The following is a 55,287-nucleotide window of genomic DNA, read 5'->3' as shown; positions in this document are numbered from 1 at the left end:
TTCGCTCACGCTGAACGAAGGCTCGACGCGCTTCATCTTGGCCAGCGCCTCGGCGGCGGGGCTGTTCTCGGGGACGTGGTCAACGATATCGTGATCGGGACCTCCCTCGATCACCTCGAAATCGCGCCGCGCGTCGTCGCGACGGCCTTGGGACGAGGGCACTTTCGGTTTCTCGAATCCATCCCGCGTGCCCAGGACGCTGCGAAGACGCAGGATCAGGAAAATGGCGATCCCGGCTAGGACAAGCAGTTGGACAATTGGCATGTTCATCGGCACCTCTTGGGCGGAACGGATGGAAGTTCGTACGTTGCATTCCTATGTAGGTGTTGAACGCGGGCAAGTCTACCAGCCCGCCCGGAACGAAGGGAGTGTCAGCATGTGGCTGTTCCTGGCCTTTCTGGCCGTGCCGCTGATCGAGATCGCGCTTTTCATCCAGGTTGGCGGGCTGATCGGCCTGTGGCCGACCCTTGGCGTCGTGGTCCTGACCGCGATCCTGGGCACCTGGCTCGTGCGCAGTCAGGGCCTCAAGGCCATGGGCGATCTCCAGTCCGCCTTTTCCCGGCTCGAGGACCCCTCGGCGCCGCTGGCACACGGGGCGATGATCCTGCTCTCGGGCGCACTGCTCCTGACGCCGGGGTTCTTCACCGACGCGGTCGGCTTTGCCCTGCTCTCGCCGCAGGTCCGCACAGGGCTGATCCGCTACCTGTCCAAGCGCGTGACCGTCAGCCGGTTCGAAATGGGGCAGGGGCCGCACCCGCAGGCCGGCCCGCAGGGGCCGCGCGGTCCACAGGGCCCGGGGCCCCGGCCCGGCCCCCGTCGCGACCCGGGCGACGTGATCGAGGGCGAATTCACCGAGGTCCCCAGCGAGAAGCGCCCGAACCACCCCGGGTCAGGCTGGACTAAGCATTGAGCAGCATCCCTGACGCTGCTAATCATCAGCAAATTTTTCGAGGAGAGAGACCGTCTCATGGCAGATACGCCTGACAACGGCGCCGATACCGGCGCAGCCGAGGCCGCGGGCCAGCAGCAGCCCGCGCAAGTGAAGATGAACGTGCTCGCGCAATTCGTGCGCGACCTGTCGTTCGAGAACATCCTGTCGCAGAAGGGCACCTCGGGCGACGTCCAGCCCGATGTGCAGGTTCAGGTGAACCTCGACGCAAAGAAGCGCTCGACCGAGCACCAGTACGAAGTCATCATGAAGCTCAAGGTCGAGTCCAAGTCCAAGAGCTCGGGCGACATGCTGTTCATCCTCGAGATGGACTATGCCGGCGTCTTCCAGATCGAGAACGTCCCGGACGAGCAGCTGCACCCCTTCCTGCTGATCGAGTGCCCGCGCATGCTCTTCCCCTTCGCGCGTCGTATCGTCTCGGACGTGACCCGCGACGGCGGTTTCCCGGCGCTGAACCTCGAGACCATCGATTTCGTGCAGCTCTATCGCGCCGAGATCGCGCGCCGTCAGAAAGAGACGGCCGGCACCGAGCAGAAGCTCGACGCCTGATCGCTCAACCTCGCGTCCAGAGCGCGCCATCTCCGAGCTTCTCGACAAAGGCGGCGTGAGCCGCCTTTTCCTTTTCGGTGATGCGCGAGGGCAGGGGCGTCTCGCGCCGCTGCGGGCGCCAGTCGTCGTCGGTCTCCACTCCGGCGCCGCTCCGCACGGGTCCAAGCGCGAAATCCGGCTGCTTGCCGCCGATCAGCTCGAGATAGACCTCGGCCAGGATCTCGCTGTCGAGCAGCGCGCCGTGCAGCGTCCGCGAGGCGTTGTCGATGGAAAACCGCCGGCAGAGCGCGTCCAGCGAGGCCGGCGAGCCCGGGAACTTGCGCCGCGCCATGTCCAGCGTGTCGATGGCGCAATCCGGCGGCAGCAGCGGTCGCCCGGCCCAGCCCAGCTCGGCATTCAGGAATTTGACGTCGAAGGCGGCGTTGTGGATCACCAGCTTCGCGCCCTCGACGAAGGCGCGGAAGTCGTCGACGATTGCGTTAAAAACCGGCTTGTCGCGCAGCGTCACTTCACCGTTCTTCGGCTGGCGGGGGCTGGCCAGCAGGTCGGGGCCGATGCCGTGCACGCCGAAGGCCTCGTCCGGCATGCCGCGTTCGGGGTTGATGTACTGATGATACGTACGACCCGTAGGGACGTGGTTGAAAAGCTCCAGCGCGCCGATCTCGACGATGCGGTCGCCCTGATGCGGTTCGAAGCCGGTGGTCTCGGTATCGAGCACGATCTCACGCATTGAAACGCCTTTCGATGTCCTGAAGCACCTTGTGCACCTGCGCCCGCGCATTCTCAAGCGTATCGGTCTCGATGACGTAGTCCGCGCGGTCACGTTTTTCGGCGTCGGGCATCTGCCGGTCGCGAATGCGCTCGAAATCGGCCTCGCTCATCGTCTTGCGCGCCAGGACGCGCGCGCGCTGAACCTCGGGCGGGGCGGTGACGCAGATCGTCGCGTCGAACTCGTCCTCGGACCGGCCCTCGAAAAGCAGTGGAATATCAAAGACTCCGATGGCGCCGGGATGCGCGTGATCGAATGTCTCGCGGTCGGCGCGCACCAGCGGATGCACGATGTCCTCGATCCGGGGCAGGGCGCCGGGATCATTGGCGATGATGGCGCGCAACCGATCGCGCGACACCGCCCCGTCAACGATCGCGCCGGGAAACACCGCCCCCAGAGGCTCCACCGCCGCGCCGCCCTCGGAATAGAGCCGGTGCACCGCGGCGTCGGCGTCCCAGACCGGGCAGCCTGCCTCGGCGAACATGGCCGCGGTGGTCGATTTGCCCATGCCGATGGAGCCGGTCAGGCCGAGACGCACCTTCATCCCAGCACGGCGGCGCGCGTCGCCTCGTCGACCTCCGGGCGCTGGCCGAACCAGCGTTCAAAGCCCGGCACGGCCTGGTGCAACAGCATGCCCAGCCCGTCGACGCAAGTGCATCCCTGCTCGGCCGCAACCCGCAAAAGTTGTGTTTCCAGAGGAGTATAGACAATGTCCGACACCACGGTTCCCGGCCGCAGTCCGTCCAGTGGGACGCGCAGCTCGGGCTTGCCGACCATGCCGAGCGAGGTGGTATTGACCACGGTCGTGGCATCCTCGATCGCGTTGCCGGCCTGCACCCAATCGACGACCTGAACGCGATTTCCGAAATCCGCGCGCAGTTTCTCCGCGCGGGGACGGGTCCGGTTGCTCACGCGGACCTCGGGCACGCCGGCGTTGAGCAGCGACGACAGCACGGCCCGCGCCGCACCGCCCGCGCCGAAGACCATCGCCGGTCCGGCCTCGGCCCGCCAGTCGGGCGCAAGCTGGCGCAGGTTCTCGATGAAGCCGTAACCGTCTGTATTGTCAGCATGAATACGTCCGTCGCGACCGAAGGTTATGGTATTCGCCGCGCCGATCAGAGTGGCGCGGTCCGAGACCTGATCGGCCAGCTCCATCACCGTTTCCTTGTAGGGAATGGTGACGTTGGCGCCCACGAACCCGAGCGCGGGCAGCATGCGGAAGGCGGCCTCGAAATTCTCCGGCGCGATCTCGAGCGGGACGTAGTGGCCCGGAAGCCCGTACTTGCGCAGCCAATGGCCATGCAGCGCAGGCGAACGCGAATGAGACGCGGGCCAGCCGATGACACCCGCGAGTGGAATGGACGGCGTTGTCATGACTCTATGATCCCCCGCGTGGTCAGGTAGGCCAGCAGCTCAAGCAGCGGCAGACCCAGGATGGTGAAGTGATCGCCCTCGATCCGGGAAAAGAGGCGTACACCCTCTTCCTCAAGCTTGTAGCCCCCGACCGAGTGCCGGACGCTCTCCCAGTTCCGGTCGAGGTAATCCTCGAGATAGGTGTCGGAAAAGGCGCGCATCGTCAGGCGGGCCACGCCGACATGGCGCCAGACGGGTTCGCCATCCTCGTAGATGACGGCCGCTGAATAGAGATGATGCCGCTCGCCGCGCAGGGCGCGCAGCTGATCGCGCGCCTCCTCGGGCGAGGCGGGCTTGCCCAGCACCTCGCGCCCGGTGGCGAGCACCTGGTCGCAGCCCAGAACAAGCGCGTCGGGCGTCTTCTGCGCGCCGCGCAGGGCCTTCGTTTCGGCCAGCGTGTCGGCGACATCGCGAGGCGATGCCTCTTCGGCCGCGAGCGAGAGGCGCAGCGATTCCTCGTCGACCCGGACAGGGTCGATTCGGAACGGCACCGCTGCCGCGCGCAGCAGATGCGCCCGGATTTCCGACCCCGAGGCGAGGACGAGCTCTTGGGTCATGTGGATAAGCCTGTCGGTAGCTCTGCGATCATTTGTACGGATGGTTCTGGGGAAAATGCGCCAGAGTTTCAAGCCGGGGGAAAACCCGGTCGGTCCAGGCTGAGTCGCGGTGAGTCCTCCGGCTGTTGATCTTGATAACTCTGCGATGGGGATGACCGGGGCACAGGGGAGAACTACAGGTTTTGTCCACCGTCGGGATAGTCGAGAATTACGCTCTGTTTCCAGATGCTTGTGATCTTAGGATCAAAATCGTCGGAACGGCGTCTACAGATTTATCCACAGGCTGAGACATGGTGGATAACCAAGCTTGGAACATTTGATCCCCAGCCGGACAGTGCCCCTAACACATCATCATCCTTTCTATTTCTTTCTTTTTGATTGATAGAGGTGCCGAGAGGCCTGGGTTCCGCTCAGGATTGACTTGGACCAAGTGCGTCTATAGCTAGGCCTGCAACGCCCGTCCGGGCGGGACTTTCCCAGACAAAGACCAATGACGCGGCCGCTGGTTCGGCCCGGAGGTACCCATATGACCGAAGAGCTGATCCAGGAGCGGCTCAACCTGTCGGACCTGAAGGCGCAGAGCCCGAAGGACCTGCTGTCGATGGCCGAGGAGCTCGAGATCGAGAACGCCTCGACCATGCGCAAGGGCGAGATGATGTTCCAGATCCTGCGCGAGCGTGCGGACGAGGGATGGACCATCTTCGGTGACGGGGTTCTGGAGGTCCTGCAGGACGGTTTCGGCTTCCTTCGGTCGCCCGAAGCGAACTACCTCCCGGGTCCGGACGACATTTACGTGTCGCCGGACATGATCCGGAAGTATTCGCTGCGGACGGGGGACTCCGTCGAGGGCGAGATGCGCGCCCCGGACAACGAGGAGCGCTATTTTGCCCTCGTCGACGTCACGCGCATCAATTTCGAGGAGCCCGAGCGCGCGCGTCACAAGATCGCCTTCGACAACCTCACGCCGCTCTACCCGGACGAACGTCTGCGAATGGAGATCGAAGATCCGACGATCAAGGATCGCTCTGCACGGATCATCGACCTGGTCGCGCCCATCGGGAAGGGTCAGCGGAGCCTGATCGTTGCCCCGCCGCGGACCGGTAAGACTGTTCTGCTGCAGAACATCGCGACCTCGATCGAGCGCAACCACCCGGAGTGCTACCTGATCGTGCTGCTCATCGACGAGCGGCCCGAAGAGGTGACGGACATGCAGCGTTCGGTGAAGGGCGAGGTGATCTCCTCGACCTTCGACGAACCGGCAACGCGGCACGTTGCGGTCAGCGAGATGGTGATCGAGAAGGCCAAGCGTCTGGTCGAACACAAACGAGATGTTGTGATCCTTCTGGACTCGATCACAAGACTTGGTAGGGCGTTCAATACGGTCGTGCCATCGTCGGGTAAGGTTCTCACCGGCGGTGTCGATGCCAACGCGCTGCAGCGGCCCAAGCGCTTCTTCGGTGCGGCGCGGAACATCGAGGAGGGCGGCTCGCTCACGATCATAGCGACGGCGCTGATCGACACCGGCTCGCGGATGGACGAGGTGATCTTCGAGGAATTCAAGGGCACCGGCAACTCCGAGATCGTTCTTGATCGGAAGGTCGCGGACAAGCGTGTCTTCCCGGCGATGGACATCCTCAAGTCCGGGACGCGGAAGGAGGAGCTGCTGGTCGACAAGGTCGATCTGCAGAAGACCTTCGTGCTGCGCCGGATCCTCAACCCGATGGGCACGACCGACGCCATCGAGTTCCTGCTCTCGAAGCTGAAGCAGACCAAGACCAACTCGGAATTCTTCGACTCCATGAACAGCTGACGGCGCACGGGAGGCGGCTTTGGACACGATCTTTGCGTTGGCCAGCGCCGCCGGGAAGGCGGGCGTGGCGGTCGTTCGGCTGTCCGGGCCTCAGTCTTGGGCCGCGGTTGCCCGGCTGACCGGCGAGTTGCCGGAACCGCGCATGGCCCGATTGCGCGCCTTGCGCGACGCTTCGGGCGATGTCCTGGACCGTGCTTTGGTGATCCTTTTCTCGGAGGGCGCAAGCTTCACCGGCGAGGAAAGCGCCGAGTTGCACCTTCACGGCAGCGCGGCGGTCGTTCGCGCGGTTCAGCGCGAGCTCGGGGCTGTGCCCGGATGCCGGCTGGCGGTGCCGGGCGAGTTCACCCGGAGGGCGCTGGTGAACGACCGGCTGGACCTGACGCAGGTCGAGGCGCTGTCGGATCTTCTGGAGGCCGAGACAGAAAGCCAGCGGCGGCAGGCGATGACCGTGCTCTCGGGTGGTCTGGGCGAACGCGTCGACGTGTGGCGGCGCGACCTGGTTCAAGCGGCATCCTTGCTTGAGGCCACGATCGATTTTGCCGACGAAGAGGTTCCGGTCGACGTCACCGACGATGTTCGAGGTTTGCTCGCTGGCGTGTTGGCGTCGCTCGAAGAACAACTCTCCGGCATGGCGGCAGCAGAGCGGATCCGCGCCGGCTTCGAGGTTGCGATCGTTGGGCCGCCGAATGCCGGAAAGTCGACCTTGCTGAACGTACTTGCCGGGCGCGAGGCGGCGATCACCTCGGAAATCGCCGGGACGACGCGGGACGTCATCGAGGTGCACATGGAGATCGCGGGTTTGGCCGTGACTCTGTTGGACACTGCTGGATTGCGTGACTCGGAGGATCCGATCGAGAAAATCGGGATCGCGCGTGCACGCGAGAGGGCGGAGACCTCTGACCTGAGGGTGTTCCTTGGAACGCCGGAGGATATGGGGATGGCGGCGGACAATGACGATATTGTCGTCAGCGCGAAAGCCGACCTAACCGGAGATGCGGCCGGTATCTCGGCGAAGACAGGGCAGGGAATTGATGAACTGGTCCAGTCCATTGGTCAAAAATTGGCAGAGCGGACGCAGTCTGCGGGCCTGGCCACGCGCGAGAGGCACCGCGAGGCATTCCGTGACGGCGCTGAAGCGCTTACTTCGGCATTGTCGCTGCTTGACCAAGGCCCGGCCTGTTACGATATGACGGCAGAGGAAATCCGGACCGGGATTCGGCGCCTGGAACTCCTGATCGGCCGTGTCGACGTCGAAAACGTGCTCGACGAGATCTTCGCGAATTTCTGCCTTGGCAAGTGAGAGGTGTTTCACGTGAAACATTGCGACTTCGATGTCATCGTCATTGGCGGCGGGCACGCTGGCGCCGAGGCAGCCGCGGCGTCTGCCAGGGCAGGGGCGAGCACCGCGCTTGTCACGCTGACTCGGGACGGGATCGGCGTCATGTCCTGTAATCCTGCGATCGGCGGCCTGGGTAAGGGGCATCTCGTTCGCGAAATCGACGCGATGGACGGCGTCATGGGGCGGATTGCCGATTACGCCGGCATTCAGTTCCGGCTTCTCAATCGTCGCAAGGGACCGGCGGTGCAGGGGCCAAGGACCCAGGCAGACCGGGCTCGCTACAAGCGCGGGATGCAGGATTGCCTTTCAGCCCTGCCTGGCCTGGAAATTATCGAAGGCGAAGTGACCGATTTCCTGATGGATGCGGACCGGGTGCACGGCATCGTTCTGGACGGGGATCAATCGTTGAATGCCCGTGCCGTGGTCCTGACCACGGGCACGTTTCTTCGCGGCGTCATCCATATTGGGGACCGCTCGAGGCCCGGTGGCCGCATGGGCGACAAACCCTCAGTTCGCCTGGCAGAGCGGATCGATTCCCTGGATCTCGGGCTTGGGCGCTTGAAGACCGGCACACCGCCGCGTCTGGATGGTCGTAGCATTGACTGGACCTCTCTGGAAATGCAGCCCGGCGATGATGATCCGGTTCTCTTTTCCTTCATGTCCCACAAGCCGGCCGCACGTCAGATTTCCTGTGGTATCACCCACACGAACGCGGCGACGCACGAGATCATTCGCAAGAACCTGGACCGCTCTGCCATGTACGGCGGACATATCGACGGCGTGGGTCCGCGCTACTGCCCGTCGATTGAAGACAAGATCGTGCGTTTCGCTGACAAGGAATCGCACCAGATCTTTCTCGAACCCGAGGGTCTGGAGGACGACACGGTTTATCCGAACGGGATTTCGACCTCGCTTCCCGAAGAGGTTCAGGAAGACTATGTCCACTCAATCGAAGGGTTGGAACAGGCGAAGATCATCCAGCCGGGCTACGCCATCGAGTATGACTACGTCGATCCGCGCGCGCTGGACCTGAGGCTAGCGGTCAAGTCCGTCCGCGGGCTTTTCCTCGCGGGACAGATCAACGGGACAACGGGCTATGAGGAGGCTGCTGCCCAGGGCATGGTTGCCGGGTTGAATGCCGCACTCGAGGCACGCGAGCGGGATCCGGTCGTGTTCAGCCGCTCCGACAGCTACATCGGGGTCATGATCGACGACCTGACGTCGCGCGGGGTGACGGAGCCGTACCGGATGTTCACATCCCGCGCAGAATACCGACTGTCGCTACGGGCTGATAATGCGGATCAACGGCTTACGCCCTTGGCCATCGCGATCGGCTGCGTGTCTGAGGATCGACGCGAGGTCTTCGAACGCAAGATGTCGCAGCTCGAGGCCGGGCGAAAAGTGCTGTCCGATGCGTCGTTTACAGGGCGGCAGCTCTCTGAGATCGGCGCGAACGTGAGCGCCGATGGGCCGCGGCGGTCGGGTTACGAAGCCTTGTCGCTACCAGGCGTGAGTGGGTCATCCATTTCCGAACTGATCGAGGGAGCGGAAGAGATCGCGCCTGAGGTCATGCGGCAATTGGAGCGCGATGCTGTCTACGCAAACTACATCGAAAGGCAAAAGCGAGATGTGGAAGCGCTAAAAAAGGACGAAGCTCTGGAAATTCCGGCAGATTTTGATTTCAACGCGATTGTCGGCATGTCGAACGAGATGAAAATCAAGCTGTCGCAGGCGCGTCCCGCCAATCTGGCGCAGGCGTCGAGAGTCGATGGCGTTACTCCGGCGGCGCTCTCGTTGCTTTTGATCCGCTTGCGTCAGATGCAGGGTAACAAGGCTGCATCATGACCGATACCCATCGCGGCCTGCCGCTGGATGTTTCACGTGAAACACTGGATCGGTTGGAAACGCTTACAGCGCTGCTGACCCGATGGACGGAAAAGATCAACCTCGTGTCCCGCAACTCGGTCACGGATGCCTGGACGCGCCACATCGTCGATTCAGCCCAGGTTTTCACCTTGGCTGAAGATCAGCCGAGCCATTGGGCCGATCTTGGGGCAGGGGGCGGCTTCCCGGGTCTCGTGGTTGCTGCGCTCGCGCGAGAGCACAGTCCGGAAACGAGGGTCACGCTGGTCGAAAGTGACTCGAGGAAGTGCGCTTTCCTGCGGACTGCGCTGCGGGAGATGGAGATCGAGGCGACCGTTCTGACCAAGCGGATCGAAGCCCTAGCTCCGCTGGACGCCGACGTTGTCAGTGCGCGCGCGCTGACGGCCCTCCCGGGACTGCTGGAGTATACCGCGCAACACCGGACCAAAGACGGGCTGGCGCTGTTCCCAAAGGGTGCGCGCTGGAAAAAAGAGATCGCGGAAGCGCAGGAATCGTGGCAGTTTGAGTACACCCATCGTAAAAGCATCACTGACCCTGACGCGGTCGTTCTGAAGATCGGAGCGCTGACCCATGTCTGACCCGTTGAGGCCAAACGGCCCCAAGATCATTGCCGTTGCCAACCAGAAAGGCGGCGTTGGCAAGACAACCACGACGATCAATCTTGGCGCAGCGCTGTCCGAGCGCGGGCTCAAGGTCCTCGTGGTCGATCTGGATCCCCAAGGCAATTCTTCGACGGGCCTGGGTATCGAGCCGGACGACCGGGAGCACACCACCTACGAGCTTCTTCTCGACGACGTGCCGCTCGAGGAGATCATTCTCGACACGCTGACTCCCGGTCTGAAGCTTGTCCCGGCGACTATTGATCTGAGTTCCGCCGATATCGAGCTTCATGCCAACGAAAAGCGCAGTTTCCTGCTGCATGACGCGCTCCGGCAAGTCGGGATGGATCGCTACGGCTTCGATTATGTCCTGATCGATTGCCCGCCGTCTCTGAACCTTCTGACTGTAAACGCCATGGTGGCCGCGCATTCGGTGCTGGTGCCGCTACAAAGCGAGTTCTTTGCGCTCGAGGGCTTGTCGCAACTCATGCTGACCGTCCGCGAGGTTCGCCAGAGCGCCAACCCGGATCTGCGCATCGAGGGTGTGCTGCTGACCATGCATGACTCTCGCAACAACCTGTCGCGCCAGGTTGAGGACGATGCCCGCGACAACCTAGGCGATCTGGTCTTCGCGACGGTCATTCCGCGCAACGTGCGGGTCAGCGAGGCGCCGTCCTACGCGCAGTCCGTACTCAGCTACGACACGCAGTCCAAGGGCGCTGCGGCCTACCGTGCGCTGGCCGACGAGTTGCTCCGCAAGAACACCAAGGCCGCAGCCTGATAGAATAGAAGAAATGAGCAGAGATGTCGGATAAGAAAGAAACCCGCCGCGGTTTGGGCCGTGGCCTGTCGGCGCTGATGTCGGACGTCGACGTTCGGCCGGCCGCGCCAGAGGAGTCCGAAACGCCGCGTCAGCCAGATCGTGTTCTGCCGGTCGAAAAGCTCGTTCCGAACCGGGAACAGCCGCGCCGGACCTTCACCCAGGAGCAACTCGACGAACTGGCGGAGTCCGTCCGCACTCGGGGCATCATTCAACCGATCATTGTTCGGCCCGCGCCGGGGGAGGGTGGCAACTACGAGATCGTGGCCGGCGAGCGCCGCTGGCGCGCAGCGCAGCTGGCGCAGCTACACGAGGTCCCGGTTCTCATTCGCGAACTCGACGACCAGGAAGTGCTCGAGGTCGCGATCATCGAGAACATCCAGCGCGCCGATCTGAACGCCATCGAAGAGGCGGCGGGCTATCGTCAGCTCATGCATAAATTCGGACACACGCAGGAAAAGATCGCCGAGGCGCTCGGCAAGAGCCGCAGCCATATCGCCAATCTCCTGCGCCTGCTGAACCTGCCCGAGACGGTCCAGGACAAGGTCGTGTCCGGTCATCTGAGCGCAGGGCACGCGCGCACACTGATCACCGCCGAAAACCCCGAGGCTTTGGCAGAACGTATCGTCGCCAAGAAGCTTTCGGTCCGCGAGGCCGAGAAGCTGGCGCAGGAGGGCAACAAGCCGCGGCGGCGCAAGGCAGCACCCGAGGGTGCGTATCCGATGGACAAGGACGCGGATACCAAGGCGCTCGAGGGTGATCTATCTGCAGCGCTTGGCATGAAGGTGACGGTGGATCATAAGCCGGACACCGAGACCGGGAAGGTGACGATCGCTTTCGACAGTTTCGAGCAGCTTGACGCGCTGTGCATGATCCTTAGCTCGTCGCGCTAGTCGGTCAGAACCGCACCCGTCAGCGAATTCAGGACCATCCGGCCATCCCGGGTGGCCCCGAGCCGATCACCGTCACGCCACAGCAGTCCATGACCGATCAGGTCGGTGATCTGCGTCTCATCCAAGGTATTCGCCCGCATCGCGGCGGCGCGCGACACCGACAGACCCTCGGTTAGTCGCAATGACATCATGACATATTCTGTCAGAATGTCGGAAGGGCTCAAGGGATTGAAGACCGAGTCCGCAGACCCGCCTTCGGCCGCCTGCAACCAGGCTCCCGGCGCGAGCGGTGTTTCCGAGGCATGGCGGACTCCGTCAAGCGTGACCCGGCCGTGAGCGCCGGGCCCGACGCCCACGTAGTCGCCCCCGCGCCAGTAGACGAGATTGTGCCGGGATTCAGCTCCCGGCGCTGCGTGATTGGAGACCTCATAGGCCGGCACGCCGGCCGCTTCGCAGATTTCCTGCGTCGCGATATACATGTCGGCCGACAGGTCCTCGTCCGGGAGACCGCGCAGCTTGCCCGCGCGGGCGCGGTCCCAGAAGGCCGTGCCCTGCTCGATGGTCAGCTGGTAGAGCGACAGGTGATCCGCCGCGTGATCGAGTGCCTCGCGCAGCTCGACTTCCCAGTCCTGCAGGCTTTGTCCCTGGCGCGCATAAATCAGGTCGAAACTCACGCGGCCGAAGGTCTGCTTGGCGATGTCGAATGCCGTCATGGCCTCGTCCACGTCGTGCAGGCGTCCGAGACGGCGCAGATCGTCGGGGCGCAGGGCCTGTACGCCCAGAGAGACGCGGTTCACGCCGGCGCGGGCAAAGCCTTCGAACCGCCCGGCCTCGACCGAACGGGGATTGGCCTCAAGCGTGATCTCGATGTCGTTGGCCCAGGCCCAATGCTCGCGCGCGGCGCGCAGCACCGTGTCCACCGTTTCCGGCGTCATGAGAGAGGGCGTTCCGCCGCCGAAGTAGATGCTGTTCAGCACGCGGCCCTCGGTCAACGCGCCATAGCGGCGGATTTCCGAGGCCAGCGCCGCCGCCCAGCGGTCCTGGTCGACGAAGCTTACGACGTGGCTGTTGAAGTCGCAGTAGGGGCACTTGGCCTCGCAGAAAGGCCAGTGCACGTAGAGGCCGAACCCGCCGGCCCGCCAGGTCGGGATCTCAGCCAAAGCAGTGCGTGACGAACCTGGCGAAGGCATCGGCGCGGTGGCTAATGCGGTTCTTTTCCCAGCGGTCCATCTCTCCGAAGGTGATGTCATAGCCCTCGGGCTCGAAGATCGGGTCATAGCCGTGCCCCTGGTCTCCGCGCATCGGCCAGACGACCCGGCCGGGCATTTCGCCCGGGAAGACGTCGTCGCTGCCGTCCGGATGCGCCAGCACGAGTGTACAGCAGAAACGGGCGGTCCAGGGCTCGGGCTTGCCGCTGTCCAGCAGCGCGCGACGCGCCTTTTCCATGGCCATGACGAAGTCGCGCCCCGTCTCGGTTTCGGCCCAATCGGCGGTATAGACGCCCGGCGCGCCGTCCAGCGCGTCGATCGCGATACCGCTGTCGTCGGCCAGTGCGGGCAGGCCGGTGGCCTGCGCCGCGGCATGTGCCTTGATCCTGGCATTCTCGACGAAGGTGGTGCCGGTCTCCTCGGGCTCGGGCAGGTCCATCTCGGCAGCGCCCACGACGGTCACGCCGTAGGGCCGCAGCAGGTCCGCGATCTCTTCCAGCTTGCCGCGGTTGTGGGTCGCCACCAGCAGCCGGTCGCCCTCGAAGCCCTTGCTCATGCCACGGCCGCCTTCTGCGCGGAGACGAGCTCGGACACGCCCGCCTGGGCGAGGTCCATCAGTTGGCCCATCTGGTCGCGCGAGAAGGTCGCGCCCTCGGCCGACATCTGCACCTCGATGATCTGGCCGTCGCCGCGCAGGATGAAGTTGCCATCGACGCCGGCCTCGCTGTCCTCGGCGTAGTCGAGATCCACCACCGGCTGACCGGCGTAGATGCCGCAGCTCACGGCCGCCACGGGCGAGAGCAGGGGGTCCGAGATCACGTCGCCGGCCTTCATCAGCTTGTTCACAGCCAGCCGCAGGGCCACCCAGCCGCCGGTGATGGCGGCGCAGCGGGTGCCGCCGTCGGCCTGGATCACGTCGCAGTCCACTGTGATCTGGCGCTCGCCCAGGGCAACGCGGTCGACGCCGGCGCGCAGCGAGCGGCCGATCAGGCGCTGGATTTCCACCGTGCGGCCACCCTGCTTGCCAGAGCTGGCCTCGCGCCGCATGCGCGAGCCCGTCGAGCGCGGCAGCATGCCGTATTCCGCTGTCACCCAGCCAAGGCCCGATCCCTTGATGAAGGGCGGCACACGGGGCTCGAGCGAGGCGGTGCAGATCACGTGCGTGTCACCCACCTTTATGAGGCACGAGCCTTCGGCATGCTTCGTGACGCCCGTTTCGATTGAAACGCCGCGCATTTCGCTTAAATCTCGTCCTGACGGTCTCATGGAGCACCCCTTCTCGGTTGCGCCCGGGATAATCCTGCCGAACATCCCTCGCAACCCCGATTGACCGGACCGGAGCGGTGCCTTTAATTGGCCCGTCAGCCAGGACGTGTGGAATGACAGAGCGAACGAAACTGCTCGAAGAAATGAATGATCGCTCGCGCGAGGTATTCCGGCGGGTGGTGGAATCCTATCTGGAATCCGGCGAGCCCGTGGGTTCGCGGACGCTGACGCGTACGCTCAGCGAAAAGGTCTCGGCGGCGACCATCCGCAACGTGATGCAGGATCTCGAATACCTGGGGCTGCTCGACAGCCCGCATGTCTCGGCGGGTCGGATCCCCACGCACCAGGGCCTGCGGATGTTCGTCGACAGCCTGCTCGAGGTGCGCGACCTCGAGACCGAGGACCGCGAGAAGCTGGATGCGACGCTGGGGCCCAACAGCGGCGATGTGGGCGGGTTGCTGGACCGCGTGGGCTCGGCACTGTCGGGAGTGACGCATGGCGCCTCGCTGGTCCTCACGCCCAAGCACGAGGCGCCGATCAAGCACATCGAGTTCGTGAACCTCGGCGCCGACCGGGCGCTGGTGGTGCTCGTCTTCGCCGACGGGCATGTCGAGAACCGCGTCTTCACGCCGCCGCCGGGACAGACGCCCAGCTCGATGCGCGAGGCCGCGAATTTCCTCAACGCCCTGATGGGCGGCAAGACGTTGTCGGAGCTGCGCCGCGACATGCAGCGCGAGATCAGCACGCGGCGGCAGGAGATCGACGACCTGGCCGCCGAGATGATCGAGGCCGGCGTCGCTGTCTGGGAGGACGAGGCTGACACCTCGGCGCGGCTCATCGTGCGCGGCCGGGCGAATCTGCTGGCCGGGGAGTCCGAGACGGTCGAGCTGGATCGCATCCGCATCCTGTTCGACGACCTCGAGCGCAAGCGGGACATTGCCGAGTTCCTGGAATTGACCGAAACGGGCGAGGGTGTGCGCATCTTTATCGGCTCGGAGAACAAACTTTTCTCACTTTCGGGTTCCTCTCTGGTGGTCTCTCCTTATATGAACGCGGATCGTAAGATTATCGGCGCGGTGGGTGTGATCGGCCCCACCCGTCTCAACTACGGGCGGATTGTCCCGATCGTGGACTATACGGCCCAGCTGGTCGGCAAACTGATCGCCGAACGACGCTAGAGGTTAGGAATGGCAGACCCGAAGAACGACGAGTTTCTCGACGACATCGAGGCCATGGAGGCCGAGGCCGAGGCAGAAGCCGGGGAAGAGATCGATCCCGAGGCGGCCGAGGTCGACGCGCTGCGCGCCGAACGCGACGACATGAGGGACCGCTTCATGCGTGCGCTGGCCGATGCCGAGAACGCCCGCAAGCGCGCCGACAAGGATCGGCGCGAGGCCCAGCAATACGGCGGCACCCGCATCGCCCGCGACCTGCTGCCGGTCTACGACAACCTCAACCGCGCCCTTGGCGTCGCGCGCGAGGAAGAGTCCAGCACCGCGCTGGTCGAGGGCATTGAGCTGACGCTGCGCGAGCTGCTAAACGTCTTTACCAAGCATGGCGTCACCGCCATCACGCCCGAGGTCGGCGACAAGTTCGACCCGCAGCAGCACGAAGCGATGTTCGAGGCCCCCGTGCCCGGCACCACCGCCGGCGAGATCATCCAGGTCTCGGCCGAGGGTTTCATGCTGCACGACCGTCTGCTGCGCCCGGCGCAGGTTGGCGTGAGCTCCTTCAAGGGCTGAATGCCCGATGGACCGACGGGCCCGCGCGGCCCGTCAGTCCCCAAGCAATCCCTTCAGATCGTAGATTGCCTGCAGCGCTTCGCGCGGGGTCATCTCGTCCGGCAGCAGCTCGGCGAGCCTTGTCTCGACGCCCGAGGGCTCCGCAGGGGCCTTGGGCTGCGGCTCGGTGGTCGCCGCCGCGGAAAAGAGCGGCAGGTCGTCGATCAGCGCCTTGGGCGAGGAGCGGTCGCGCTCGCCGGCCTCGAGCGCATCCAGCACGCTGCGCGCGCGTTCGATCACCGGGCCGGGCAGGCCCGCGAGCTGCGCCACCTGCACTCCGTAGGAGCGGTCGGCCGCGCCGGGCCGCACCTCGTGCAGGAAGATCACCTCGCCGTCCCATTCCTTGACCGCGACAGTGGCATTGTCGACGCCCTCGAGCTTGCCGGCGAGCGCCGTCAATTCGTGGTAGTGCGTGGCAAAGAGCCCGCGCACCCGGTTGACGCCGTGCAGGTGCTCCAGCGTCGCCCAGGCGATGGACAGGCCGTCGTAGGTGGCGGTGCCGCGTCCGATCTCGTCGAGGATCACCAGCGCCCGGTCGTCGGCCTGGTTCAGGATCGCCGCCGTCTCGACCATCTCGACCATGAAGGTCGAGCGGCCGCGCGCGAGGTCGTCCGAGGCGCCGACGCGGCTGAAGATCTGGCTCACCAGCCCGAGATGCGCGGACCGTGCCGGCACATAGCTGCCCATTTGCGCCAGCAGCGCGATGAGTGCGTTCTGTCGCAGGTAGGTCGACTTGCCCGCCATGTTGGGGCCCGTCAGCAAGGTCACGGCCGCGTGGTCGCCCTGTGCCGTGAGGGCGCAGTCATTGGCGATGAAGGCGCCGCCGCCCTGTTGCTGCAGAGCGCGTTCCACGACCGGGTGCCGCCCGGCCTCGATGGCGAAGGCGCGGCTGTCATCGACCGTCGGCCGGCACCAGTCCTGCGCCTGCGCTAGGTCCGCCAGCGCGATGGTCACGTCGAATTCGGCCAGCGCCTGGCCGGTCTCGGAGACGCGCGGCGCCTGCTCGAGAATGGCGCCTTTCAGGCTGTCATAGAGACGCTTTTCGATCTCCAGCGCCTCGTTTCCGGCGTTGAGGATCCGCGTTTCCAGCTCGGTCAGTTCGACCGTGGTGAAGCGCACCTGGTTGGCCGTGGTCTGGCGGTGGATGAAGGTCTCGTTCAGTGGCGGGGACTGCATCTTGGCCGCGTGGGTGGCCGTGGTCTCGATGAAGTAGCCCAGCACGTTGTTGTGCTTGATCTTGAGCGAGCCGACGCCCGTCTGCTCGGCGTAGTCCGCCTGCATCCCGGCTATGACCCCACGCCCCTCGTCGCGCAGCTTGCGCGCCTCGTCGAGCTGCGCGTCGTAGCCCTCGGCGATGAACCCGCCGTCGCGCGCGAGGAGCGGCGGCTCGGCCACCAGCGCGGCGTCGAGGAGGGCCAGCAGCTCGTCGTGGCCGGTGAGCGCGCCGCGCGCCTCGTCCAGCAGTGGGGGCAGCTCGGTGCCCGCCAGCGCGGCGGCAATGGCCTCGGCCTGGGTCAGGGCGTTGCGCACGGCGGCAAGGTCGCGCGGGCCACCGCGGTCCAGCCCCAGGCGCGAGAGCGCGCGGTCGAGGTCGGGCACGCGGCGCAGGCTGTCACGCAGGGCAGGGGTAGTGGTTTCCGTATCGCCCACGTCCAAGCGCCGCCAGTCGGCCCGACGATCACCGGGAGTTCGCGCGAGGGCGAGGACACCCGCCGTTCCAGAAGCCGCGCACCGCCCGGCGTCACCGTCCGGTCGATCACCGACAGCAGCGAGCCCTGCCGCCCGCCGTTCATCGACTGCGTGAGCTCGAGGTTGCGCCGCGTCGCCGCGTCGATCTGCAACAGGCGCGAGACGGCGTCCTTCTGCGGCGGGCGCAGCAGCGGCAGGCGGCCCTTCTGCGTGATGTCGAGGTAGTCGACCAGCGCACCCATGGCGCCCAGCTCGGCCCGGTCGAAGGTGCCGAAGCCCGAGAGCGTCTGCACCCGGAAGAGGGTGCAGAGGCGCCCCTCGGCCCCGGTGGAGTCGAAGGAGGCACGTCCCAGCACCGTCGGCAGCACGCCGAGGTCGGTGAGCACTTCGCGCAGGTCCTCCTCGACCGCGTCCGAAACCAGGAGTTCGGAGGGCGCCAGCCGCGCCAGCTCGGCGCCGATGCGCGCGCGGCTGAGCGTCATGACGTGAAACGCCCCGGTCGAGATATCGGCCCAGGACAGGGCCCAGTCGTCGCGGACCTTGCCGAGCGCCGCGAGGTAGTTGTGCCGCCGTGCCTCGAGCAGCGACTCCTCGGTCAGCGTGCCGGGCGTCACCAGCCGCACCACGTCTCGTTTCACGACGGACTTGTGCCCGCGCTTCTTGGCCTCGGCGGGGCTTTCCATCTGCTCGCAGACGGCCACGCGGAACCCCTTGCGGATCAGCGTCAGCAGGTAGCCCTCGGCGGCATGCACGGGCACGCCGCACATCGGGATATCCTCGCCCGCGTGCTTGCCGCGCTTGGTCAGCGCGATGTCGAGCGCCTCGGCCGCGGCGGCGGCATCGTCGAAGAACAGCTCGTAGAAATCGCCCATCCGGTAGAACAGCAAGGCGTCCGGATGGGCGGCCTTGATCTCCAGATACTGGGCCATCATCGGCGTCACGGCCGTCATGTCGTCTCCCTGTCCGGTTGCCCCCGGCATAGCAAAGCCCGCGAACCCCGGCGAAAGCCGAAAACAGCGCGGTTGAGCGGGACTTGACCCTGCGCTAAGACCGGCTCTGCCGCATCGGAGGGAGAGGGCACCATGGCCAGCCGCAAGTTTACACGCGAGGAGGCGCTTGCCTTCCATCTCGAGCCCACGCCGGGCAAGTGGGAGGTGCAGGCCACCGTGCCCATGACCACCCAGCGTGATCTCTCGCTGGCCTATTCGCCGGGCGTCGCCGTTCCCTGCGAGGAAATCGCCGAGAACCCCGAGCTGGCCTACGACTACACCAACAAGGGCAACCTCGTCGCCGTGATCTCGAACGGCACGGCGGTGCTGGGATTGGGCAACCTTGGCGCGCTCGGCTCGAAGCCGGTGATGGAGGGCAAGTCGGTGCTGTTCAAGCGCTTCGCCGACGTGAACTCGATCGACATCGAGCTCGACACCGAGGACCCAGAGGAATTCATCAAGGCCTGCAAGCTGATGGGTCCGACCTTCGGAGGCATCAACCTCGAGGACATCAAGGCGCCCGAGTGTTTTATCATCGAGCAGCGCCTCAAGGAAGAGATGGATATCCCGGTCTTCCACGACGACCAGCACGGCACGGCGGTGATCTGTGCGGCGGGGCTGATCAACGCGTTGCATCTTTCCGGCAAGAAGATCGAGGACTGCCGCATCGTGCTGAACGGCGCGGGCGCGGCGGGGATCGCCTGCATCGAGCTGCTCAAGGCCATGGGCGCGCGGCACGAGAACTGCATCGTCTGCGACACCAAGGGCGTGATCTACCAGGGTCGCACCGAGGGCATGAACCAGTGGAAGTCGGGGCATGCCGTCAACACCGACCTGCGCACGCTGGAAGAGGCGATGGAGGGTGCCGACGTCTTCCTTGGCGTGTCGGTGCGCGGCGCGGTCACGCAGGAGATGGTCGCCAGCATGGCCGACAACCCGGTGATCTTCGCCATGGCGAACCCGGACCCCGAGATCACGCCGGAAGAGGCGCACGAGGTTCGCGTCGACGCCATCGTCGCCACCGGACGCAGCGACTACCCCAACCAGGTGAACAACGTCCTGGGCTTTCCCTATCTCTTCCGCGGCGCCCTGGACATCCACGCGCGCGCCATCAACGACGAGATGAAGATCGCCTGCGCACAGGCGCTGGCCGAGCTTGCGCGCGAGGACGTTCCCGACGAGGTGGCGCTGGCCTATGGCAAGGCGCTGACCTTCGGCCGCGACTACATCATCCCCACGCCCTTCGATCCCCGGCTGATCCACCGCATTCCGCCCGCCGTGGCCAAGGCCGGCATGGACACCGGCGCAGCGCGGCGGCCCATCGTCGACATGAACGCCTACGAGGAGACGCTGAAGGTCCGCATGGACCCGACCGCCTCGATCCTGCGCAGCATCAACGCACGGGCCCGCTCGGCGCAGGCGCGAATGATCTTTGCCGAGGGCGACGATCCGCGCGTGCTGCGCGCGGCGGTCATGTATCAACGCAACGGACTGGGCAAGGCGCTGGTCGTGGGCCGCGAGGCCGACGTGAAACAGAAGCTGGAGGAGGCCGGTCTGGCCGATGCCGTGCGCGAGCTGACCGTGGTGAACGCGGCCAACACGCGGCATCTCGAGACCTACAAGGACTTTCTCTACCGCCGGCTGCAGCGCAAGGGGCATGACTACCAGGACGTTCACCGGCTCGCGGCGCGTGACCGGCACGTCTTTGCAGCGCTGATGCTGGCGCATGGGCATGGCGACGGGCTTATCACCGGGGCGACGCGCAAGTCGGCGCACGTCATGGAGCTGATCAACCACGTTTTCGATGCCGACGCGCAGCACGGTGCCGCGGGCGTGACCGCGCTGCTCCACAAGGGGCGGATCGTGATGATCACCGACACGCTTGTGCATGAATGGCCGGAGCAGGAAGACCTCGCCAACATCGCCGAGCGCGCCGCGGACGTGGCACGGCACCTCGGACTCGAGCCGCGGGTGGCCTTCGTGTCCTTCTCGACTTTCGGCTACCCGGTCTCGGAGCGCGCCCAGAAGATGCACCACGCGTCTCAGGTGCTGGACGCGCGCGGGGTGTCCTTCGAATACGAGGGCGAAATGACGGTGGACGTGGCTCTGAACCGCCAGGCGCAGGAACACTACCCGTTCCAGAGGCTTACGGGCCCGGCCAACATCCTGGTGGTTCCGGCGCGGCACTCGGCCTCGATCTCGGTGAAGCTCATGCAGGAGATGGCGGGCGCGACGGTGATCGGTCCGATCCTGGCCGGTGTCGACGAGTCGATCCAGATCTGCTCGACGACCTCCACGGCAAGCGACATCCTCAACATGGCGGTTCTGGCAGCCTGCAAGGTCGGCTGAAAGCGCAGGTCAATCTGACGTTCGGAGACGAAGGGTCGGGCAAATGGTCTACCATGTGCCCGATCAGCCAGGGCCCGGCACCCGATTCAGTGCTTTCGCACGCACATAACGCTCCGGGGCTGGCATCGTTCCCGATGAATTGTTAATCTTTAGTTGAAACGTGTTGCGATTTTTGTGCAATTGCTCACGCGATTTTGGAAAATTTTGGCCAATCCATCGTGAAAAGTAGTGTTTGCAGGTGCAGCATGTAGACAACCTCCAATGCTATTCCTAGGGTAGGGTTAACGAAGCCCACTCAACTTTAACGAGATCTATTGCCGAGTTTCCGGTGCAAATGGTGCAACCGGGACTTAAGGAGGTTTAGACGTGATTTCGGCATCCATACCGCTTCAAGACGCCCATGCCGCGCTGGATCTGCACGAGAGCCGGGTTGCGATCCGCCGCGAAAGCCGCACGTTCTACACGGTCGTTGCCAAGCGTATCTTCGACATCGCGCTCGCCGTTGCATTGCTCCCGGTTCTGCTCCCGGTCATCTCGGTGCTCTGGGCCATGACCGCCCGCGATGGCGGGCCGGGCTTCTTCGGTCACCGTCGGATCGGCCGGAACGGCAAGGTCTTCCGCTGCTGGAAGATCCGAACCATGGTGCCCGATGCCGAGGCGCGACTGGCCGAGCACCTGATGAGCAATCCCGAGGCCGCAGCGGAATGGGCCCGGGACCACAAGCTGCAGAACGATCCCCGCATCACGAAGATGGGTGGCTTCCTGCGGTCGACCAGCCTCGATGAATTGCCGCAGATCTGGAACGTGCTGCGGGGCGAGATGAGCTTCGTCGGTCCGCGTCCCGTGGTCCGCTCGGAGATGAAGAAATACGGCCATGCGCGCACCGCCTACCTGTCGCTCAAGCCGGGCATCACCGGGCTCTGGCAGGTCTCGGGCCGCAACGACGTGAGCTACGAGGAACGCGTCGCGATGGACCTGCAGTACTTGCAGACGGTCTCGTTCCTTACCGACCTCAGGCTGATTGCCCTCACCGGCATGTCGGTCCTGGATCGCACCGGACGCTGAGGCCGCCAAGATCCGCATCACGCTACGTTGAAAAGGAAAACGCCGGACCCTCGGGTCCGGCGTTTCGCGTTTCGGGGCGGGGCGCAGCCGGGATCAGCCGCGCGCGTAGACGTCCTCGTATCGCACGATATCGTCCTCGCCGACGTAGGCGCCGGTCTGGACCTCGATCAGGACCATCGGCACCTTGCCGGGGTTCTCCATGCGGTGCACGGCGCCGAGGGGCACGTAGATCGACTGGTTCTCGGTCACGAGCTTGACCTCGTCGTCAACGGTGACCTTGGCGGTCCCCTCGACCACGATCCAATGCTCGGAGCGGTGGAAGTGCGATTGCAGCGAGAGCGAGGCGCCGGGATGCACGAGGATTCGCTTCACCTGGAATCGGGTACCCACGACGAGGCTTTCGAACCAGCCCCAGGGCCGGTGATCCTTGGGGAAGCAGGTGGCCTGCGAGGCGCCCTTGGCCTTCAGAGCCGTGACGGCCTGCTTCACGTCCTGTGCCCGCGACATGTCGGCGACAAGCACGGCATCGTTCATCGCGATGGCCATGATGTTCTTCAGGCCGATTCCCACCACCTCGAGGTTTGAACCGTCCGAGCGCAGCAGGGTGTTCTCGCAGTCGATGGCCGTGGCCGCCTCGGACGTCACCACACCAGTCGCGTCCGGTCCGCTTTCACGCCATACAGCGTCCCAGCCGCCCAGGTCGGACCAAGAGGAATCGAAGGGCACCACGGAGAGGGCATCGGCCTTTTCCATGACGGCGTAGTCCAGCGAGATGTCCTCGGCCTTCGACCAGGGTTCTGGCGCGAGGCGCAGGAAGCCGAGGTCGGGCTTGGCCTCGGCCAGGGCGTCGCGGACGGGTTCGATGACCGAGGGTGCAAAACGCTCGAAGGCGGCGATGACATCCGAGGCACGGAAGAGAAATATCCCGGCGTTCCACAGGTAGGTGCCTGCCTGGAGCATCTTTTCCGCCGTGGCCGCGTCGGGCTTTTCGACGAAACGCTTCAGATCGACCGCAGCGCCGGAGCCGTCCGACGCGCTGGCCATTTCGAGGTAGCCATAGCCGGTTTCAGGGCGGTCCGGCGTGATCCCGAACGTCACCAGGCTGCCCGCCTCGACAGCCGCCATGCCGCGCTCTACGGCCGAGTGGAACGCTTCGATGTCCGGCACCACGTGATCCGATGGCGCGACCAGCAGGATGGCCTCCGGGTCCTCGGCGGCGACATGTAGCGCGGCGGCCAGGACGGCCGGAGCGGTATTGCGTCCCTCCGGCTCGATCAGCACGGCGCCGGGATCTATGCCCACGTCATGAAGCTGTTCGGTCACGATGAACCGGAAGTCGGCGTTGGTCACGACCACCGGCTTGTCGAAGAACATTTCGGCCGTGTGTCCGGACAAACGCCGCGCTGACGCCTGGAACAGCGTCTCCTCACCCATGAGGTGAACAAACTGCTTGGGGTAACTCTTGCGGGAAATGGGCCACAACCGCGTGCCGGAACCGCCGCAGAGGAGAACGGGATGAATTCTGGTCGTCATGTCTCTTGCCAATTCGTAATACAATATAAGCGGCAGACTTCGTCGCCGGCGCCGCCAGAATGCAGCGAAAAATTCGAATCATCAAAATATCTTGTCGGGACCACAGCCGACCGACGTCGCGCCATTTCTGTCAGTCGTTCGGCAAGCGGCGCTCAGCGACGCAGAACGTGCGTACTCACGTAGCCGGTGATGCGCCCGAGCCACTGACGTGAGGCGACGATCTGGCCTGAAGGGTCGACGACGTAGTAATCCACGAAGGGCGGGCCGACATCGCTTGTGCAGGCCGCCACGACCTCGCGCGCAGGAGTCTGGATAAGGCCCATCGACACGTCGATGGACTTGTCCGGCTCGACGCTGCAGCGATAGGTCAGCGGCACGGTGCGATCGTCGGACCTCAGGAACCGCTGGATGTAGACCGCCTCGCCCTTGGTACGGCTGCGGACCAGCGAAAGAAGTTCGTCCTCGTCCACCGACATCAGGTCGCCGCCAAGACCCCGGGTCGCGACGATCATGCCGTCGCGGATGGTTACGGCCTGACGCGTCGGCGTGGCATAGGTCCGGTAGGGCGGGTTGCTTTCGATATTGACCAGCAGGGACTGGGACTCGCGCTCGTCGATCTCGAGGAAGGTCACCGCGCGGTCGCCTGCGCCCGCCAGCGTCTGGGCGATGGCCTCCTGCGTGAGTGCACCGGGCGCACCGTCCCCGCCGGGGCGCAGCGACTCGTAAAGCGTCGAGAAGGGATCGGCCTGGTAGGGGCTGTTCCCGCAGGCCGCCAGCGCGGCGAGAAGGCCCAGCGGCGCCAGCCGGCGCAGCGTCCGTCGGATCATCTCCAGAACCTCCCCCAGCTGTCCACGACATCGGGTTCGTGCCATGTGCGCACCTTTTCATAGAGCCGGTCGGGCACGAAGACCCGTGCGCCGCCGTCCCGCTGGACCGAGCGCAGCGCGACTGTCGATGTCGTCCGGGACGGTGTGCCGAGGCCGACCGAGAGCGGTATGGTGATGAGGATGCCCTTGTCGAACGAGCCTTCGCCGAACTCCTCTTCCGAGACGTCGGTGAAGGTGGCGAAGGCGCCGACCTTCCAGCCGTTCGCGAACTCGCGGTGCACGGTGATCGTCGCGCCGTAGTCCCCGGCGAGGTAGCGGCCCACGTCGAGCTGTCCGTGGAAGCCGTTGCCGAAATCATAGTAGGCCGAGACATGGCCGTTCACCTCGGGGAAGGTGAGCTCGGCGCCCGAAACCGGGTCGACGGTCACGTTCTCCTGGATGCCCAGCATCTGGTCGAACTCTCGGCGGCGGACGTAGTTGACTTCGACCCCCAGCGCGAGGCGGCTGGCCACGGGTTTCCACAGCAGCTCGGCCGAGGCGCCGGCATACATCTGCTCGAGGATGCCGAAGGTGAACCGGCTGTAGAGGTTGCGCCCCGGGCGCCCGAAATGGGCGATCGTGAGCTGCTCGATGGCGGGATCGCCCTCGCGGTTGTAGGCGCCGTAGTCCGTGCGCACGCGGGGTAGCTTGGACTCGTCCTCGCGGTCGATCTGGTCCAGGTTGCCGATCACCCGCTTCTTGATCTTCCCGGTCAGGATGACGTTCGGCGTGAGGAAATAATCGCCGGTCAGCCGCGCGCCGAAGTCCATGCGCAACGGCGACTGCGGGTCGAACGTGCTGTAGGCGTAGTAGGGTTCGAGCGCCCAGATGAACTTGGGATACTCGGTCAGGTCCATCTCCGGCGCCTGTCCGAAGGCGTCGGTGATCCGCGTCCGGGCCAGCATCTCGACCGCAGCGTCGTTTTCGTGCGCCTCGAGGTCCGAGCGCTGGAGAACGACCGCCGACATGGGCATGCCGTTCTCGACCGGGACGATGACGAATTCCTCGACCGAGGCGGGCAGGGTGCGCGTCATGACCCGAGCCGCGCGGCCGATGGCCTGCGAGGGCGCCCCGTAAAGCGGGTTGCGCAGCCGGATCGTGGCCCGGCGCGGTTCCAGCCGGAAGCCCTCGATCTCGAGGTCCTCGCGCTGGAGGCTGGTGGCCAGACGCTCGCGCGCGCTTTGCTGGCGTTGCGGCAGGTTGGCCGTCCAGCCGAGATCGTTCACGTCGGACGGCTCGCGCGGCTTGACCGGAACCCCGGCATCCTCGACCCCGCCGGGCATGCCCAGCGTCTTGGGGTTGAAGGGATAGGTCAGCTGCAGGCCGACCTCGCTGCCGTAGGCGTAGTAGGCCGAGACCTGCGTGCCGTTCTTCAGGGTGTAATCGACGCCCAGGTTCACCGGGGCGGCGTGATCGAACGTCGCGTTGGTCGACTCGACCCGGTAGTCGTCCGAGGAATATTCCAGCTTGAAGGTCAGCCGGTCGGTGGGCGACCAGCTGATGCCGCCGAACGGCGCCACGTCGCCACGGAACCAGCGGTCGTAGGTGGGTGTGCCGCCGGTCTCGTTGGCGCCGGTGAAGATGTTGTTCGCACCGAGGATCGGCGGCCGCGAGCCGAAGGTCGCGACGGAATTGTAGGTGCCCAGCCGGCCCCAGCCGAGGCCCGCCGTGACCTTGAAGTTGCCGCCGAGGGTCTTGGTCGCGACGACGTATTCGCCGCTGTAGACACCTGTACCGATGAAGTCCTGCAGGCCCACGGCCACCGCCGGCCGCAGGTCCGTTTCGTCCCAGAGCTGGTAGCGAAGGTCGAAGCTGCGGTCATAGTAGACCCCGTCGACCGCGCCCAGCGCCTGATAGTCCTGGATGCCGGTATAGCGGAAGGCGCCGGTGAGTTTCGGCGTGATCTGGAAGATCAGGGTGCCGCGGTTGCTGTCGCCCAGCTTGCCGTAGCTCAGCGCGAGCGTGCCGTCCGGCGCCGCCTCGGCCGAGGGCATGTCGATCATGCCCGGCATGCCGTACAGGTTGAAGGAGGGCATCTCCTGGGCATGAAGCGCGCCCGCCGCCAGCAGCGCACCCAGCCCGGTGCCCGCCATGAGCGCGCGCCCGAGCCGTTTCGCCGCATGAAATTCCGCTGCGTGCGCCATGAAGCGTCCCCGTCCCGCTGCCGCAAGTCCGATTCACTGCTAGTCGGAATCCCGTGGCCTGTCCATCTTACCCGGCGTGTGCCCGGCACGATGTGGGATATTCGGCACGTCGGGTCCCCTGAGCTGCCCGCGATAGCGCCGACATTTTGAAATGTTAAGCGAGGGGTAAGGCGCACGCCGGTATCCCCTCCGCGGGGTGTGAAAACAGGTGGTGGATATGAGCGTGGACAGCAATGTCGCGCCGGTCATCATCAAACGGAAAAAGGTCGTCGGTGGCGACGGGCACCATGGTGGTGCCTGGAAGGTTGCCTACGCCGACTTCGTCACGGCGATGATGGCCTTTTTCCTGCTGATGTGGCTGTTGAACGCGACGACGGAAAAGCAGCGCAAGGGGCTGGCCGACTACTTCAGCCCGACCGTGGCGATCGCCCGGGTATCGGGCGGCGGCGACGGGGCGCTGGGGGGCGAAAGCACCATGTCCGAGAACGTGCTGCCGCGCGTCGGCACCGGTGCCACGAACCTGCGCCCGACCGAATCCAAAGCCGCGCGCGGCGCTTTTTCGCCGATGGATGCCGAGCAGGACAGATCCGCCGCCGAAGAGGCCGAGACGCGCGCGCTCGAGGCGCTGGAAGAGGCGCTTGTCGGTCGGTTCGGCGAAAGCATGGTCGATGACGGGCTGATGCGGCATATCGTGACGCGCGTCACCGATGAAGGATTGGTGGTCGAGCTGTTCGAGACCGACGGCGCGCGGCTCTTCGAGGACAGTGGCGCGCCCACGGACCTGCTGCGCGACCTTGCGGGTGTTCTGGTCAGGGTGGCGGGCCTCGTGACCAACCCGGTGGCGGTCGAGGGGCATACCAGCGCTTTCCCGGTGGTCATGGCGCGCGATCCGGCGTGGGAGCTGTCCTCGGCCCGGGCCGAGAGTTTTCGTGGCCTGCTGACGGCCAATGGCCTGGATCCCGCGCGCGTGGCCCGCACAACGGCGCATGCCGACCGGGAGCCGGCGCAAGCCAACCCGATGGACCGGCGCAACAATCGCCTCGAGGTGATTTTCCTGCGGCAGACCTGATCCGGAAGTGGGCGGCTTTTTATCTGTTAGCCGGACATTAAGCCGCCGCCCGTATCTGTTGGCCTCGAAGACCAATCGAGACAGCAGAAAGGCGTGTCCATGACAATCTCCTCGTCCCTGAATGCCGGTGTTTCGGGCCTCTCGGCCAACGCGAACCGGCTGGCGGCTATCTCCGACAATATCGCGAACGCATCGACCTACGGCTATCGCCGGGCGGTGACCGACTTCAATTCCTTCGTCGCGACCAACGATTCGCGGACCTACGTCGCTGGTGGCGTGCGGGCGACGAACATGCGTCTCGTGTCGGAGCGCGGCTCTTTGGTGGCCACGGGCAACGCGACGGACCTCACCGTCCGCGGGCGCGGAATGATGCCGGTGGCGAACCAGGCGCAGGTGCTCAGCGGCAGCGACGAGCTGGACATGATGCTGACCTCTACCGGCTCGTTCCGGATGAACGAGAACGGATATCTCGCCAATACCTCGGGCTCGCTGCTCATGGGCTGGCCGGCGAACCAGGACGGAAGCTTCCCGACCTACGCCCGTGACAGCATGGACGGGCTCGAGCCGATCCGCTTCACGCCGAATGTCTCAAACGACCCGACCACTGCGGTCGATCTCAGCCTGAACCTGCCCGCGACCGGCACCGACGCCGGCGGCTCGGGCGAGGCCGAGACGATGACGATCGAGTATTTCGACAACCTCGGCAAGTCGCAGACGATCACCATGACCTTCACGCCGACGGTGCCGGCCACCGGCGCCTCGAACGAGTGGACCATGGTCATGACCGACTCCGCCCAGGATGGTGCGGTCATCGGCGAATATACCCTGACCTTCGACGATACCGTGGGCGGTGGCGGCACGATTTCGGCCGTCACCACCGTGACCGGCGGTGCCTACGACGACGTGACCGGTCTCTTGAGCGTCGACGTCCTCGGAGGGCCCATCGAGTTCGACATCGGTGCCCTTGGAGATACGACGGGAATTACCCAGCTGGGAGACGATTTCGCCCCCATCTCGATCGAGAAGGACGGCTCTACCACCGGCAACATGGTCTCGGTCGAGGTCGACGAGAACGGCCTCGTTCGTGCGCTCTACGATTCCGGCGACAGCCGGGTTCTCTACAAGGTCCCGCTTGCCGACGTGCGCAACTACAACGGCCTGATCGCGATGGACAACCAGACCTTCGGCGTCTCGCCGGAAAGCGGGCCGTTCTTCCTCTGGGATGCGGGCGAGGGGCCCACCAGCGGAATCCAGTCCTACGCGCTCGAAGAAAGCTCGGTCGATATCGCCGAAGAGCTGACCGACATGATCCAGACGCAGCGGGCCTATTCGTCGAACGCCAAGGTGATCCAAACCGTCGACGAGATGCTGCAGGAAACCACCAACATCAAGCGCTGATCCCGCACGGGATCGGCCCACCACGGGAGGCCGCTGAATGTCGTTGTCCGGAGCTCTTTCCAACGCCCTGAGCGGCCTCACCGCCAACAGTCGCGCCGCGACGCTGATATCGTCCAACATCGCGAATGCCACAACGGAAAGCTACGGCCGTCGCGTCTTGTCGCTATCGCCCCGGACCGCGGGAAGCGCGGGTGGCGTCTGGATCGACGGCGTCCAGCGCCAGGTCGACACAGGCGTCCTTGCAGATCGCCGCCTGTCGGATGCCCAGGCCGGTTTCGCGGGCGACATGCAGACCTTCGCAACCCGCTTCGCGGACCTTCTCGGTGAAAGCGGCGAAGAGGGATCACTCACGGCACGCTTCACCGCCTTCGAGAACGCGCTGACCTCGGCATCGTCCAACACGGCATCGACCCAGCGCCTGCAGACAGTCGCCCATACCGCGCGGGACTTTGCCCGGACAATGAACAGCCTGTCCGGAGACGTTCAGCAAGCACGCGTCGAAGCCGATCAATCGGTCGCCCGGCAGGTCGGCACTCTGAACGGGGCACTGCAGCAGGTCAGACAGCTCAATTCTGCGATTGCCGAAACAATGGTGCGTAACGGGGACGCGTCATCGCTCATGGATGAACGTCAGCGTGCGATCGATACGATCTCGGACATCGTGCCCCTGCGCACCGTTGAACGGGACAACGGTGGGCTTGCGCTCTATGCGGCATCCGGAACGGTTCTGCTCGACAGCATGATCAACAGCCAGCCGGCCGAAATCGGGTTCACGCCGACTGAACCGATCACGGCAGACATGACCCTCACCGGCGGCGCGCTCTCGGGTCTCAGCATCAATCGTCAACCGATCAACAGCGGAAACGCAGGACCGCTCGGCGGCGGCACTCTCGGGGCCCAATTGCAGATCCGCGATAGGGCGGCGCCCGACATGCAGGCCGTTCTGGACGGTCTTGCACGCGACCTCGTCGAGCGCTTCGGTCCCGGCGGTCCGGATGGCACCCTCACGCCAGGCGATCCCGGATTGTTCACCGACGCCGGTGCAGCATTCAACCCCGTCGACGAAACGGGCCTCGCCGGCCGCATCTCGCTCAATTCGCTGGTCGAGCCCGACGGGGCCGGACTGTGGCGTCTGCGAGACGGGTTGGGAGCCGCAACCCCCGGTCCCGTGGGCGATGCGACGTTGATCGGCGGCTATTCCGATACGCTCGATGCACTGGTTGCACCGGCGTCTGCCGCCCTCGGGACAGGTGCGCGCAGTTTCGCCTCGCATGTCGCGGATTTTCACGCCGCGGTCTCGGCTGCGCGGGTCCGGGCGGATGGCGAGGTGGCGTACAACACGGCTCGCCACACAGCCTTGCGGGAACTCGAGCTGTCCAAGGGTGTCGATACCGACGCCGAACTGCAGACCCTGATGCGCGTGGAGCAGCACTATGCGGCAAACGCGCGGGTCATGACCGTCGTCGACGATCTCATGCAGACCCTGCTGAGCATCTGAGGAGGATACATGGATACCGTTGGAGACTTGGCACGCATGCTCGTGCTGCGCACGAACCAGACCCGCCTCAACCGCGACCTGGATCGACTCGGGGTCGAGATGGCCACCGGTTTTGTCCGCGACTCCGCCACGCATCTTGGTGGTGACGTGTCGGGTCTGGTTGCCATCGACCGGACGCTGGCCAAGCTCGAAAGCTACCGTGTGAACACGACTGAAGCGAGTTTCCTGACCGGAACGATGCAGACCACGCTCGACGAGATCCAGGAACGGTCGGAACAACTGTCGCAGGTCCTGGTCTCGGCCGAGCTCACGCCCAGCGAAGAAATGCTGCGCACCCTCGCGGACGAGGCGGAAACCGCGATGGGCCAGATCGTGAACGGGCTGAACCGTTCGGTCGGTGGGCGTTATCTGTTTTCGGGCATTGCCACCGATGGGCCGGCGCTCGCGGATGTTGATACCATCCTGACCGATCTGCGAGCGGCGCTGTCAGGCGAGACGACAGCCGCCGGGGTGGATGCCGCGCTGGACACCTGGTTCGACAGTCCGGGCGGCGGCTTCGAGACGGCGGGCTACCTCGGTTCGACGACGAGCCTTGCACCGCTGAAGCTTGGCGAGGGTGAAACCGCCCGGCTCGATATCCGGGCCGACGACCAGGTCTTTCGCGACCTGTTGAAATCGGTCGCCAAGGCCGCGCTTGCCACGGATGATGGCCTGGGGTTTCCGGACGATCTCCAGATCAAGCTCATTTCCGATGCGGCGAGCACGCTTCAAGGCGACCAGGCGGAGGTTGTCGAGCTCCGAGCGAGCCTGGGTGCGCTCGAAGCGCGGGTCGAGGAAACCGCTACACGGAATGCCGCAGAGCGCACTGCGACGTCCTTGGCCCGGCTCGAACTGGTTGGCATCGACGACTACGAGACCGCGGCGAAATATGAGAATACGCGCGCTCAACTGGAGTCGCTCTACGCAATATCGGTTCGGTCTTCGCGCATGTCGCTGGTGGAGTTTCTGAGATGATGCGTTTCGCCCCGATCATCATTGCCGCGATGTCCGTTCTCGCGTGCCCATCCGACGCGCAGAGCGTTCGCATCAAGGATCTCGTCGAAGTTGACGGCGTCCGGTCCAACGACCTCGTCGGATACGGGCTTGTCGTCGGTCTCAACGGGACGGGCGACGGTCTGCGGAACGCGCCCTTCACAGAGGAAATCATGCAGAACATCCTCGAACGCCTGGGGGTGAACGTCACAGGGGAAGAGTTCCGTCCGCGTAATGTGGCCGCCGTCTTTGTGACGGGCCGGCTCCCGCCATTTGCCCGTGCCGGAAGCCAGATCGATGTCACGGTTTCCGCGATCGGGGACTCTGACAGCCTGCTGGGGGGGACGCTCATCATGACCCCCCTCAACGCCGCCGACGGGGATATCTACGCGGTTGCGCAGGGTACCGTGATCGCCGGTGGGGTGGAGGCCGAAGGCGACGCCGCACGTGTCGTGCAAGGCGTACCAACGTCCGGCGTGATACCTGCTGGCGCCAGGATCGAGCGCGAGGTCGATTTTGATTTCTCCCAGCTCTCGTCCTTGCGCCTGGCGCTGCGCGAGCCGGATTTTACGACGGCCGCAAGGATCGAAACGGCGATCAACCGTGCCGTGGGCCGGCGGGCGGCGACGATGATGGACGCAGGCACGGTGTCGGTCGACCTTGCAAGCACCGGCGCGCCCTCCCCGGCGCGCGCTGTCGTTGCCATCGAGAACCTGCCGGTCCAACCTGAGCGGCGTGCCCGTGTGGTGGTGGATCAACGGTCCGGAACCATTGTCATGGGAGAGGATGTGCGGATCTCTCGTGTCGCGGTGTCCCAGGGAAACCTGACGCTTCGTATCGAGGAAACGCCCGTCGCGGTACAACCCAACCCCTTCGCCGAAGGCGAAACCGTGATCGTACCACGCACTCGAGCCGGTATCGAGGAGGACCCAGGCATCGCGCTCGCGGAGATCCCCGGAGGCACTTCCTTGTCCGAGGTGATTGGTGGCCTGAATGCCCTCGGCGTATCGCCGCGCGACATGATCGACATCCTCAAGAGCATCAAGGCTGCTGGAGCGCTGCACGCGGAATTCGTCGTGATGTGAGGCCGAGGCCTTTTCTGAACAGGCTTTGTTAACGGCGCAGGGTCTAGAGAAAGCACAACGCTTGTGAAGGAGTCGCCCAGATGCTCGGCATGGTCGGTATCATCGTGATTTTCGGCATGGTTTTCGGAGGATATATCCTTGCCGGGGGCAAAATGGCCCTCATCCTCAAGGCTTTGCCTTTCGAGATGATGATCATAGGCGGCGCCGCGCTTGGGACCTTCCTGATTGGCAACGACATCGGTGTCGTGAAGCACACGCTCAAGGATGTCGGCAAGGTCTTCAAGGGCACGAAATGGAAGCCCGGCGACTATCGTGATCTTCTATGTCTGCTCTTCGAGTTGATACGCCTCGCGCGACAGAGTCCTGTGGCGATCGAGGAGCATGTAGAGGCGCCGGGGGATTCGGCGATTTTCTCGAAATATCCCAAGATTCAAAAGGATTCGGTCGCCATAGAGCTTATTTGCGACACGCTGCGGTCCATGTCGATGAACTACGACGATCCTCACCAGGTAGAAGAGGTGCTCGACAAGCGTATCGAGGGCCTGGAGCATCATCGCCTCCATTCCAGCCATGCACTACAGGCCATGGCCGATGGGCTTCCGGCGCTTGGAATCGTTGCGGCCGTGCTGGGTGTGATCAAGACAATGGCATCGATCGACCAACCACCGGAAGTGCTGGGAAAGCTGATCGGCGCGGCGCTGGTTGGCACGTTCCTGGGGGTCTTCCTGGCCTATGGTTTCGCGGGTCCCTTCGCGAACAAGATCAAGAACGTGGTCGCTGATGATCTGCACTTCTACCACCTAATTCGTGAAGTCCTGGTCGCGAACCTGCACAACCACGCGACCAATATCTGCATCGAGGTCGGACGCCAGAACACGCCGGCCCATTTCCGTCCCAGCTTCGTGGATCTCGAGGAAGCGTTGAAATCCGTCAAACAGGTGGCTTCGTGAGAGGCTTCGGACTCCTGCTTGCGTTGCTTGTTGTCTTCGCCGCTCCACTTCGGGCGCAGCAAATCGTGGCGCGATCCGGAGAGCACGGCAGCTTCACCCGGTTGGTGTTCGATATGCCGGATGGATCTGACTGGGAGATCGATAGCAGAGAAGCATCGGAAGGCATTCGGATTTCGTTCTCAGGTGCGCAGACAGGGATAGACGTCAGCCGCGTCTTCGATCGGATCGACCGATCACGCATAGCATCCGTATCCGTAGTGGGGTCGGGGCCAACCGTCGCGATCACGCTGAACTGTGCCTGTTCGACGGAGGCTTTCGTCGCGAAGGACAACATGCTTGTGATCGACGTGGCTCCAGCGCCATCGCCAGACCCTCAGGCGGAAGAAATGCAGACATCCGGGTCCCGGAAAGAGTTTACCCGGATACGTGTCGGGTCCACCCCGGGGGTGGGGCCACCTCTGAAAGCCAGTGACAATCTTCTGAAACACGACTTCACGCCGAGCTTGGAAGATATCTCGACGTCGGATGGGCCCACAGAATTCGAAAGGCACCTCGCCGAACAGCTCGCCACCGCCGCGACGAGGGGGCTCTTGACTGCTGCCACCCGGCTTACCACCCGCAGCCTATCGGAGGGAAAACCCCGGGCTGAGCAAATGGAGACGGCGGGGAAGCGCGAAAGTACCGCGACAACCTTCGATCGCCTATCGGAGAGCCTCCATGCGGAGGTCGGCTTCGAATCCGGGGAAGCCCGCCTTCGCATCGGGGGCGATCGATGCGTGCAGGACCGCGAACTGGACCTTGCGGCCTGGGCGGACGAAGATCGCGACTTCAGGCTCCAGATCGGAGAGTTGAGGCGAGAGTTGTACGGAGAGTTCGATCGGTTCAACCCCGAGATCGCGGAACGACTGGCTCGGCGATACATTCATTTTGGTCTTGGCTCGGAAGCCATGCGAATAGTGGATCTCGATCCGATGCACTCGGATCCTGTCCTGGTCGCCCTTGCGAGGCTGGTCGAGGGAGGGCAGGACACGACGGGAGTCTTCGCAGCGCAGACCAGCTGCGATGGCCGTGCGGCCCTGTGGGCCCTGCTTGGCTCCAGATCACTGCCGTCCCTGTCGACGATCAATACTTCTGCGATCCTGAGAAGCTTCGAGGAGTTGCCGGTCAACCTCAGGCGACATCTGGGACCCGCGCTCGCCGGACGACTTGCCGAGGAAGGACAGGCCGACGAGGGCCGAAACCTTCTGGCAAGGCTGGAGCGAGCGACAGGTGTCTACGATGAGGATATGACGTTCCAGGGCGCACGGATCGACAGGATGTCGGGGGCTGTCGAGACGGCCCGTCCAATCTTGGAGGATTTGGCTGTATCGGACGCCCCTAATGCTCCCGAGGCTTTGGAGGCCGCCGTGGAGATCGCGTCGGAGCATGGCGAGAGGGTGCCGGAGCGCGTGATCGACCTGTCCGCGGCATACGCCATGGAATTTCGCGGCTCGGAGCTTGGCGACAGGATGCGGCTGACAAATCTCCGTGCCCTGGCGACAAACGAAGAGTTCGAGGAAGGCTTTTCAGCGCTGGGCACGACTGAGGACATCGCGTCGGAATACAGGACCCTCGCAATCGAGGCTCTTTATTCTGCACTCGTGCGCAAGGCGGAGGATCCGTTGTTCCTAAGGTTCGCGGCGGCCGATGATCCTGGTCATTCGGAAGCGCTGTCGAATGCTACGGTCCGTGACACCGTCGCGCGGCTACTCGACGTCGGGCTACCCGAGCTGGCGGCAGATTGGCTGGCCGCTTCGGGCGAAAGACTCCCTGAGCAGGTACGCGGAATGCTCTTGGCGCGAATACATCTCTCCCGGATGAACCCCGAAGACGCCGAGAATGCTCTTGACGGGCTCGACGGCGGGGATGTGGCTGCATTGCGCGCGCAAGCACGCGGAATGATGGGAGATTTCGATTACGTCCAGACCACGATGGAGGAGATCGGAGCGCCCGAGGACGCGCGCGACGCTGCCTGGCTCGCTGGTGATTGGACACGGGTCGCCGGTACTGGCGATGATGCGCTGTCGTTGGCCGCAGGCCTGATGAGCGATCCCGGAGACAATCTTCCTGATGGGGTGCCGGGTCTGCAGGTGGCGGAGTCAATTGCCGACGACAGTGCAGCGGCGCGCGATGCCGTGACGCGACTGCTGGAAGAAACCCGAGTCGACGAGAATTGATACGGTGCCCAAACACGGATTGGTAACCAAGTTTCTCTAACTGTGCTCGCGCATGGATGTATCCGGGTGGATCAGAATGATCTTTCAACAGATAGTACCGCCTTCCCCAACGAGGCGATTTTCAGGATGCCACCGCAGGCAACAGTTCGTGCGGTCGGCCAACAATTTGGGCATCTGTTCAGCCCGTTGTGAGGCCTGATTGATGGCAACTCGGCGCCAACCGCTCTTCCGTCCAACGGTTTTGCTTGCCGTGGCGCTCATGGCGATCATCGTCATGATGATCCTGCCGGTGCCCGCCTGGGTGCTCGACGTCGGATTGGCGGCGTCCTTCGGACTCGCAATCCTGATCTTCACGGTCACGCTCTTTATCGAGCGACCCCTCGATTTCTCGGCCTTTCCGACCATCCTGCTGGCATCGCTAATGCTTCGGCTGTCGCTGAACGTGAGTTCCACGAAGCTCATCATCGGGGACGGGCACACCGGGACGTCTGCCGCGGGCGACGTGATCGAGGGCTTCGCGAATTTCGTGATGGGTGGCAGCGTGTTCCTGGGGCTCGTGGTCTTCGGCGTCCTGATGATCGTGAACTTCGCCGTGATTACCAAGGGCGCTGCCCGCATGGCCGAGGTGGGTGCACGCTTTGCGCTGGACGGCATGCCCGGCAAGCAACTTGCGATCGATAGCGACATGTCCGCGGGCGCGATCGACCACGCCGAGGCCAAGGCGAGGCGTGAGCGCGAGCAACAGGAAACAACCTTCTTCGGGTCACTCGACGGCGCCTCGAAATTCGTGAAGGGCGATGCGGTCGCCGGCCTCCTGATTACCCTGCTCAACATCGTGATGGGGATGGTCATGGGGGTTGTCGTGCACGACATGGCGATTGCCGATGCCTTCGAGACCTACGCCATTCTGACGGTTGGCGACGGGCTCGTGTCGCAGATCCCGGCAGTCATCATATCGATTGCCTCCGGCCTTCTCTTGGCGCGCGGCGGCGCCACCGGGGCGACAGATGCGGCGATGGTGGGTCAGCTTGCGCGGCATCCCGCGGCACTTGCGACGGTTGGCCTTCTCATGGCGCTGTTTGCCCTTGTCCCTGGGCTGCCTTTCCTTCCTTTCATCGCGGGAGCGGGCGTGCTTTGCGGGGTCGCGTGGTACATGTCGCAGAAGCCGCCTGAAGCGGAAGATGGCGATTTGGAAGCGCCCGAGCCCGAGGCGCCGCGCACACGTCCGATCGGGGACGTGCTGGACGTCGATGAAATCCACGTGGAATTCGCCCCTGATCTTGTGAACATGGTGCTCGACCCGGGCACCGGGCTGGATGCGCGGATTTCGAACATGCGCACACATGTGGCCTCGACGTTCGGCCTGATCCTGCCCGAGATTCGACTTACCGACGCGGCGGCGCTGGGAACCGGGACCTACCTGATCCGGATCCAGGGGGTCGAGATTGCGCGCGGCGAGTTGAATCCGGACCTCGTTCTTGCCTTGGTTCCCGAAGATCAGGCGCAGCTGCCCGAAGGGCGCGACGTTACGGAACCGGTCTACGGGGCGCCGGCCCGCTGGATACGTCCGAGGGACCAGGAGCGCGCCGCGATCACCGGTGCAACGATCGTCACACCCACAGAGGTGTTGGCGACACACCTGCTCGAGGTCGTGAAACGGAATTTCGGACGCTTGCTGACTCTGAAGGCCCTGCGTCGCCTGCTCGACGAGCTCGTGTCGCTCAGCGACAAGACCCGTGCCGAGGCCAATCGCCGGCTGCTCGATGAACTCGTCCCGGACAAGGTGCCGATCGATACGCTCCACCAAGTGCTGCGCCTGTTGCTGGAGGAGCAGGTCAGCATTCGAAACTTGCCACTGATACTCGAGGCCGTCGCCGAAACCCGCGGTCAGCAGGCCGCGCCGGAAGCGATCTGCGAACAGGTGCGCCAACGGCTGGGGTTTCAGCTTGTCGCCTCCATGCGGCGCGATGATGGGACGATTCCGCTGGTTCAATTGGCGCCGGAATGGGAGGAGACCTTTGCCGCCTACCAGATCGAGGGCGCGCGTGGCACAATCGACGTGGCCCTGCCGCCCGAGTCCTTCGAGAGCCTGACCAACGGTGTTGCCGAAGAGATCGGCGAAGCGGCAAACAAGGGCATCTTTCCGGCGCTTGTGACTTCAGCCAGGCGCAGACGGTTCCTGAGGACAATCCTATCAGCCAAGGGCATTTCCAACCCGGTGCTGTCCTTCGAGGAAATCGGGGTCGAGGCACGGCCGGCACTGGTTGGCGTGGTGGCCGCATGACCGGGCTGACCGCCTTCGTCGATCTTCTGGCAGGTGGAGCCTGGGCCGGGCTGCTGGTGTTCCTGCGCGTCGGGGCCACCATGACGGCCCTGCCGGCGTTGGGAGAGCAGAGCCTTCCGGTCCGGGTCAGGCTCGTGGCAAGCCTGATGATGACCGTCGCGATACTGCCCGCAGCCATCACGCGGATCGACCTTCCCGCTGCCGGGCTCGGATCCTTTGCCACAGCCCTCGCGACCGAAAGCGTAAACGGGCTCGTCATCGGCCTCGTGCTCAGATTGTTTGTTCTCGCGCTGCAGACTGCGGGCAGCATCGCCGCTCAGTCGACCTCGCTTTCCCAGCTGCTGGGAAGCGCGGGGACCGACCCGATGCCGGCAATCGGTCATATTCTCACGATCGCCGGACTTGCCCTGCTGATGGCCACCGGTTTTCACGTGAAGGCTGCAGCCTTGCTGATCCTGAGTTACGACCTCATGCCGGCGCTGCAGTTTCCAGACCCGGCCACCGTGGCGGATGTCGGCAGGGAGCAGGTGACCCACAGCTTCGCGCTGGCTTTCGGGCTGGCGGCACCATTCGTCATCCTCTCGGCGCTGTATTACCTGACGCTTGGTTTCATCAACAAGGCGATGCCGCAGCTCATGGTGGCCTTTGTCGGCGCGCCTGTGATCACGCTCGGGTCGGTCGCGCTGCTGATGCTCACTGCACCGATTATGCTCGCGGTTTGGCTCGATGCCGTCGACGCCTTCCTGACCAATCCCTTCCGGTAGGCGACCATGGCCGAGGACGAGAGCGGCGAAAAATCCCACGAGCCGTCGCAGCGCAAGCTGGACGAGGCGCGTCGCAAGGGCGAGATTCCGCGGTCGACCGATATGCTGACCGCAGCGGCCTATCTCGGTATGCTTCTGACGGGGTTGGCCCTCGGTGGCGGCAGTTTCGTGCGCCTGGGAGAGGCCATGCTGCCCTTGATCGAACGCCCGGAGCGGTTGGTTCCGCTGTTTTTCGGCGATGCCGGGACGACCCCGGCGGGCGGGTTGCTCTTAGAAATCCTGTCACCGCTTGCGCCCTGGCTGGCGGTGCCCGGCTCGCTCGTGCTGCTTGCCCTATTTGCCACGCGCGGGCTGTTGTTCACCCCCTCGAAACTGGTGTTCAAGGCCAACCGTCTGTCTCTCCTGGAAAACGCCAAGAACAAGTATGGCCGCCGCGGCCTGTTCGAATTTGCCAAGAGCTTTTCCAAGCTCGCGCTTTATTCGATCGTCTTGGGTCTGTTCTTGTCGTCGCGGCTGGACGAGATCATCGGCGTTCTGCAGGCGCCGCCGCGCCATGCGGCAGCACTGATGACCGAGCTGATGCTGCGGCTCATGGGGCTTGTGGTGCTGGTCGCCATTGCACTGGGCGCGGTCGACTACCTCTGGCAGCGGAACGAACATCTGCGGCGCAACCGGATGTCGCAGAAAGAGATGCGCGACGAGTTCAAGGAGGCCGAGGGCGATCCGATGTTCAAGCAGCATCGCCGTCAGCGGGCCCAGGAGATCGCGATGAACCGGATGATGGCGGATGTTCCCGAGGCCGACGTGGTGATCGTGAATCCGACGCACTATGCCGTCGCGTTGAAATGGAGCCGAGCGCCCGGCGAGGCTCCGGTCTGCGTCGCGAAGGGGGTGGACGAGATCGCGCGCCGAATCCGCGAGATTGCCGAAGAGGCCGACGTTCCGGTCCACGCCGATGCGCCGACCGCCCGCGCTCTGCACGCCACGACCGAGATCGGCGACCAGGTCACGCCCGAGCACTATCGCCCCGTGGCCGCGGCCATCCGTTTTGCCGAGGAGATGCGCCGGCGCTCGGGTCAAACGAAAGGAACGGTACGATGACCGAAGATCCGGCCTTGCTTCTGCAGATCACGGAGCTGCTGCGCGATCGCGCCGTAGACAAGTATCGTCGCGACTTGGCCGAAGAGGCCGGCCTGCGCGGTGAACGCGACGAAATCGATCGCCTGCGGGCGGCCGCGCGGCTCTCGTCCGGCGGGGTGGATGCACGGCAATTGACCGGGAGCGATACGCTTTGGCAGGGGTGGCTGTTGCAGCGGCGTGGCGATCTGAATACCGGCATGGCGATGGCGCGAGCCAAACAGGCGCATTCCATTCAGCGCGCCCGGGATGCCTTTGCCAAGGATGCCGCAACACGCAGCTTGCAGGACCGGGCGCAGGCCAAGCGCCGGGCCGAACGCCTCGCGCGGGAGGAGCGGATGCTGGAAGATCTGGCGCGGCTGGCTTCGCAGCGCGAGCCTTGAACGCGCGCTTTCAGGCGTCCTGCCGGGCGATTTCGGTGATCAGAACGTCGATGACGTCGCCGCCAAGGATCGAACGCGCCGTCTCCAGCAGCGCGCGACCCAGAAGGTCCATGCGGTGACTTTCCGTGAAATTTCCCTCGAAACCGCCGATGTTGGCGTGATCGAAGAGAACACGAAGAAAGGAGTCGCGCAGTTTCGGTTCGCGCTCGTAGACCGTTTCGGTCGCGGCAGGCACGACCTCGAGGCTTATGCTGATCACCACCAGCGAGGAAATGCGGTCGGCACCGACCACGGGGACAATGAACTGATTGCTCAGCTTTGCGAAGGCGGTCTCTGCCGGCGTGCCGTGCCCGTCGTCATGGGACTCCGGGGCGGCGTGCGATCCGGTCGTCTCGTGGCCAGTGCCGGGCTCGGTTGCGGAATGCTCGGCCTCGGCGGCACCTTGCTCCTGCCCGGGAGCGAGCAGGATGCCTGCTCCCACGCCTGCCCCGGTTCCGAGCAGCGCCAAAAGGATCGGTAGCAGTTTCTTCATGCCCGGGCCTCCTCAGAACGGCAAAATGACGTCGAGCACCTGCTGTCCAAGGCGTGGCTGCTGGACATCGGTGATCTGGCCGCGACCGCCATAGGAGATCCGGGCCGAAGCGATCTTGTCGTAGGTGATCTCGTTCTGTCGCGAGATGTCCTCGGGGCGGACGTAGCCCGATACCAGAAGCTCGCGCAGTTCGAAGTTGACGCGCACCTCCTGCGATCCCTCGATGGCCATGACGCCGTTCGAGAGCACCTGCGTCACCGTCGCGGCGACTCGCAGCGTGAGCGACTCGCTGCGTCGCACCGATCCGTCGCCGCTGGAACTGCTCTGGCTCCCCAAGTCGACCGCGTCCCCAAGCGTTGCGCCATCGGGCAGCTTCGGATCATGCCGCTGCGGAATGCCGAACAGTTGCGGAATGCCCAGGCTCTCGGATCCTGAGCGCGAACGCGAGGTGCTGTTGGAAATCTCGGCCTGCTCGTCGATCTCGATCACAACGGTCAGGATGTCGCCCTGCTTCATGGCGCGGCGATCCCCCAAGAGCGAGCTTTGGTTGCCGCTCCAGAGCGAGGCATGGTCCGAGGTGCGCTGCGGGATCGTGACCTCGGGCGAGGCGGCATAGGCCATCGCGACATGTTCGGCGCTCTTTTCCTTGGGCGTGAAGCTTGGGGCCTTGCCGAGGTGATCGAAACGACCGCAGGCGGCAGGAAGCAAGAGGAGCAGGGGAAGGATGCAGGATTTCATGGTCTATTCGCTCGCGACAGAGACCGAGCCGTCCGGCCGGATCGTGCCGAACAGGACGGTGCGGGAGGATTGATTCATCACGCGGATCCGTTCGCCTGCGCCGCCCCGCCCCAGCGCCCGGCCCTCGGTGGCAATACGCAGGCCGCCGCGCGAAAAGATGAGCTCGACCATCTGGTTACGGTCGACAAGGGCAGGGGGCCCGACCGACCCGCGCAGAAGCGGGCGTCCGGGATAGAGCGTTGTGCGTGCCTCGAAGCCGACGACCTTGTCGGGGTTCGCATAGGCGCCGTCGACCCGCGCGGGATCGACGCGGACCGCGTCCGGTGCCACGATCTCCTGCGCACGGATGGTGCGCGTCGCAACGACGGTCTCGGCCGCCGCGGAGAGCGCGAGGACACATAGAGGGCAGGCAAGGGCCGCGCGCCGCAACATCACCGGACCTGCGTTGTCGCGCCAAGCATCTGGTCCGCGGCCGAGATCACCTTGGAATTCAGCTCGTAGCCGCGTTGGGCCTCGATCAGCTCGGTGATCTCGTAGACCGGGTCGACAGTGCTGTCCTCGAGGTAGCCCTGACGCAGGGTGCCCAGCCCGTCCTCGCCTGCGGTCCCCTGAAACGGCGGCCCGGAGGCCTCGGTCTCGGCGAAGAGATTGCCGCCCAGCGCCTCGAGGCCCTTGGGGTTTGTGAATCCTGCCATGCTGAACTGGCCAAGAAGTTGGGCCTCGACTGCGTTGGCGAAATGGGCATAGACCTCGCCGGAGGCATTGATGGACACGCTGCGGGCGTCCTCGGGGATCACGATCTCGGGCGCGACGGGCAGGCCGTCAGAGGTGACGATCAATCCCTCGCCGTCGCGTTTCAGCGCTCCGTCGCGAGTATAGGCCGGCTGTCCGTTGGGCAGGGTCACCTCGAAATAGCCCTTGCCCTCGATGGCCAGGTCAAGGTCTCCGCGGGTTTCCGACAGCGCGCCCTGCGCCAGCTTCACCGATACCGCGGCCGGGCGCACGCCCATACCCAGTTGCACGCCGGTCGGCAGGACGGTGCCGTCCTGCGCGTTGACTGTTCCGGCGCGGGCTACCTGCTCGTAGTGCAGGTCGGCGAATTCGGCGCGGCGGGCATTGTAGCCCGTCGTGCTCATGTTCGAGAGGTTGTTCGAGATGACCTCGACCCGCATCTGCTGGGCGCTCATGCCAGTGGCAGCGATTTTCAGTGCGCGCATGACGCGATCTCCTGTTTACCGGGTAAAAGACTTGATGGCGGTGCGGATCCGTTCGTCCTCGCGCTCAAGAAAGGACTGGCCCATCTCGTAGGCGCGCTGCACTTCGATCATGCGCGCGACCTGCAGGATCGGGTCGACGTTCGAGCTTTCGACAAAGCCTTGCCGCAGCGTCGGATTTTCCAGGGGCTCGAAGCCGGCGTCGGCCCGGAAGAGAACCCCGCCCTCGCGCACCATGGCCTGCGCGTCGAGCGGCCGTACCAGCCCGAGTTGCCCGATGGGTCGGCCCTGCGTGCTCAGCGTACCGTCCTGAGCGATCGCGAGGTCCGAGGCATCGGGCGGCACGAAAAGCGGCGCGCCACCGGCGTCCAGCACGGGGTAACCATCCTGGGTGACGAGATCACCCTGGCTGCTGAGCGCGAAGGCGCCGGCGCGGGTGAGCCGCTCGCCCTGCGGTGCCGCCACAAGGAAGAAACCTTCGCCCTCGATGCCGACATCGAGCTGACCGCCGGTCTGCGTCAGGGTGCCCTGCTGGTAGGAGGTGTTCTGGATGTTCGCCGCGGGCATCGACAGGCTTCCCGCGAGGTCCGTTTGCCGGATGTACTCCGAGAAGACGATGCCCTGCTGCCGGTAGCCGGTGGTGGACGCATTTGCGATATTGTTGGCGATCAGGCGCATCTCGCGCATGAGCCCTTGTTGGCGCGACAGTGAAACGTAGGTCGACGACTCCATCTCAGCCCCCCGCGATCATCGGCACGATCCGGTCGCGGAAGAACCCCACCAGCGTCTCGGTCATAAAGCTCATCGACAGCCAGAAGACGACGACGATCGCCATAAGCTTGGGTACGAAAGTAAGGGTCATTTCCTGTATCGAGGTAAGCGCCTGGAACAACCCCACGCCGACACCGGCGACCAGCGCGGCCGTGAGAATCGGCACCGAGGTGATGGTCGCGATCCAGAGCGACTGGCGCAGGGTGTCGTAGAAGACGGTTTCGGTCAGCATGGCTCAGACCGGCATCCGCAGGATTTCCTGGTAGGCCTCGACGACCTTGTTGCGCACCGCCACGACGGTTTCGACCGCCAACTCCGACTGTGCGAGCGCCTCGACGAGGGCGTGCGGGTCGGCGTCTCCGGTCATCGCCGCCTTCGAGGCCTCCTCGGCCCGTTGCAGCGTGGTGGCGAAATCCTGTGCGGCCTCGGTAGCCTTTTCGAACGCCCCAGGGGCACCGGCCTGAGGTTCGGTGGCGGGGCGTGTGGCCGCGTATTTCTGCGCGGCAAACAGCGATCGGACGTCCATTCTGGTCTCCATCGGTGGGGGTGTTAGCGGCGCAACAGGTCCATCAGGCTCGAGGACATCTGCCGCGTCTGTTCGAACATCTTGAGGTTGGCCTCGTAGCTGCGCTGGGCCTCGCGAGCGTCCGCGATCTCGACGATCAGATCGACGTTGGATCCCTCGTAGTTGCCTTGTGCATCGGCCAGGGGGTGCGCGGGATCGTGGACCGTGGAAAGCTCGCTTCGGTCGAGGTTCACGTCGCCGGCACGAACCGTGCGCAGGGTGGCATTGGGATCCCGGGCGAATTCGAAAGGCACGGTCTTGCGCCGGTAGCCCGGCGTGTCGGCATTCGCGATATTTTCGGACACCACCCGCAGGCGCGTCGCCTGGGCGCGCAGGCCGTGGCTGGTGACGGACAGGGCATCGGAAAAGGCACTCATCTTCATGCTCCTTGCGGTCAGCGGCCGAGGCTGGTGCGCAGCAGCGTCAGGCTCGACCGGTAGATCGCCAGCGCGCGGTCGTGGGCGCGGCGGGCGTTCACGGCGGTCATCATTTCTTGTTCCAGCGAGACCGTGTTGCCGTTGGGATCTGCGGTCTCGCGCCGTTTCGAGATGGTCGGCGCCTGGGTGCCATCGACCTGGCCGAAGAGGTGGCCGGGGCGGGTGGCGCGGGCCGCTCCCTGCATTGCGGCGAAGGTTTCTGCGAAGTCGGGGATCTCCAGTGCGCGGTATCCCGGCGTATCGGCGTTCGCGATGTTCTGCGCGCTCACCGCCTGCTGGGTGCCGGCGTGGCGCGACATGGCCATGGCGGTGCGAAAGACATCCAGATTTTCGAACATCGGGGCTTCTCCCTCGATTGGCTTCAATCAAGGCTTAACGCTGATTCCTTTAGAAATGGTTTGAAGCCGATGAAGGGAGCGCCCGATGGAGCATGACGATATCGCCGGCCTTCGATCACGCATCGGGCAGGTCGAGCCGGTGCGCGCCGTTGGTCGGGTGCGCTCGGTCGACGGGACGGTGATCTGGATCCGCGGACTGGCGCATGTCGCCTGTATCGGTGACCGGCTACGGCTGTATCGTGCCGGAAGCACGCTGGATGGCGAGGTCCTGCGCATACGCGAGGATCTTGTCGCGATGTTGCCCGACGAAGGCGCCGATGGCGTTGCGCAGGGCAACCGCGTCGCCGTGATCGGAGCGCCGACGCTCGCGCCTTCCGATAGTTGGATCGGCCGGGTCATCGATCCCTACGGCAAACCGCTCGACCAGGCTCCGCTCAGCCCGGGCGCGCAGCGCCGGGCGTTTCGCGCCCACCCGCCTCCCGCCGCGCGTCGTCGTGGACTGGGTGCGCGACTGGAGACGGGCCTCGCGGCCTTCGATACCTTGCTGCCCATCGTCGAGGGGCAGCGCATGGGCCTGTTCGCTGGATCGGGTGTGGGAAAATCGCGTCTGCTTGCATCGCTCGCGCGTGGAATGTCCGCGGATGTCGTGGTCCTGGCCCTGGTCGGGGAGCGTGGCCGCGAGGTACATGACTTCGTACATGGAGTTCTTGGCGAGGAGGGGATGGCGCGCAGCGTGGTTGTGGCCGCGACCTCGGACCGATCGCCACTGGAACGGAGGCGCTGCCCGCTTGCTGCCATGACGGTGGCCGAACATTTTCGCGACCAGGGCCGACACGTGTTGTACTTGGCCGATTCCATCACGCGTTTCGCAGAAGCCCACCGCGAGGTTGCGGTTGCCGCCGGTGAAATGCCGGCGCTGCGCGGGTTCCCCGCATCCACGGCGAACCAGATCATGCGACTGGCGGAACGTGCCGGACCGGGCCTGCCTGGATCGGGAGATATCACCGCGGTCTTCAGCGTGCTTGTCGCCGGATCGGACATGGACGAGCCCATTGCCGACATTCTGAGGGGGGTGCTTGATGGACATGTCGTATTGAGCCGCGAGATCGCGGAGCGGGGTCGCTTTCCGGCCATCGACGTCCTTCGATCGGTTTCGCGCAGCCTGCCCGAAGCGGCGAGCCCAGAAGAGAACTCCGCCATTTTGCAAGCCCGTCACCTGTTGGGCGCCTACGTCCGATCGGAAACGATGATCCGCGCGGGCCTCTATCGCGATGGCGAGGATCCGGTGCTCGACCAGGCCATCCGCGCCTGGCCGGACCTGGACGCCTTTGTCGGGGATACCGCGCCCACCGGCTCGTCGGCCGCGTTCCAACGTCTGGGTCTGTTGCTGCGTCGCGCCGGTGCGACGGTGGAGGGGCCTAGCCCTGAGGCTCGCCGCCCAATACGCCAGAAATCGGTGTCACGGCCTCTGCAACAAGCCAATGGGCAGAATGGCCGAGAGGCCAAGAACCGCCACCTTTTGTGAAATCGCCTAGCGAGGTGTCTGGGCTTGGCTAGCGGAAATCGACCGCATGAGGGTCAGGGCAACCTGTTGGGATCGCATGCCGGCTGTCTGAGAGAGCTGCTCCTGTAACAGGTAGCCGTGGATGACCCGGTTCAGCACACCGGCGTTTTCCAGATCGCTGAATTGCTTGATGCCGTAACGGCTTTGGGCTTTTTCCTTGATCATCTCGAGCTGCTTGTCGATGTCGATCTGCGCGAAACCGTTTGGCAGGTTCAGTGCGGTTTCGAAGACGTCCCGCATCGTCGTGCTTCCGAGCACGTTAAACCACTTTGTGTCTTCGCTGACACCGCTCGCGGAGAGTTCAGGGATGGACCTCTGGAATTGAAGCGCAGCTCCTATGGCGGGATCGACATCCGTCACCGCATCCTCGAAGCGTTTCCATCGATATTCCTCGGCGATCTTGTCCGAGAACCCGGAATCCTGGAGCTTCGACGTGGCTACTGACTTGTCGAAAGAAAATGCGTCGGCCAAGGCGATCAGCTTTTCGTCTCCCAGGACATTCGCCAAGGCGTCCGTGTCGCCCGCGCCCTCCGCGAGAACGCGGCCGAGAAGAGACACGCTGCCTGCGCGATCTTCCAGGCCGAAGGCCTTGAGTGTCACTAGCTTGAGCTCACGGTCGTCCAGCAGATCCTTTGGCGAGGTCACGGAGGCGATATTCTCTTCGAAATAATTGCGTTCCATTTCGATGTTGGCTTCGACCTGCTGTCGAAACATTTCGGCCGCTTCCGGATTGCCTGCATATTCAGGTGCGTTCAGGGCAATTTCAAGATCGGCCAGAACGTTTGCTTCGTAGGATGCAAGAATGGCGTCGGCAAATCCGTCTTCCTGCGTTCGGAAGGTTGTAGTCTTTTCGAAGTCAAACGCATTAGCAAGGGCAGTAAAGCGACCATCGTTCAGGCTGGTTGCCAAAGCGCCTTCTGCGTCAACTTCCTCTGATAGAATCCTTTGCACCAGATACTTGCTGTCGATCTTGTCGCCGAGACCGAAGGCCGACAGCGCAACGGAAAGAAGCCGTCTGTCGTTAACCAGGTCTTCGGGTGTGTCCACTGCGCCGATGTTTTCCCGGAAATAATCATCAGCACGCTGGATCTCGGCACTGGAGTTGAAGGCCCGACGCTGATCGTCCATCGTGGATTGCAGAACCTGCCAGCCGATCAGGCCGGTGCCCGGAATCATCGGCGTGAAGGTCATTGCTTCGACGCGGCAAGAAGCCGGTCCTCGCGCGGTATCAAGGTTTTGAGATGCTTGAGGCACTGGTAGTATTGTCCGTCTAGCAGCGCCTCGGTCGCTAAGGTCAATTGGCGACGGCTGTCAGGGTCGGTCAGAATTCGACTGAGCTCCTCGACGCTTCGAAGCAATTCGGAACGAGAATTTCCTGCTGCCACGTCACCAGTCAGGATCAATTGCACTGAATAGCACAGTCGGCGTACTGGCGTTCGGGCCTCGTCAGGATGGATGGCATCGCGCAGACGCAAGATATTGGCGTTCGGCGTGACTATGGACAACCGGCTACGCCGATCGCCGTTCTCGATCACCGCTCCATTAATGAGGACCCGTTCTTTCGGTCCGAGTTTCAGCACCAGTCCACTCATTTCTTATGTCTCCGGCCGTTCAGTCCGCGCAGGATGGCGGCATTCACTTCGAGCAGGGGTGCGAGCCGTGCCTTGCGGGCGAGAACCTTTCCCGTATGCGCCTGCACGAATTCGGACAGGAAGAAGATGCGGGAGCGCAGGTCGGCCGGGAGGCCGTTGTCGGAATCCGCCACATCCACGGCAAGGGCGGTCCAGAGCCGACGGTTGTCGTACAAGGCCTCGACGAGCTTGGGATAGGCCGCCGGTCCAGCTTCTGCTGCGGCCTTGATGCGATGGGTGACGCGCGCAATGAGGTCGTACTCTAGGGCACGGTCTGTACGCGTTGTTGCGGAACTCTGTGCGTAGGCGCGCTGCGCCAGGGTTTGGGCGTTCACGGCAGAACCTTCTGACTCTGGAAAATGCAATCGTGCGTCTCAGGGCGGAGGCCGGCAGCGCCGGCCTCCGGAGGCTCATCTTAGCGGAAGAGCGAGAGCAGCGACTGCGGCGCCTGGTTGGCGATCGACAGCGCCTGGACGCCCAGCTGTTGCTGAACCTGCAGCGCTTGCAGACGTGCCGAGGCTTCTTCCATGTCGGCATCTACCAGGGTGCCAATGCCGGATTTCAGAGCGTCGGTGAGGCCCGAGACGAATTCCGTCTGCGTCTCGATCCGCCCCTGGGCCGAACCGAAGGCGGAGGCGGAGTCGATCGCGGTCTGAATCAGCCCTTCGACCGCGCCCAACGCCGCCTCAGTTCCTGCATCCGTGGTTACGTCGAAGCTGGCCAGAAGTTCGAGGCCACCGCCGATGGTGCCATTGTTCTCCGTGTTATCGGCGGACTGGGTCGCGTCACCAGCGGCCACGGTGATGGAGGCGCCTGTGTTGTTCGTGAAGTCGATTTGGCCGGCGGTGGTCGCATTCTCGGCGAAATCGACGTCGATTCCATCCGAATCCGCCTGGAAGTTGAGGCGCGCCACGAGCTGGTCGGTCACGTCTTGCAGTGTATCTCCTTCGCGCGCGACGTAGGTCACGTCTGCCGACAGCCCCATGCCACCGCCAGACGCAAGTTGATACGACATGCCGGCCTCGGGCGTGCCGGTCACGGTGAGGGCCGCAGCGGTTGCGCCATCGGCCACGGCGCCGCCGTCTCCGATGTTAGTCGTCATCGCACCTGCGGTTGCGGCGCCTGCGCCAAGGTCCTGCTTGCCGACGGTAATGTCAGAGGCTCCGACTCCACTGGCCGAGCGATCAAGGGACGACAGGATGTCGATGCTGCCCGATCCCGCGGTTGTGTCGTCGTTCGAGAGAAGGTTGAGGCCATTGAACTGGGCCGCACCGACGACGGCCGAAATCTGGTTGCGCAGAGCGTCGATGTCCGTCTGGATCTTCGCGCGGTCGACGTTTTCTTCCTGCGCGGCGACGACCTTACCCTTCACTTCGGTGAGCAGGTCCGTGACGGTTTCCGACGCCTGGCGCGCCACCGCGACGGTCGATTGTCCGAGGTTCAGGCTGTCGGAGATGCCCTTGAAGCCCTTCACGTCGGCTTCCATCACCTTCGAGATTGCCCAGACCGCGGCATTGTCCTTGGCGCTTGCCACGGACTTACCGGTGGAAATCTCCTTCTGAGTGGTGGCGAGACCGGAGTTGATCGACTTGAGAGTTTGCAGCGCCACCATGGCGCCATTGTTCGTCAGGATGCTTGACATCGTATATTCGTCCTTACAGCTGGGCGCTTCGCGCCGGAAGTTGGCGGCCTTGACCGGCCTGTGAGAACGTCTTTCTGACGAATGCAGTCCGGACGCCCCGCCCGCTGCGCCATCCGACTGGATGCGGGCTCAACATCGCGTCAGAGTCCTAATGGAACGCTAAGCGCAGAGAGCGGGATCGATTGCATTTGAGTCGATGCTGTCAGGCCCGCTTCTCCATACTGGCCTGCGCATGACCCTCGATGATTTCGCGTTCTCCATTGGCGGTATAAATGTTCATCGATTTGCCTGCCGTTCGCATCATGTCCAGTCGCTTGGCGACAGCGCGGACCCCCGCGAGGGCACTGTCATAGAGTTCCTGGTTGCGCTGTAGTTTCGCTTGGAGGGATCCGAGTTCTTCCGCGTCAACCGTCTCCCTCTGGGCCAGCTCTTCCATCAGGAGAGTCTTTTCCTCGACTAGGGGCTCGATCTCCTGAAGCGCCCCTTCGAGCAGGATGCATCGCTCACGTTCGAGCAATTGAAGCAGGTCATCGACGGGTTCGCGTTCATCAGACATCATTCTGTTCCTTCAAGGTGTTGTAGATCGATTCGGCGAGGCCGATCCCCCCCTGTGCGGCAAGCGCCTTGGCATGTTCGTGTCGCAGAAGAGATGCGAACTGCTCCTCCCCGGCGCCGCCGCCGAATGCGCCGGGAGTCTCTCCGAGGCCGGCGGCCTTGAGCATCTCGGATAGAAATCCGGTCTCGAGCCGTGTGGCCGCCTGGCGCAGGGGATCCGGCCCGACACCCCGTGACACACTAGAAATCTCCATGCTGTCGCTCCAATTCAATTCAACTGGCCTCAGTTAAGGCGTGCGGAGTAAAGAAGCGGTAAGGATCTGCGCGATAGGGTCGTTTCCGTGGAAGAATTCCAGGAGAGATCATGCTGAGCAAATTGGGCGGTCCGGCCGGGTTTCTGACGTCGAATTCGGCGTTGCGCGACGGGCAGGAAAAGAACGTCACGACGCGAGATTTTGCCAGCGCCTACAATGAAGGTCGCAGGCAAGGTGAAGATGCGGTCTTTTCCTTGTCCGAGGGAGAACCGACCGAAGAAGATCCTAAGGCGGATGATGCTGAGGCCGAGCTTGCGGAGCGCGACCTGCCGGAGGCGGCCGTCGCGGACAAGCAGCCGCCGGTTGGTCGAGATTCGCGCAACTCGTCAGAGACTTCCGAGTTCGGCGCGAGCGATGTGAAAAGCCTGGCAGGGGAAGACGAGGCGGAAGCCTTGGCCAAAGAGCCTGCTGCACGACCAGATGCTGTTGCGGGGCGCACGTTGAGGCGTGCTGGCGCTCACGGCATGCCTGTTGGACCGGAAGGTTCCGAGGGGTATGCGAAAGGATCGTTTTCGGACCTGGAAGCGGGTTCAATTGCATTGCCGAACGCGACAGAAAGGGCGACCCGATCCGATGAGGCGGCGGGTATTTCTGTTCAATTCCCGCCGGATGCGCAGCCAAAACGAGATTTGAACCCGCCTTCGGATTTTGGAAACGTCGCCGCTGCGAACCAGCTTGCGCCGGAGAGAACTGGCCGCGCTTTCCAATTGGGCACCCATCCAGGGGATCTGTCGAAACCTCCCGTTGATATTATCCGCTCGGTTGAGGTCCATGCATACGGACTGCGGGAAAGTGAGCTGCCTGAAGAGGCAAAGGAGGTTCATGGCATCCGAAATGAAGGGCGGAGCGCCGCATTGGGGAAGGTAGCGGGAAATGGTTTTCTTGCCATATCGCCGCCAGACCGCTCCTTGTTCGAAGGTGGCACTTCGATGCCTTCCGAGTCGCGCCATTCCAGATCGTTTCAAGCGCCAGAGACCGCTCTTGCGATTTCTGAGGATGGCGCGTGGGCGGACAAAATTAGTAGTGAAGACAGAAATTCCGCGGCCCAAGGTGGAAAAACGGACTCTGCTTCGTTGGTAGAGCGAAAGCCTGAGTCAGCACAGTTTCGGTCTCGCCCGTCACTGCAAGAAGCGCAGGACCCCATTACGGGGCGTGATCTTTCCCTTGCGGAGGACGGAGGTCGTGTGAGGTCGCGAATCGATGGGCCTGACGCCGATATGGCGCCCGTAAAGTCAATTCCGAACGCTGAAACTGCGACCGCCTTTTCCGCGCGCTGGAAACAAGACGCGGACGACAGAAGAATCAATCCTGCCTGGAAATTCCAGCCTATGGGGGACTCTAGGGAGGTGCCAGGTGACATGAATAGGAAAGTTCGTGCTCCAGTCAAAACAGTAACCGCGCTGCCGGAACTTGACCAAGATTTCCGAATTGGAATGAAAAAAACGGAAATAAAAGTGCCAGCGGATTTGACCGCGCGAACGGCCGGCTCGATGGAAAATTCTGAAGATATCGAGGCCTCCGGTAAATGGCTTGATGGCAGACAGCCGCATCACTCAAGGTCCTTTCCATCCTACTGGAGTAGTGATGTTGACGAGAAGACGTCCAGAGATATTTCAGTCAGAATCTCGGCTAGAAGGAAATCAGTGCTGCCGTCAGACCGTTATCCGAAACGCACCATGGATCCCCGTGTCGCGCCAGACGTTTCCCTTCGCTCGTCTCGGTATCCAGATCATTCCGGATTCGTCCGTCCCGAGGTGGCGCTGGATCAAAGGATGAAGGAACCTGTTCCCCGAGATCGAAGTATTCCGAACCTGGAGCTGGGTTCGGCGCGCATTGAAGGTACGCAATCCGGCTCGCAGCATACCGGAGGGAAATCGCGCGGCGATCACCTGCCGCAACGCATGCTGGCCACGGTTGAGTCCGGTATGAAGGAGAACGTAAGGCAAGAGCCTGGCGTTGGCGGAGCGCACGCAAGCGTCCCGCGCAGGTTCTTTCAGTTCGCTGTTGGGGAAAGCATCAATCCGGTTCAAAAGCAGGCTGGTGTGATCGATGCTCAAGATTCTCAAGGAGAGTCTGAAAAACCTCGCGCCTTGGCCGGGTTGAGGTAGACTGGGCGAGACGAAGAAGGATGCCCACCGATGCCCAAGCAACCTGCGTTTCCCGGTCTCCGCCACGCGATGAAGAAGAAGCAGACCCGGCGTGAGAAGTTTCTCGCGGAGATGGACGCGGTGGTGCCTTGGATGCGTCTGCTGGCGCTGATCGAGCCTCATTATCCGAAGGTCGGGCCGAAGGGCGCTGCGCTGGACCCCATCGACGAGCACATCAATCGGATTATCGCGATGGTGCGGGCGCGGGTGGAGCATCCATTCCGCGTGCTCAAGCGCCAATTCGGGTATCTGAAGACCCGCTACCGTGGCCTCGCGAAGAACCGCGCGCAACTCTTCACGCTGTTCGCCCTCGGCAACCTGTTCCTCGTACGAAGAAAGCTGATGCCATGAGCCGGACTCTGTCCGAGGACCCCGTTTCGGGGCCTCAACAATGCCAAATCCGGCGAAATCAAATGCGCCTCGGGCTCACGCACCGATTTCACAGCCCGGATGGCCGGATGTCGGCGAAGCCGAAGCCGTAGTTCAGACCTTCCTCAAGGATATGAAGACATCGTGGTACGGTCGGCGGCTGAAATCGCCCGGGCCCGGAATGGCTTTCGTGTGAATGGCGGGCATGTCGGAAACGCAGGAGATTCGCGTTCGCGTATGCGGAGACTAGATTCACAGCCTCATGGCCAGGCGCTTGGCAATGAAGTTGATTTCCTGGGATCGGATCGGAGCAAAGTTCGAGCGAACTTCACTAGGGCCGGGATGGGAGATCCAGATCCCTTGGGATCAGGCCGGAGCGACACGTCGGACGTCGCCTCTCAGGGGGGCTCCGGGCGGGGCGAACGACTGGCGTGGCAAACACGGCAGCGGGCGGTTTCCTCCGGTCCGTCAGATGTCCCGGTCGCGCAGGACAAGTGGATGAAGTGGTCCGAGGGGGGCGTCGTCAACGTGTCTTCCAAGAGGATTGGAAACGTGGACGGCAGCAGGCCTCTAGGGTCACCGGTCTCGAGCCAAGGAACCGAGACCGTATCGCCCAAACCCGGAGACCTACTCATGAAGCGCCGCGATCGTGCGGCATTTCGCGGCGCACCGGAGCAGCCGAAATGGGCAACCGAAGACGATAAATGGGCCCAGGCGGTGAAAGAGGGCTCGTCCTCCGTCGCCATTCACAATCCGGGTCGGGCGCCGGCCGCGTCTTTTGCGGCGATGCGTTTCAAAGGGCAGTTCCACGGAAAATTGGCGGGCGCCATGCGGCAGGGAGCGGGTGGTTCGCGGACGACCTCGCAGCAACACTCGCGCTTAACGGAGCAAAAGGCTACACAATTCGCCCCAAAGCGCACCGAAGCGGTTCGGGCCGTCGAAGCGGACAGAGCCTTGGCTGGGCCGGATGCCTTCCGGCAAAGCGAGGTCGTGGATTTGGCTAAATTGCCAGCGCGCGGGGGAGCCGAGGGAAAGCCTCTGCGCACTCGCGATGAATGCGGGCGAACCAAAAACTTCGTCGCCTTCCGGCGGGGGCCATCCCGCGCGGAGTCGGATCCTTCACTGCCACAACAGCGACCACCAGGCGATTCGCGGGAACCTTCCCTCGTGCTGGGAGACGTCGGAAAGGACCCGAGGGCACGCAGGGCAGGTCTCGCCGAAATGGATGGAGTGCCTGCGCGAAAGATGACGCGAGCGGCGGCCGATGGACAATTTGCTTCGACAGGGAATGTGGCGAGCGAGGTGTTTCGAAGCGGTCGACGTAAGACACCCTTGGAGTTGCGCGACAGAGAGACCCTCAAGGAAGCCCGGGAGTCCTCGCGCGACCCTGGTCCGAGGATAGAACCTATGGCCGGGGCAAGCCGCTCGATCAGCGCGCCGCCGGAGCCTGGCGGGGTCATGGTCGCAACGGGTTCGCACGCGGGATTCTCTGAGCCGCTGGTGGTCGTCGCTTCCGCCGCGAGCCATTTTTGGGCCGACACGGAGTCGGATACGATGCCGCACGATGCTCCAGCCGCGGGCTTGTCCGATGGCGTTCGGACAGCGACGATCGGACCACAGCAGGCTTCCGGCATGCGGGTCGATGGACATACCGCCGTCTTGCGTCAGGTGAACGATGCGCTTGACCGCCTGCGTGACGGCCAGGTCGAACTGCGGTTGGACCCCGAGGAACTGGGCCGCGTGCGATTCCGCATGTCGCACGGTGATTCGGGTCTTGTGCTCCACATTGCCGCGGACAGGCCCGAGACGCTTGATCTCCTTCGCCGTCACGCCGAGCAGTTGTCCGCGTACCTTTCGGAAATGGGGTATGACACGGCGAGTTTCTCCTTCGGAAGTGACCAGCAGCAAATGGGCGATCATGGCGATCGGGACTTGGAGGCAGCCAGCGTCGCGCGGCGCGAAGACTGCGAGGATGAGCATGGCGCCGGAATTGCGGAGCTGTCCGGCATGCCCGGGGTGCCCAGCGATGGGCTGGACCTCAAGTTGTAAGGATCGAGGCGAATGACCGAAATGACAACAAAACCGGCTTCCATGGCGACCGTCGGAGCCAATGCGACGACCAACACCGCCGCTGCAAGGAGTAACGCCGCGGTGCTGAGTTCGGATTTCGAAACCTTTCTGA

At 64.0% G+C, this 55,287-nt stretch carries 53 protein-coding genes and 2 pseudogenes (2 of these 55 only partly in view); 28 read left to right on the top strand and 27 right to left on the bottom strand.

Features of this window, described 5'->3' with window-relative positions; genetic code table 11:
• Positions 1–270, bottom strand: partial view of a Tim44/TimA family putative adaptor protein gene (locus SALMUC_RS10790; protein WP_020039464.1) — the beginning only. 393 nt of this gene lie to the left of the window's left edge; the window shows 270 of its 663 coding nt (coding positions 1–270); the start codon lies at positions 268–270; the stop codon falls past the left edge of the window.
• Positions 271–376: 106 nt separating this feature from the next.
• On the opposite strand from SALMUC_RS10790, the gene SALMUC_RS10785 reads away from it, so the two are divergent.
• On the top strand, positions 377–910 hold the full coding sequence (locus SALMUC_RS10785) for an FxsA family protein (protein ID WP_020039463.1): 534 nt from the start codon (positions 377–379) through the stop codon (positions 908–910).
• 57 nt (positions 911–967) lie between these two features.
• Complete coding sequence (gene secB / locus SALMUC_RS10780; protein WP_020039462.1) at positions 968–1,498, top strand: protein-export chaperone SecB; 531 nt, start codon at positions 968–970, stop codon at positions 1,496–1,498.
• A gap of 4 nt (positions 1,499–1,502) precedes the next feature.
• Here secB and dnaQ read toward each other — a convergent pair whose 3' ends face one another.
• From dnaQ to SALMUC_RS10760, 4 genes are read right to left on the bottom strand one after another with little or no spacing between them, the layout of a single operon-like run.
• Positions 1,503–2,228, bottom strand: a complete 726-nt coding sequence (gene dnaQ, locus SALMUC_RS10775) for a DNA polymerase III subunit epsilon (RefSeq protein WP_020039461.1) — start codon at positions 2,226–2,228, stop codon at positions 1,503–1,505.
• Entirely contained in the window at positions 2,221–2,811 is a 591-nt protein-coding gene (gene coaE / locus SALMUC_RS10770; RefSeq protein ID WP_020039460.1) for a dephospho-CoA kinase, read from the bottom strand. Before coaE ends, dnaQ begins: the two co-directional genes overlap by 8 nt.
• Positions 2,808–3,641 (bottom strand): shikimate dehydrogenase, encoded by an 834-nt coding sequence (locus SALMUC_RS10765; RefSeq protein WP_020039459.1) that lies wholly within the window; start codon positions 3,639–3,641, stop codon positions 2,808–2,810. The genes coaE and SALMUC_RS10765 overlap by 4 nt, the downstream gene beginning before the upstream one ends.
• Positions 3,638–4,237 (bottom strand): Maf family protein, encoded by a 600-nt coding sequence (locus SALMUC_RS10760; protein ID WP_020039458.1) that lies wholly within the window; start codon positions 4,235–4,237, stop codon positions 3,638–3,640. Before SALMUC_RS10760 ends, SALMUC_RS10765 begins: the two co-directional genes overlap by 4 nt.
• A gap of 526 nt (positions 4,238–4,763) precedes the next feature.
• On the opposite strand from SALMUC_RS10760, the gene rho reads away from it, so the two are divergent.
• From rho to SALMUC_RS10730, 6 genes are read left to right on the top strand one after another with little or no spacing between them, the layout of a single operon-like run.
• Positions 4,764–6,047, top strand: a complete 1,284-nt coding sequence (gene rho / locus SALMUC_RS10755; RefSeq protein ID WP_020039457.1) for a transcription termination factor Rho — start codon at positions 4,764–4,766, stop codon at positions 6,045–6,047.
• A 19-nt stretch (positions 6,048–6,066) separates the two neighbouring features.
• Positions 6,067–7,347, top strand: coding sequence for a tRNA uridine-5-carboxymethylaminomethyl(34) synthesis GTPase MnmE (gene mnmE, locus SALMUC_RS10750; RefSeq protein WP_020039456.1), 1,281 nt, complete (start codon positions 6,067–6,069; stop codon positions 7,345–7,347).
• Positions 7,348–7,350: 3 nt separating this feature from the next.
• Complete coding sequence (gene mnmG / locus SALMUC_RS10745) at positions 7,351–9,231, top strand: tRNA uridine-5-carboxymethylaminomethyl(34) synthesis enzyme MnmG (RefSeq protein ID WP_020039455.1); 1,881 nt, start codon at positions 7,351–7,353, stop codon at positions 9,229–9,231.
• Positions 9,228–9,848, top strand: a complete 621-nt coding sequence (gene rsmG, locus SALMUC_RS10740; RefSeq protein WP_020039454.1) for a 16S rRNA (guanine(527)-N(7))-methyltransferase RsmG — start codon at positions 9,228–9,230, stop codon at positions 9,846–9,848. The genes mnmG and rsmG overlap by 4 nt, the downstream gene beginning before the upstream one ends.
• A complete protein-coding gene (locus SALMUC_RS10735) occupies positions 9,841–10,650 on the top strand; it encodes a ParA family protein (protein WP_021120218.1) in 810 nt (269 codons plus the stop codon). The genes rsmG and SALMUC_RS10735 overlap by 8 nt, the downstream gene beginning before the upstream one ends.
• A 23-nt stretch (positions 10,651–10,673) precedes the next feature.
• Positions 10,674–11,582, top strand: a complete 909-nt coding sequence (locus SALMUC_RS10730) for a ParB/RepB/Spo0J family partition protein (protein WP_020039452.1) — start codon at positions 10,674–10,676, stop codon at positions 11,580–11,582.
• Here the strand turns inward: SALMUC_RS10730 and hemW are convergent.
• The 3 genes from hemW to rph are packed head-to-tail and all read right to left on the bottom strand — an operon-like array spanning position 11,579 to position 14,056.
• Complete coding sequence (gene hemW, locus SALMUC_RS10725; protein WP_051155894.1) at positions 11,579–12,772, bottom strand: radical SAM family heme chaperone HemW; 1,194 nt, start codon at positions 12,770–12,772, stop codon at positions 11,579–11,581. The genes SALMUC_RS10730 and hemW overlap by 4 nt on opposite strands.
• Entirely contained in the window at positions 12,735–13,346 is a 612-nt protein-coding gene (gene rdgB / locus SALMUC_RS10720; RefSeq protein ID WP_020039450.1) for an RdgB/HAM1 family non-canonical purine NTP pyrophosphatase, read from the bottom strand. The genes hemW and rdgB overlap by 38 nt, the downstream gene beginning before the upstream one ends.
• Positions 13,343–14,056, bottom strand: a complete 714-nt coding sequence (gene rph, locus SALMUC_RS10715; RefSeq protein ID WP_021120217.1) for a ribonuclease PH — start codon at positions 14,054–14,056, stop codon at positions 13,343–13,345. The genes rdgB and rph overlap by 4 nt, the downstream gene beginning before the upstream one ends.
• Positions 14,057–14,169: 113 nt before the next feature.
• Between rph and hrcA the strand changes: the two genes are divergently transcribed.
• Both hrcA and SALMUC_RS10705 read left to right on the top strand, forming a co-directional pair.
• A complete protein-coding gene (gene hrcA, locus SALMUC_RS10710) occupies positions 14,170–15,234 on the top strand; it encodes a heat-inducible transcriptional repressor HrcA (protein WP_020039448.1) in 1,065 nt (354 codons plus the stop codon).
• Between the two features lie 9 nt (positions 15,235–15,243).
• Positions 15,244–15,798, top strand: a complete 555-nt coding sequence (locus SALMUC_RS10705) for a nucleotide exchange factor GrpE (protein ID WP_020039447.1) — start codon at positions 15,244–15,246, stop codon at positions 15,796–15,798.
• A 33-nt stretch (positions 15,799–15,831) separates the two neighbouring features.
• On the opposite strand, the pseudogene mutS reads toward SALMUC_RS10705, so the two are convergent.
• Positions 15,832–18,476: pseudogene (mutS, locus tag SALMUC_RS10700) on the bottom strand (DNA mismatch repair protein MutS).
• Positions 18,477–18,608: 132 nt separating this feature from the next.
• Here mutS and SALMUC_RS10695 point away from each other — a divergent pair.
• Positions 18,609–20,864: an NADP-dependent malic enzyme gene (locus SALMUC_RS10695; protein ID WP_020039446.1), complete on the top strand. Its 2,256-nt coding sequence runs from the start codon at positions 18,609–18,611 to the stop codon at positions 20,862–20,864.
• A 414-nt stretch (positions 20,865–21,278) separates the two neighbouring features.
• Complete coding sequence (locus tag SALMUC_RS10690; RefSeq protein ID WP_245584698.1) at positions 21,279–21,929, top strand: sugar transferase; 651 nt, start codon at positions 21,279–21,281, stop codon at positions 21,927–21,929.
• 93 nt (positions 21,930–22,022) lie between these two features.
• Here the strand turns inward: SALMUC_RS10690 and SALMUC_RS10685 are convergent, their stop codons facing one another.
• The 3 genes from SALMUC_RS10685 to SALMUC_RS10675 all read right to left on the bottom strand — a co-directional run bounded on the left by SALMUC_RS10685 (position 22,023) and on the right by SALMUC_RS10675 (position 26,472).
• Complete coding sequence (locus SALMUC_RS10685) at positions 22,023–23,462, bottom strand: mannose-1-phosphate guanylyltransferase/mannose-6-phosphate isomerase (protein ID WP_037371709.1); 1,440 nt, start codon at positions 23,460–23,462, stop codon at positions 22,023–22,025.
• 152 nt (positions 23,463–23,614) lie between these two features.
• The gene (locus SALMUC_RS10680) at positions 23,615–24,289 is read right to left on the bottom strand and encodes a YjbF family lipoprotein (RefSeq protein ID WP_020039443.1); all 675 of its coding nucleotides are present in this window, start codon (positions 24,287–24,289) and stop codon (positions 23,615–23,617) included.
• Positions 24,286–26,472 carry a YjbH domain-containing protein gene (locus SALMUC_RS10675; RefSeq protein ID WP_020039442.1) on the bottom strand — a complete coding sequence of 729 codons (2,187 nt, stop codon included), beginning with the start codon at positions 26,470–26,472 and terminating at the stop codon, positions 24,286–24,288. The genes SALMUC_RS10680 and SALMUC_RS10675 overlap by 4 nt, the downstream gene beginning before the upstream one ends.
• 217 nt (positions 26,473–26,689) lie before the next feature.
• On the opposite strand from SALMUC_RS10675, the gene SALMUC_RS10670 reads away from it, so the two are divergent.
• The 11 genes from SALMUC_RS10670 (at position 26,690) to SALMUC_RS10620 (ending at position 40,288) form a co-directional block, all read left to right on the top strand.
• On the top strand, positions 26,690–27,541 hold the full coding sequence (locus SALMUC_RS10670) for a flagellar motor protein MotB (protein ID WP_020039441.1): 852 nt from the start codon (positions 26,690–26,692) through the stop codon (positions 27,539–27,541).
• A 99-nt stretch (positions 27,542–27,640) separates the two neighbouring features.
• Positions 27,641–28,939, top strand: a complete 1,299-nt coding sequence (locus SALMUC_RS10665; protein WP_020039440.1) for a flagellar hook protein FlgE — start codon at positions 27,641–27,643, stop codon at positions 28,937–28,939.
• A gap of 37 nt (positions 28,940–28,976) precedes the next feature.
• Positions 28,977–30,437 carry a flagellar hook-associated protein FlgK gene (gene flgK / locus SALMUC_RS10660; RefSeq protein WP_021120211.1) on the top strand — a complete coding sequence of 487 codons (1,461 nt, stop codon included), beginning with the start codon at positions 28,977–28,979 and terminating at the stop codon, positions 30,435–30,437.
• A 9-nt stretch (positions 30,438–30,446) separates the two neighbouring features.
• Positions 30,447–31,451, top strand: coding sequence for a flagellin (locus tag SALMUC_RS10655; protein WP_037371708.1), 1,005 nt, complete (start codon positions 30,447–30,449; stop codon positions 31,449–31,451).
• Positions 31,448–32,554 carry a flagellar basal body P-ring protein FlgI gene (locus SALMUC_RS10650; RefSeq protein ID WP_020039437.1) on the top strand — a complete coding sequence of 369 codons (1,107 nt, stop codon included), beginning with the start codon at positions 31,448–31,450 and terminating at the stop codon, positions 32,552–32,554. The genes SALMUC_RS10655 and SALMUC_RS10650 overlap by 4 nt, the downstream gene beginning before the upstream one ends.
• Positions 32,555–32,634: 80 nt before the next feature.
• Positions 32,635–33,504 (top strand): flagellar motor stator protein MotA, encoded by an 870-nt coding sequence (gene motA / locus SALMUC_RS10645; protein ID WP_020039436.1) that lies wholly within the window; start codon positions 32,635–32,637, stop codon positions 33,502–33,504.
• Positions 33,501–35,720, top strand: coding sequence for a hypothetical protein (locus SALMUC_RS10640; RefSeq protein ID WP_020039435.1), 2,220 nt, complete (start codon positions 33,501–33,503; stop codon positions 35,718–35,720). The genes motA and SALMUC_RS10640 overlap by 4 nt, the downstream gene beginning before the upstream one ends.
• A gap of 202 nt (positions 35,721–35,922) precedes the next feature.
• Complete coding sequence (flhA, locus tag SALMUC_RS10635; protein WP_037371706.1) at positions 35,923–38,004, top strand: flagellar biosynthesis protein FlhA; 2,082 nt, start codon at positions 35,923–35,925, stop codon at positions 38,002–38,004.
• On the top strand, positions 38,001–38,768 hold the full coding sequence (locus SALMUC_RS10630; protein WP_020039433.1) for a flagellar biosynthetic protein FliR: 768 nt from the start codon (positions 38,001–38,003) through the stop codon (positions 38,766–38,768). Before flhA ends, SALMUC_RS10630 begins: the two co-directional genes overlap by 4 nt.
• 6 nt (positions 38,769–38,774) lie before the next feature.
• Positions 38,775–39,869 carry an EscU/YscU/HrcU family type III secretion system export apparatus switch protein gene (locus SALMUC_RS10625; RefSeq protein WP_020039432.1) on the top strand — a complete coding sequence of 365 codons (1,095 nt, stop codon included), beginning with the start codon at positions 38,775–38,777 and terminating at the stop codon, positions 39,867–39,869.
• Complete coding sequence (locus SALMUC_RS10620) at positions 39,866–40,288, top strand: hypothetical protein (protein ID WP_020039431.1); 423 nt, start codon at positions 39,866–39,868, stop codon at positions 40,286–40,288. The genes SALMUC_RS10625 and SALMUC_RS10620 overlap by 4 nt, the downstream gene beginning before the upstream one ends.
• Positions 40,289–40,298: 10 nt before the next feature.
• Here SALMUC_RS10620 and SALMUC_RS10615 read toward each other — a convergent pair whose 3' ends face one another.
• Genes SALMUC_RS10615 through SALMUC_RS10575 form a run of 9 tightly spaced genes read right to left on the bottom strand, consistent with a single transcriptional unit; the run spans position 40,299 to position 44,883 of the window.
• A complete protein-coding gene (locus SALMUC_RS10615; RefSeq protein WP_020039430.1) occupies positions 40,299–40,820 on the bottom strand; it encodes a flagellar basal body-associated FliL family protein in 522 nt (173 codons plus the stop codon).
• Positions 40,821–40,832: 12 nt separating this feature from the next.
• Positions 40,833–41,558: a flagellar basal body L-ring protein FlgH gene (flgH, locus tag SALMUC_RS10610; protein ID WP_020039429.1), complete on the bottom strand. Its 726-nt coding sequence runs from the start codon at positions 41,556–41,558 to the stop codon at positions 40,833–40,835.
• Between the two features lie 3 nt (positions 41,559–41,561).
• Positions 41,562–41,990, bottom strand: coding sequence for a flagellar basal body P-ring formation chaperone FlgA (gene flgA, locus SALMUC_RS10605; RefSeq protein WP_020039428.1), 429 nt, complete (start codon positions 41,988–41,990; stop codon positions 41,562–41,564).
• Entirely contained in the window at positions 41,990–42,775 is a 786-nt protein-coding gene (gene flgG, locus SALMUC_RS10600) for a flagellar basal-body rod protein FlgG (RefSeq protein ID WP_020039427.1), read from the bottom strand. The genes flgA and flgG overlap by 1 nt, the downstream gene beginning before the upstream one ends.
• Before the next feature lie 15 nt (positions 42,776–42,790).
• Positions 42,791–43,504, bottom strand: coding sequence for a flagellar hook-basal body complex protein (locus SALMUC_RS10595; protein WP_020039426.1), 714 nt, complete (start codon positions 43,502–43,504; stop codon positions 42,791–42,793).
• Between the two features lies 1 nt (position 43,505).
• Positions 43,506–43,775, bottom strand: a complete 270-nt coding sequence (locus SALMUC_RS10590) for a flagellar biosynthetic protein FliQ (protein WP_020039425.1) — start codon at positions 43,773–43,775, stop codon at positions 43,506–43,508.
• Positions 43,776–43,778: 3 nt separating this feature from the next.
• Positions 43,779–44,069, bottom strand: a complete 291-nt coding sequence (fliE, locus tag SALMUC_RS10585; protein ID WP_020039424.1) for a flagellar hook-basal body complex protein FliE — start codon at positions 44,067–44,069, stop codon at positions 43,779–43,781.
• Positions 44,070–44,092: 23 nt separating this feature from the next.
• On the bottom strand, positions 44,093–44,485 hold the full coding sequence (gene flgC, locus SALMUC_RS10580; protein ID WP_021120208.1) for a flagellar basal body rod protein FlgC: 393 nt from the start codon (positions 44,483–44,485) through the stop codon (positions 44,093–44,095).
• A 17-nt stretch (positions 44,486–44,502) separates the two neighbouring features.
• On the bottom strand, positions 44,503–44,883 hold the full coding sequence (locus SALMUC_RS10575) for a FlgB family protein (RefSeq protein ID WP_020039422.1): 381 nt from the start codon (positions 44,881–44,883) through the stop codon (positions 44,503–44,505).
• 85 nt (positions 44,884–44,968) lie between these two features.
• On the opposite strand from SALMUC_RS10575, the gene SALMUC_RS10570 reads away from it, so the two are divergent.
• Positions 44,969–46,408, top strand: coding sequence for a FliI/YscN family ATPase (locus tag SALMUC_RS10570; protein WP_020039421.1), 1,440 nt, complete (start codon positions 44,969–44,971; stop codon positions 46,406–46,408).
• Between the two features lie 6 nt (positions 46,409–46,414).
• Here SALMUC_RS10570 and SALMUC_RS10565 read toward each other — a convergent pair whose 3' ends face one another.
• The 6 genes from SALMUC_RS10565 to SALMUC_RS10540 all read right to left on the bottom strand — a co-directional run bounded on the left by SALMUC_RS10565 (position 46,415) and on the right by SALMUC_RS10540 (position 50,529).
• On the bottom strand, positions 46,415–47,638 hold the full coding sequence (locus SALMUC_RS10565) for a DUF1217 domain-containing protein (protein ID WP_020039420.1): 1,224 nt from the start codon (positions 47,636–47,638) through the stop codon (positions 46,415–46,417).
• Positions 47,635–48,039: a flagellar biosynthesis repressor FlbT gene (gene flbT, locus SALMUC_RS10560; protein ID WP_037371705.1), complete on the bottom strand. Its 405-nt coding sequence runs from the start codon at positions 48,037–48,039 to the stop codon at positions 47,635–47,637. Before flbT ends, SALMUC_RS10565 begins: the two co-directional genes overlap by 4 nt.
• Entirely contained in the window at positions 48,036–48,413 is a 378-nt protein-coding gene (flaF, locus tag SALMUC_RS10555; RefSeq protein WP_021120206.1) for a flagellar biosynthesis regulator FlaF, read from the bottom strand. Before flaF ends, flbT begins: the two co-directional genes overlap by 4 nt.
• Positions 48,414–48,493: 80 nt before the next feature.
• Positions 48,494–49,720 (bottom strand): flagellin N-terminal helical domain-containing protein, encoded by a 1,227-nt coding sequence (locus SALMUC_RS10550; RefSeq protein ID WP_020039417.1) that lies wholly within the window; start codon positions 49,718–49,720, stop codon positions 48,494–48,496.
• A 202-nt stretch (positions 49,721–49,922) separates the two neighbouring features.
• Positions 49,923–50,279, bottom strand: coding sequence for a flagellar protein FlgN (locus tag SALMUC_RS10545; RefSeq protein WP_021120205.1), 357 nt, complete (start codon positions 50,277–50,279; stop codon positions 49,923–49,925).
• Positions 50,269–50,529: a rod-binding protein gene (locus SALMUC_RS10540; RefSeq protein ID WP_037371703.1), complete on the bottom strand. Its 261-nt coding sequence runs from the start codon at positions 50,527–50,529 to the stop codon at positions 50,269–50,271. The genes SALMUC_RS10545 and SALMUC_RS10540 overlap by 11 nt, the downstream gene beginning before the upstream one ends.
• A 110-nt stretch (positions 50,530–50,639) precedes the next feature.
• On the opposite strand from SALMUC_RS10540, the gene SALMUC_RS29730 reads away from it, so the two are divergent.
• The 4 genes and pseudogenes from SALMUC_RS29730 to SALMUC_RS10525 form a co-directional block, all read left to right on the top strand.
• Positions 50,640–52,697: a hypothetical protein gene (locus tag SALMUC_RS29730; protein WP_021120203.1), complete on the top strand. Its 2,058-nt coding sequence runs from the start codon at positions 50,640–50,642 to the stop codon at positions 52,695–52,697.
• 177 nt (positions 52,698–52,874) lie between these two features.
• Positions 52,875–53,087: pseudogene (locus SALMUC_RS31045) on the top strand (transposase); the annotation flags it as partial.
• A 651-nt stretch (positions 53,088–53,738) separates the two neighbouring features.
• Positions 53,739–55,154 carry a flagellar hook-length control protein FliK gene (locus SALMUC_RS28885; protein ID WP_198014564.1) on the top strand — a complete coding sequence of 472 codons (1,416 nt, stop codon included), beginning with the start codon at positions 53,739–53,741 and terminating at the stop codon, positions 55,152–55,154.
• A gap of 12 nt (positions 55,155–55,166) precedes the next feature.
• Positions 55,167–55,287: the 5' portion of a flagellar hook capping FlgD N-terminal domain-containing protein gene (locus SALMUC_RS10525; RefSeq protein ID WP_021120200.1), read on the top strand. 572 nt of this gene lie beyond the right edge of the window; 121 of the gene's 693 nt are visible here — the first part of the coding sequence; the start codon lies at positions 55,167–55,169; its stop codon lies off the right edge, out of view.

It is taken from the genome of Salipiger mucosus DSM 16094, assembly GCF_000442255.1.
In the GTDB taxonomy this organism is placed as follows: Bacteria; Pseudomonadota; Alphaproteobacteria; order Rhodobacterales; family Rhodobacteraceae; genus Salipiger; species Salipiger mucosus.
Note: the sequence above shows the minus strand (reverse complement) of the source record. Positions and strands in the feature narration are given on the sequence as shown.

Bases quoted from the DNA above. Each gene is read 5' to 3' on its own strand.
- SALMUC_RS10785 (WP_020039463.1), top strand. From the start codon at position 377: ATGTGGCTGTTCCTGGCCTTTCTGGCCGTGCCGCTGATCGAGATCGCG.
- secB (WP_020039462.1), top strand. From the start codon at position 968: ATGGCAGATACGCCTGACAACGGCGCCGATACCGGCGCAGCCGAGGCC.
- dnaQ (WP_020039461.1), bottom strand. From the start codon at position 2,228: ATGCGTGAGATCGTGCTCGATACCGAGACCACCGGCTTCGAACCGCAT.
- coaE (WP_020039460.1), bottom strand. From the start codon at position 2,811: ATGAAGGTGCGTCTCGGCCTGACCGGCTCCATCGGCATGGGCAAATCG.
- SALMUC_RS10765 (WP_020039459.1), bottom strand. From the start codon at position 3,641: ATGACAACGCCGTCCATTCCACTCGCGGGTGTCATCGGCTGGCCCGCG.
- SALMUC_RS10760 (WP_020039458.1), bottom strand. From the start codon at position 4,237: ATGACCCAAGAGCTCGTCCTCGCCTCGGGGTCGGAAATCCGGGCGCAT.
- rho (WP_020039457.1), top strand. From the start codon at position 4,764: ATGACCGAAGAGCTGATCCAGGAGCGGCTCAACCTGTCGGACCTGAAG.
- rsmG (WP_020039454.1), top strand. From the start codon at position 9,228: ATGACCGATACCCATCGCGGCCTGCCGCTGGATGTTTCACGTGAAACA.
- SALMUC_RS10735 (WP_021120218.1), top strand. From the start codon at position 9,841: ATGTCTGACCCGTTGAGGCCAAACGGCCCCAAGATCATTGCCGTTGCC.
- SALMUC_RS10730 (WP_020039452.1), top strand. From the start codon at position 10,674: ATGTCGGATAAGAAAGAAACCCGCCGCGGTTTGGGCCGTGGCCTGTCG.
- hemW (WP_051155894.1), bottom strand. From the start codon at position 12,772: ATGCCTTCGCCAGGTTCGTCACGCACTGCTTTGGCTGAGATCCCGACC.
- rdgB (WP_020039450.1), bottom strand. From the start codon at position 13,346: ATGAGCAAGGGCTTCGAGGGCGACCGGCTGCTGGTGGCGACCCACAAC.
- rph (WP_021120217.1), bottom strand. From the start codon at position 14,056: ATGAGACCGTCAGGACGAGATTTAAGCGAAATGCGCGGCGTTTCAATC.
- hrcA (WP_020039448.1), top strand. From the start codon at position 14,170: ATGACAGAGCGAACGAAACTGCTCGAAGAAATGAATGATCGCTCGCGC.
- SALMUC_RS10705 (WP_020039447.1), top strand. From the start codon at position 15,244: ATGGCAGACCCGAAGAACGACGAGTTTCTCGACGACATCGAGGCCATG.
- SALMUC_RS10695 (WP_020039446.1), top strand. From the start codon at position 18,609: ATGGCCAGCCGCAAGTTTACACGCGAGGAGGCGCTTGCCTTCCATCTC.
- SALMUC_RS10685 (WP_037371709.1), bottom strand. From the start codon at position 23,462: ATGACGACCAGAATTCATCCCGTTCTCCTCTGCGGCGGTTCCGGCACG.
- SALMUC_RS10680 (WP_020039443.1), bottom strand. From the start codon at position 24,289: ATGATCCGACGGACGCTGCGCCGGCTGGCGCCGCTGGGCCTTCTCGCC.
- SALMUC_RS10675 (WP_020039442.1), bottom strand. From the start codon at position 26,472: ATGGCGCACGCAGCGGAATTTCATGCGGCGAAACGGCTCGGGCGCGCG.
- SALMUC_RS10670 (WP_020039441.1), top strand. From the start codon at position 26,690: ATGAGCGTGGACAGCAATGTCGCGCCGGTCATCATCAAACGGAAAAAG.
- SALMUC_RS10665 (WP_020039440.1), top strand. From the start codon at position 27,641: ATGACAATCTCCTCGTCCCTGAATGCCGGTGTTTCGGGCCTCTCGGCC.
- flgK (WP_021120211.1), top strand. From the start codon at position 28,977: ATGTCGTTGTCCGGAGCTCTTTCCAACGCCCTGAGCGGCCTCACCGCC.
- SALMUC_RS10655 (WP_037371708.1), top strand. From the start codon at position 30,447: ATGGATACCGTTGGAGACTTGGCACGCATGCTCGTGCTGCGCACGAAC.
- SALMUC_RS10650 (WP_020039437.1), top strand. From the start codon at position 31,448: ATGATGCGTTTCGCCCCGATCATCATTGCCGCGATGTCCGTTCTCGCG.
- motA (WP_020039436.1), top strand. From the start codon at position 32,635: ATGCTCGGCATGGTCGGTATCATCGTGATTTTCGGCATGGTTTTCGGA.
- flhA (WP_037371706.1), top strand. From the start codon at position 35,923: ATGGCAACTCGGCGCCAACCGCTCTTCCGTCCAACGGTTTTGCTTGCC.
- SALMUC_RS10630 (WP_020039433.1), top strand. From the start codon at position 38,001: ATGACCGGGCTGACCGCCTTCGTCGATCTTCTGGCAGGTGGAGCCTGG.
- SALMUC_RS10625 (WP_020039432.1), top strand. From the start codon at position 38,775: ATGGCCGAGGACGAGAGCGGCGAAAAATCCCACGAGCCGTCGCAGCGC.
- SALMUC_RS10620 (WP_020039431.1), top strand. From the start codon at position 39,866: ATGACCGAAGATCCGGCCTTGCTTCTGCAGATCACGGAGCTGCTGCGC.
- SALMUC_RS10615 (WP_020039430.1), bottom strand. From the start codon at position 40,820: ATGAAGAAACTGCTACCGATCCTTTTGGCGCTGCTCGGAACCGGGGCA.
- flgH (WP_020039429.1), bottom strand. From the start codon at position 41,558: ATGAAATCCTGCATCCTTCCCCTGCTCCTCTTGCTTCCTGCCGCCTGC.
- flgA (WP_020039428.1), bottom strand. From the start codon at position 41,990: ATGTTGCGGCGCGCGGCCCTTGCCTGCCCTCTATGTGTCCTCGCGCTC.
- flgG (WP_020039427.1), bottom strand. From the start codon at position 42,775: ATGCGCGCACTGAAAATCGCTGCCACTGGCATGAGCGCCCAGCAGATG.
- SALMUC_RS10595 (WP_020039426.1), bottom strand. From the start codon at position 43,504: ATGGAGTCGTCGACCTACGTTTCACTGTCGCGCCAACAAGGGCTCATG.
- SALMUC_RS10590 (WP_020039425.1), bottom strand. From the start codon at position 43,775: ATGCTGACCGAAACCGTCTTCTACGACACCCTGCGCCAGTCGCTCTGG.
- fliE (WP_020039424.1), bottom strand. From the start codon at position 44,069: ATGGACGTCCGATCGCTGTTTGCCGCGCAGAAATACGCGGCCACACGC.
- flgC (WP_021120208.1), bottom strand. From the start codon at position 44,485: ATGAGTGCCTTTTCCGATGCCCTGTCCGTCACCAGCCACGGCCTGCGC.
- SALMUC_RS10575 (WP_020039422.1), bottom strand. From the start codon at position 44,883: ATGTTCGAAAATCTGGATGTCTTTCGCACCGCCATGGCCATGTCGCGC.
- SALMUC_RS10570 (WP_020039421.1), top strand. From the start codon at position 44,969: ATGGAGCATGACGATATCGCCGGCCTTCGATCACGCATCGGGCAGGTC.
- SALMUC_RS10565 (WP_020039420.1), bottom strand. From the start codon at position 47,638: ATGACCTTCACGCCGATGATTCCGGGCACCGGCCTGATCGGCTGGCAG.
- flbT (WP_037371705.1), bottom strand. From the start codon at position 48,039: ATGAGTGGACTGGTGCTGAAACTCGGACCGAAAGAACGGGTCCTCATT.
- SALMUC_RS10550 (WP_020039417.1), bottom strand. From the start codon at position 49,720: ATGTCAAGCATCCTGACGAACAATGGCGCCATGGTGGCGCTGCAAACT.
- SALMUC_RS10545 (WP_021120205.1), bottom strand. From the start codon at position 50,279: ATGATGTCTGATGAACGCGAACCCGTCGATGACCTGCTTCAATTGCTC.
- SALMUC_RS10540 (WP_037371703.1), bottom strand. From the start codon at position 50,529: ATGGAGATTTCTAGTGTGTCACGGGGTGTCGGGCCGGATCCCCTGCGC.
- SALMUC_RS29730 (WP_021120203.1), top strand. From the start codon at position 50,640: ATGCTGAGCAAATTGGGCGGTCCGGCCGGGTTTCTGACGTCGAATTCG.
- SALMUC_RS28885 (WP_198014564.1), top strand. From the start codon at position 53,739: ATGAAGCGCCGCGATCGTGCGGCATTTCGCGGCGCACCGGAGCAGCCG.